This is a genomic window from Streptomyces sp. NBC_00510, from assembly GCA_036013505.1.
Classification (GTDB): domain Bacteria; phylum Actinomycetota; class Actinomycetes; order Streptomycetales; family Streptomycetaceae; genus Actinacidiphila.
In genome coordinates this window covers 3,586,952-3,644,622 of record CP107851.1, presented here as the reverse complement: position 1 = coordinate 3,644,622, position 57,671 = coordinate 3,586,952, and the positions used below count along the sequence as shown (strand labels likewise).

Sequence of the window (57,671 nt, the reverse complement as noted above, 5' to 3'; positions counted from 1 at the left end):
CGTGAAGCCCGGCAGCGAACAGCAGGTGGCGGACATCCTGTCCGGCTACACCTCGCCGCAGGCCGTGGTCGACGAGAACACGCGGCTGCGCCGCACCTCGCTGTTCATGCACGGCAACCGTGTCGTGCGCGCCGTGGAGGTGGAGGGCGACCTGGCCAGGGCACTGCGCCATGTCGCCCGCCAGCCCGAGGTGCGGGCGGTCGAGGAAGCCATCAACCCCTACCTGGAGGTGGACCGGGATCTCAACGACCCGGGCTCGGCACGGGAGTTCTTCGCCCGCGCCGCGCTCCCGGCCGTGCACCACGTCGCCAAGGGCACCGACCGGCCGGAGGGCCTGAGCCGCCACGCCCTGATCTACCCGGCCAAGGCGGGCTCCGGTCAGGCCGTCGCCAAGATGCTCGCCCAGCAGGACGAGGAGGCCGTGGACGTCCGCAAGGGGCCGCTCGCGCGCAGCACCGTCTTCCTGCGCGAGAGCGAGGACATCGTGGTGCGCCTGGTCGACCTGCGGGTCCCGGCCGAGGAGGCCTCGCTCATCGCCGTGGGCGCCGCCGGCAAGCACAAGACCGGCGTCCTCGCCCGGCTGCTCGACCTCGGTCCCGACTGGGACCTCGCGGACGAGCAGGGCCTGAAGCGGTTCCTCGTCGAATACGACATGCGCATGGTCACCGACCGCAGCGCGGCCACGTCCTGACCCGTACGAGCCATCGGCAGCCGGCAGGTACGGCCGGCCCGGGGTGCGCCCCGGGCCGGCCCCGCCGGAGGAGGCAAGCATGGATGATCTTCTGACCAACGAACGGAACGTCCCGTTCACGCCGACCATCGTGAACCTGGGGGACACCCCGCACAACCGCCGTCGCGGCGGCGACCTGCGGGCGATGCTCACCCCGACCGCGTGCGGCGCCACCAGCGGCTTCATGGGCGTCGCGCTCGTGGAGCCCGGTGACCGGATCGGCGAGCACTACCACCCGTACTCGGAGGAGTTCGTGTACGTGGTGTGCGGTGCGCTTGAGGTGGACCTCGACGGGGAGCCGTACGTGCTCCGCCCGGAGCAGGGCCTGATGATCCCGCCGTACGTCCGCCACCGTTTCCGCAACGTCGGCGACACCGAGGCCCGGCTCGTCTTCCACCTCGGTCCGCTCGCTCCGCGCCCGGAGCTGGGCCATGTCGACACCGAGGCCACCGAGCAGACCGAGGACGCGGCGTCATGACCCGCCGGGTGGCGGTCACCGGGGCCGGTGTCGTCGCCCCCGGCGGTGTCGGGGTCCCCGCTTTCTGGGAACTGCTCACCGCCGGCCGGACGGCGACCCGAGGGATCACGCTCTTCGACCCGACGGGCTTCCGGTCCCGCATCGCCGCTGAGGTCGACTTCGACGCGGCGGCCTGCGGGCTGAGCCCGCGGGACCTGGAACGCGCCGACCGGTACGTCCAGTTCGCGCTCGTCGCGGCCGCCGAGGCGGTCCGCGACGCCGGGCTGGAACTGGACGAGGAGGACCCCTGGCGGGTCGGGGTCTCCCTCGGCACCGCCGTCGGAGGCACCACCCGGCTGGAACACGACTACATACGCGTCAGTGAACGTGGCACCCGCTGGGACGTCGACCACCGGCAGGCGGGTGCGCACCTGCACCGGGCGTTCGCGCCCAGCGCGCTCGCCTCGGAGATTGCCGAACGGCACGGCGCCCGCGGTCCCGTGCAGACCGTCTCCACGGGCTGCACCTCCGGCCTGGACGCCGTGGGCTACGCGTTCCAGAGCATCGAGGAGGGACGCGCCGACATCATCATCGCCGGTGCGTCGGACTCCCCGATCTCCCCCATCACGGTGGCCTGCTTCGACGCCATCAAGGCCACCTCCCCCAACAACGACGACCCGGCCCACGCCTCCCGGCCCTTCGACGCCCGCCGCGACGGGTTCGTCATGGGCGAGGGCGGCGCCGTGCTGATCCTGGAGGAACTGGAGCACGCCAAGGCCCGCGGTGCCCGGATCTACTGCGAGATCGGTGGCTACGCCACGTACGGCAACGCCTACCACATGACCGGGCTCACCACCGACGGCCTGGAGATGTCCGAGGCCATCGACCAGGCACTGGACCACGCCAGGGTCGACCCGTCGGACGTCGACTACGTCAACGCGCACGGCTCGGGCACCAAGCAGAACGACCGCCACGAGACCGCGGCGGTGAAGCGCTCGCTGGGCGCGCATGCCTACTCCACGCCCATGAGCTCCATCAAGTCCATGGTCGGCCACTCCCTGGGTGCGATCGGCGCGATCGAACTGGCCGCCTGCACCCTGGCCCTCGCTCACGGCGTGGTGCCGCCGACCGCCAACTACGAGACCCCGGACCCGGAGTGCGACCTGGACTACGTCCCGCGCACCGCCCGTGAGCTGAAGCTGCGCACCGTGCTGTCGGTCGGCAGCGGATTCGGCGGGTTCCAGTCCGCGGTGGTCCTCAACCGACCGGAGGGGAGCCAGCGATGAACACGCAAGCGGTGGTCACCGGCATCGGCGTCGTCGCGCCGAACGGCATCGGAGCCGACGCCTTCTGGAAGGCGACCAGGGAAGGTGTCGCCGTCCTCGACGCGGTCACCCGCGAGGGATGCCGGGACCTGCCGCTTCGGGTCGCGGGCGAGGTCCGCGGCTTCGAGGTGTCGGCGGTCGTCGAGGACCGCTACACCGTGCAGACCGACCGGTTCACCCACTTCGCGATGGCGGCCGCCGACCAGGCCATCGCCGACTCGGGCCTGCATTTCGACGAGGAGTCACCCTTCGACATCGGAGTGGTGACGGCGGCCTGTTCCGGCGGCGGCGAGTTCGGCCAGCGCGAACTGCAGCACCTGTGGGGCAAGGGGCCGAACTTCGTTGGCCCGTACCAGTCCATCGCGTGGTTCTACGCGGCGAGCACCGGTCAGATCTCGATCCGCGGCGGCTTCAAGGGCCCCTGCGGCGTGGTGGCCAGCGACGAGGCCGGTGGTCTCGACGCCATCTCCCACGCCTGCCGCAACATCACCCGTGGCAACGGCACCCGGGCCGTCGTCGTCGGCGCCGCCGAGGCGCCGCTGGCGCCGTACTCGGGTGTCTGCCAGCTCGGATACGAAGAACTCAGCCTGGAGGAGGATCCCGAACGGGCCTATCTGCCCTTCACCCGGCACGCCCGCGGTTTCGCCCCCGCCGAGGGCGGCGCGATGCTCGTGGTCGAGGACCCCGAGCATGCCGCCGGCCGCGGGGCCGAGGTGCAGGCCGTCATCGCGGGGCACGGTGCCACCTTCACCGGGGCCTCGCGCTGGGCGGAGTCCCGTGAGGGACTGGCCCGCGCCATCCGCGACGCCCTCGCGGAAGCCGGGTGCGCACCCGGGGACATCGATGTCGTCTTCGCCGACGCACTCGGCACCCCGGAGGCCGACCGCGCCGAGGCGCTGGCCCTGGCCGACGTGTTCGGCAAGCGCGCCCGGAAGATTCCCGTGACCGCCCCCAAGACCGGCACCGGCCGCGCTTACTGCGGCGCCCCGGTGCTCGATGTGGCCGCAGCCGTGTTCGCCCTGCGGCACGCAGTCGTGCCCCCCACCCCCAACATCACCGACACCTGCCACGACCTCGACCTGGTCATCGGCCGGCCCCGGCCGGCGGAACTGCGGACCGCGCTGGTGCTCAGCCGCGGCCTCATGGGTTCCAACTCGGCCCTGGTCGTCCGGGCGTAACGCAGGCGCAGTGAAGGAGAGCTCTTCCATGAGCAAGGAACTGACCTACGGCGAACTCGCCACCCTGATGAAGTCCAATGCCGGCATCACCGTCGACGTGGCCCTCCTGAGCGGCCACCCGGAGACACCCTTCGCCGAGTACGGCCTGGACTCGCTCGGCCTGCTCGGCATCGTCGGCGCCCTGGAGAACGACCGGGGCATCCCGATCGCCGGCGACGCAGACTCGTGCAAGACCCCCGGCGCCTTCATGGACGTCGTGAACAACTCACTCAAGGCAGGAGTCTGACCATGCCCGGCCACACCGAGAACGAGATCACCATCCCCGCCCCCATGGACGTCGTCTGGGACGTCACCAACGACGTGGAGGGCTGGCCGGACCTGTTCAGCGAGTACGCCTCCGTGGAGATCGTGGAGCGCGAGGGCGACCGGGTCGTCTTCCGGCTCACCATGCACCCCGACGAGCACGGCCAGGTGTGGAGCTGGGTCTCCGAGCGGATCGCCGACCGCGCCACCCGCACGGTGCGCGCGCACCGGGTCGAGACCGGCCCGTTCCAGTACATGGACATCCACTGGCAGTACGAGGAGGTCCCCGGCGGCACCCGGATGCGCTGGACCCAGGACTTCGCCATGAAGCCCGGCGCCCCCCTCGACGACGAGGCGATGACCGCCCGGATCAACGACAACTCCAAGATCCAGCTGGAGCTGATCCGCGAGCGCATCGTGCAGCGCCACGGGGGCGGCGCGGCATGAAGACCTACCGCAGCCTGATCGTGGCCAGGATGAAGCCCGGCGTCGAGGAGCAGGTGGCGCAGGTCTTCGCCGAGTCCGACAAGGGCGAACTGCCGGGTCTGATCGGGGTCACCGGACGCAGCCTGTTCCAGTTCGGCGACGTCTACCTGCACCTGGTCGAGGCCGAGCGGCCGCCCGGCCCGGAGGTCGGCAGGTACAAGGACCACCCGGCGTTCCGGGACATCAGCGACCAGCTGTCGTCCTTCATCTCCGCGTACGACCCCGAGACCTGGCGCGAGCCCAAGGACGCCATGGCCCGGGAGTTCTACCGCTGGGAGCGCAGTGGCTGACACGGCCACCGCCGAGCCGGACTGGGTGCGCTGCGAGCGCTGTGCCGCGCTCGTCTACGGCAAGCGCTACGCCCGTACGCTGCGCGTCTGCCCCGAGTGCGGCGCGCACGGCCGGCTCACCGCCCGGCAGCGGCTCGACCAGCTGCTGGACCCCGGCTCCTGCCGGCCGCTCGCCGCGGAGCGCGGCGAGCGGCCGGCGGAGCACGACCCGCTGGGCTTCGCGGACACCCGCCCGTACGCCGAGCGGCTGCGCGAGGCCCGCGCGGCGACCGGCCTGGACGAGGCCGTCGTCTGCGTGCACGGCACCGTCGAGGGACAGCCGGTCGTGGTCGCCGCGATGGACTTCCACTTCCTCGGCGGCAGCCTCGGCCTGGGCGTCGGCTCGCACATCACCCGGGCCGCCCGGACCAGTCTGCGACGGCGCGTCCCCCTGCTGCTCGTGACCGCCTCCGGCGGCGCCCGTATGCAGGAGGGCGCCCTGTCGCTGATGCAGATGGCCAGGACCGCCCAGGCGCTCACCGAACTCGACGAGGCGGGCGTCCTCGTCGTGTCCCTGGTCACCGACCCCACCTACGGCGGCGTCGCCGCCTCCTACGCGACCCTCGCCGACGTCATCATCGCCGAGCCCGGCGCCCGGATGGGCTTCGCCGGGCCGCGCGTCATCCAGCAGACCACCGGCCAGCGGCTCCCCGAGGGCTTCCAGACCGCGGAGTTCCTCTTCGCGCGCGGCCTCATCGACGACGTCGTCCCCCGTGCCGCGCTCCGCCCGACGCTGGCCCGGCTGCTGCGGCTGCGCTCCGGAGGCGCCGCGGCGGACCGCGGGCCCGCGGTCCGCGTCGTCCGCACGGCGGACGAACTGCCGGAGCGGGACGCCTGGGAGGCGGTACGGCTGGCGCGGCACCCGCTGCGGCCCACGGCGGCCGACTACGCGGCCCATCTGCTCCAGGACTTCCACGAGCTGCACGGCGACCGGCTGGCCGCCGACTGCCCGGCCGTCATCGGCGGTCCGGGCCTGCTCCACGGCAGCCCCGTCATGCTGATCGGCCACCACAAGGGCGGCCCCGGGCTGGAGGAGCGCAGGCGGCGGCACTTCGGCATGGCCACCCCGGCCGGCTACCGGAAGGCGGCCCGCCTGATGCGCACCGCCGCCAAGCTGGGCATGCCGGTGGTGACCCTCATCGACACCCCGGGCGCCAACCCGGGTCCGGAGGCGGAGAGCGGCGGACAGGCCCTCGCCATCGCCGAGAACCTGCGGCTGATGGCCCGGCTGCCCGTGCCGGTCGTCGCCGTGATCACCGGCGAGGGCGGCAGCGGCGGCGCACTGGCGTTCGCCGTCGCCGACCGGGTCCTGGTCAGCGCCAACGGCATCTACTCCGTGATCAGCCCCGAGGGCTGCGCCGCGATCCTGTGGAAGGACGCCGCCGCCGCCCCCGCGGCGGCGGCCGCCCTGCGGCTGCACGCCCGCGATCTGCTCCGGCTGGGCATCGTCGACGGTGTGGTCCCCGAACCGCCCGACGGCGCCCACGGGGACCACGCCCACGCGGCCGCCCTCGTCGGCGGCGCGCTCTCGGCCGCCCTGGACGAACTGCGTCCCTGGACCCCCGACCGGCTGCTGGCCGAGCGCCGCGACCGGTTCCACCGTTTCGGCCGACTGGAGGAGGAGGCAGCACCGTGACACTCCACGGCGACGACAGGACGGCCCGCCCCCCGGGCGCGGGCAAGGCCCTCAACGGAACGTCCCCCGGCAGTGCGCCGGCCGCGCTCCCGGTGCTGGAGGCGGTCTGCCGCAGCGCCACCGAGCTGGCCCGCTCCATGCCCACCCCGCCGCAGCGGATCAGGCTGCGGCACGGGCAGACGGCGGTCGAGATCGAGTGGCCGCAACCGCAGGCGCAGCCCCCCGCGTACACCCCCGCACCCGCTCCGGCGGCGGACCCGGCCGCCACACCGGCGACCGCTCCCGCGGCGGCTCCCGCTCCGGCACCGGCGTCCTCCGCAGGCCGGCCCCAGGGCGCACCGGAGGCGCAACAGGCGCACGGAGCGCGCGACTCCACGTCGCTTCACTACGTCTGCGCCCCCACTGTGGGCACCTTCTACCACGCCCCGGAACCCGGCGAGCGCCCGTGCGTGAGCGTCGGCGACCTCGTCCGCCCCGGCCAGCCCGTGGGCGTCCTGGAGGTCATGAAGATGATGAGCATCGTCGAGGCGGACGTGGCCGGCCGGGTCGTGGAGGTCGTCGTCCCGGACGGGCAGCCCGTCGAGTTCCAGCAGCCGCTGATCGCACTGGAGCCGATACCGGTGGGGGAGTGAGGGCCGGTGTTCTCCACCGTCCTGGTCGCCAACCGTGGCGAGATCGCGCTGCGGGTCGCGCGCGCCTGCCGGGAACTGGGCATCCGGACGGTCGCGGTGTACTCCACCGCCGACCGCGACTCGGCCGTCGTGCGCTTCGCCGACGAGGCCGTGCACATCGGACCGCCCCCGGCGAGGGCGAGCTACCTCAACATCCCCGCCGTCGTCGAGGCCGCCCGCCGCACCGGCGCGCAGGCCGTCCACCCCGGTTACGGCTTCCTGTCCGAGGACCCCGACTTCGCCGAGGTCTGCGAGGCCAACGGCCTCACCTTCATCGGGCCCTCCCCCGAAGTGCTGTCCCGGCTCGGCGACAAGGCCGCCTGCCGCGCGCTGATGGCCGAGGCCGGACTGCCCGTGCTGCCCGGCAGCACGGGCCCGCTGGCCGGGGCCGCCGACGCGAAGGAGGCGGCGCAGCAGACCGGTTACCCGGTGATCCTCAAGGCCGTCGCGGGCGGCGGGGGACGCGGCATGGCCGTGGTCACCGACCCGGACCGGCTGCCGGACACCTACAAGCGCACCGCGGCGCACGCCCGCGCCGTCTTCGGCGACGACCGGCTCTACCTGGAGCGGTACGTCGAGCGGGCCCGCCACGTGGAGGTGCAGGTGCTCTGCGACCGGCACGGCGCGGTCGTCCACCTCGGCGAGCGCGACTGCTCGGTGCAGCGGCACCACCAGAAGCTGGTCGAGGAGACCCCCGCCCCGGACCTGCCGGCGCGGCTGAGGTCACAGATGTGCGACGCGGCCGTGCGCGGCGCCCGGGCGGTCGGCTACACCGGCGTCGGCACCTTCGAGTTCGTGCTCACCCCGGAGCGCGACTTCCACCTGATGGAGGTCAACTGCCGGCTCCAGGTGGAGCACCCGGTCACCGAGATGGTCACCGGGATCGACCTGGTCCGTGAGCAGATCCTGGTCGCCGCAGGCCATCCGCTGACCCTGCGCCAGGAGGACGTCGTGCACCGCGGTGTCGCCGTCGAGTGCCGGGTCAACGCCGAGGACCCCGCACGGGACTTCGCGCCGACCCCGGGTCTGCTCACGGAGTTCGAGGTGCCCGGCGGGCCCTTCGTACGGGTGGACACCCATGCCTTCCCCGGCTGGCGGATCGGCCCCGACTACGACTCCATGCTCGCCAAGGCCGTCGTCTGGGCCCCGGACCGGGAGCGGGCGCTGGCCCGGATGGACCGGGTCCTGGAGGAACTGCGGGTGCGCGGCGAGGGTGTGTGCACCACGGCCGGCTTCCTGCGGAAGGTGCTGGCCCGCCCGGAGTTCCGGGCGGGCCGGCACACCACCGGTCTGGTGGGGGAGATGACCGGCTAGCGGGTCACCGCGCCCCGCCGACCGTGCTGTGCAGGGCGTGCAGGTAGGCGTTGACCGGGGCCACCTCGCCCACCTGCAGCCCGGCCTCCGTCATCAGCTTCACCATGCTGTCCCGCGTGTGCTTCTGGCCGCCGACGTTTAGCAGCAGGAGCAGGTCCATGGCGGTGGTGAAGCGCATGGACGGCGTGTCGTCGACGAGGTTCTCGATGACGATCACCTTCGCGCCGGCGCCGCCCGCCGCGACGACGTTGCGGAGCGTGCGGCGCGTGCTGTCGTCGTCCCACTCCAGGATGTTCTTGATGATGTACATGTCGGCGGCCACCGGGATGTCCACCCGGCAGTCCCCGGGCACCAGCCGGGCCCGCGCGGCGAGCGGACCGCCCTCGCGCAGCCTCGGGTCGGCGCCGGCCACGACCTTCGGCAGGTCCAGCAGCGTGCCCTGCAGCTCGGGGTGCTTCTCCAGCAGCGCGGCCAGCACGTGCCCCTGGCCGCCGCCGATGTCGGCGACCGAGCGGACGCCGGACAGGTCGAGCAGCGCCGCGATGTCCTCGGCGGACTGCCGGCTGGAGGCGGTCATGGCGCGGTCGAAGACCCGGGCGCTCTCGCGGGCGTCGTCGTGGAGGTACTCGAAGAACTCCTTGCCGAAGACCTCCGGGAAGATGTTGCGGCCGCCGCGCACCGCCTCGTCCAGCCGCGGCCAGACCTCCCACGTCCACGGCTCGGTGCACCACAGCGCGATGTAGTGCAGGGTGTTCGGGCTGTCCTTGCGGAGCATCCGGGACATCTCGGTGTGGGCGAAGCGGCCGTCCGCCTGCTGCTCGAAGACCCCGTACGCGGCCAGGGCGAGCAGCAGCCGGCGCAGCTGGCGCGGCGCCGTGCCGACCATGGCCGCGAGCTCGTCGACGGTCGAGGGCTCCTTGCCGAGCGCGTCCGGCACGCCGAGCCTGGCCGCGGCCCGTACGGCGGCGGCGCAGGCGGCGCCGAAGACGAGCTCGCGCAGGCGCATCGCCGGCGGCGTGGCGGACTCGGCGGGCGCCGCGGTCGCGGTGCCGTCCGCGTTGGTGGCTTCTGTCAAGGTCATTCCTCGCACAACCCCTTCGGTTCGGAGACGCGGCACGTGTTGTCACGGAGGACATTCGCGGTGCCCTGGTCACGGTCGGCCAGATCGGCCGGGCGGTTGCCCAGGGTCGTGTTGCCCCGGACGGTGTTGCCGGTGTCGGGGGCGCCCACCACGCTGCGGAAGAGCACGATCCCGCCGGACATCGGTGAGGTGCCGTGGTTGTCCACGACCCGGTTGCGGACCACCAGGGTCCGCTCTGCCCCCGTCAGCACGATCCCGGCACCCTGGATGAAGGGGAGCCGGGCGTTGGGCGGGCAGTACTTGTTGTTCGCCGCCACGAGGTTGTCGGAGACGGTCAGGCCCCCGGCCCGGGGGACGCCCTCGTCCCCGACGACGAAGACCCCGCCGCAGTTGGCGGTGATGTGGTTGTCGACGACCCCCAGGTTGCGCACCCGGCGCAGCACGACTCCGATCCGGTTGCCCGTCAGCTCGTTGCCGCTGATGCGGGCGCGCTCGGTGTCCAGCGCGCCGCCCTCCGCGTCCGCGGTGTTGGCCAGGAAGATCCCCGACTCGCCGTTCTGCCGCGAGACGTTGTCCCGCAGCAGCGTCCGCACCGAGTGCTGGACGCCGATGCCCTGGTGCCCGTTGTCCTCGGCGGTCATGTCACTGACCTCGAGGCCGTCGGTCCATGAGGCGTCGACGCCGTTCTTGCGGAAGCCGGAGACCGACAGCGACATCAGCCGTACACCGTCCAGCCCGCTCTGCTCCGTTCCGGTGACGCACAGCCCGTGGCCCGCCAGGGCGCAGGCGTTCTGGTCGCTCCTCGCGGCCGGGGTGAGGACGGTGTCGGTGCCGTGGCCGATCAGCGTCAGCCGGGGCTTGGTCACGTTGACGCTGCCCGGGTAGGTCCCGGGGAGGATCTCGATGACGTCGCCCGGCCGGGCCCGGTCCACCGCGGCCTGGACGGATTCCCCGGGCCGGACGACGAGCGCGCCCGGCGCGGCCTCGGCCCGGGGAACGGCGCACAGCCCCAGCGCGCCGACGACCGCGACCACGGCGGCCGCGTGGGGCCGACGAAGTGTCATGACTGCCGTACCTGCTTTCCGGGTGACGTCCCGAGTCACCTGAAATCTGACGCTATGAGTGGTTCTGCCGTATCGCCACTCTGCCGGGGCATCAGAGGCGGCAGCGGACGGAGGGCCGCACGGGCACCACCACCCGGTGACCGAGCACGCCCGCGTCCACCGTTCCGTCGGCCGCCGCGTACCAGCGCCAATGGGCGCCCGGGACATGGCCGACCGTCAGGACCGTCCAGCCGCCGCCCTTCGGGCCCGCCAGCATCGCCAGCAAGCGGGCCTCCTCGGCGTCCGGCCGGTGCCGCAGCACGACCAGCCCCGCCGGGACCTGCGGCGTCCCCGCGCCGCGCAGCGCGGCGATCTGACGGACGGTCCGGACCCGGACCACGGCGGGCGGCCCGGGCAGGTCACGGGCACCGGGACCGACGGCGACCACCACGGTGCGGCCCGCGGGCGCCGCCGCCAACACCCCGTCCACCAGGGCGAGCACCGCGTCCCGGGCGACGGCGGGATCCCCGAGCACGCTGAGGACCCCGCCGATCCGCGCGAGGTTCACCAGCAGCTGCCCCCGGCCGACCGCGCCCAGCCTGGTCAGTTGGGGGAGCGGCCCCGGGCCGGTGGCGGCCGTCTCGGCCGGTACGAGACCCGTGCGCTCCCAGCGGGTCGGGGTCAGCGCCGTCCACGGCGCCGGGGCGGGCCCGCACGCCGAGACCGTGGCCAGCACCCGGCCGGGCTCGGCGAGCACGCCCCGCACCCGCACCGGGCTGCCCGGCCGTCCGGCCAGGGCCAGTTCACGCAGTGCGTGCCGCACCACCAGCGGGGTACGGGTGTCCGCGGCGAGCCGTCGGCCGAGCGCCGCCCGCCGACGCCGTCGCACCGCCCGCAGCATTGGACGGCGACCCACGGCGAGGCCGGCCAGCAGCACCACCACGCCGGCCCCCGCCGCCGCCGCGCCGTACGGCGGCCGGCCGGCGCCGCCACGGGACGGACGGGACGGACGGGGCGCACCGGCGGCGGTGGCCGGTCCCTGCGGCACCAGGCGTACGGGGGCGGCGGGGGAGCGGTCCGCGGCGGCGCCGGGGGACGGGGCGACGGCGAACAGCAGGGCGGCCGCCGCCAGCAGGCGGACCGTCCTCATCGCGGGGCTGTACCGCATCGTTCCTCTCCTCCTGTGGACCGGCCGGGCACGCGGGGGCGTGTGACCAGACACGGCCCGCGCCGCCCGGCGGTTCAACGCCGGGCCGCGCGGTGTGAGGCGGCTCACCTGAACCCGCCCCGGGCGGGGGCCGTGTCTGCCTCGAGGCACCGCGGCACGGTCGGTGGGCGGACGGAGTGAGCGGATGGCGGCAATGCGGCCCCGTACCCGGCAGAGCCGGGGCACGAGTGACGAGGCGCTCGTCAGGGCGCTCTACGAGGAACACGGCAGGGCCCTGCTCGCGTACGCGACCCGCCTCACCGGCGACCGCGCCGCGGCCGAGGACGTCGTCCAGGAGACCCTGATCCGCGCCTGGCGCCGTCCCGACGCGCTGCTCAACGGCAAGGGCTCGGTGCGGGGATGGCTGCTCACCGTGGCGCGCAACATCATCACCGACCGGCACCGGGCCAGGGCCGCCCGTCCCACCGAGGTGGCCGAGTCGACGGCCACCGGGCCGGTGGAGCGCGACCACGCGGAGGCGGTGGTGGACGCCGTAGTCGTCATGGAGGCCCTGGAACGGCTCTCCGCCGACCACCGCGACGTGCTGTACGCGCTCTACTTCCGTGGGCAGAGCGTCGCCGAGGCGGCCAGGTCCCTGGGCATCCCCCCGGGCACGGTGAAGTCCCGGTCGCACTACGCCCTCAAGGCGCTGCGCGACTTCTGCCGGCAGGGGCCCGTCGAGATGGGGGAGGTCGCGGCATGAGCGCGCGGGAGCGGCACGACGGGGAGGCGCTCACCGCCCGTGTCCTGGGTGCGCTGAACGAGGAGGAGGCCCGCGCCGTGGACGAGCACGTCGTGTCCTGCCGGCCCTGCGCCGCCGAACTCGGGGAACTGCGCTCCCTGGCACAGGCCTTGGGCGACGTACCGCCGGAGGCCTTCCTGGACGGTCCGCCCGAGGGCGGGGAGCTGTTGCTGCAGCGGACGTTGCGTCAGGTGCGCGCCGAACGCGCCGGCGCGCGGCGCCGCCGGTGGGCGGCCGCCGGGGTCGCGGCGGCGGTGGTGGCGGCCGCCCTCCTCCAGGGCGGTGTGCTCATCGGGGAGCACCGGGCCGGGCAGGCGGTCCGGCCGCCGGCCGCGGCCCCGCCGCCGGGGCCCGTCCGCACCGCCTCGGCCACCGATCCGTCCACCGGGGCCCGGTTGACCGTGCGGCTCACCCCGGCCACCGCCTGGGTGCGGCTCCACGCCCGGGTCGGCGGCATCCCGGCGGGGGAGCACTGCCTGCTGGTCGTGGTGGCGCGGGACGGCTCCCGGCAGATCGCCGGCAGCTGGGTGGTGTCGCCGACCGGGGAGGGCCACGGCGTCATCCTGGACGGCTCGGCGGCGGTGGCCCCGGAGGACGTCGCCGCCGTCCTCGTGGAGACCGCCGGCGGCACGGCCTACGTGTCGGCGAAGCCCTGACCGTCCCGGGAGCCGGAGGCGGACCGCCCCCGACTCCCGCTTCCCGGAAGGGGTTTCGGGCTCCGCCGAAGGCAGCCGATGGTCAGGCGGCCTGCGGCGCGGGCGCTGGAGTCGACGTGAGCGTTCAATCACCCTCGGACAGCGCGTGCGGGTTGAGGGTCGCCAGCATCCGCTGCAGGTCGGCCCGGACCCGCTCGCGCTCGTGCGGGGCGAAGGGGGAGAGGGCCTCCTCCTCCGCGGGGGCGATGGCCCGCTCGGCGTGGACCGCGAGCTCCTCGCCCTCGGGGGTGACGCTGATCTCGATGATCCGTCCGTGCGTCGGATGTGCCCGCCGCTCCACCAGTCCGCGCTCGGCCAGCCCCTGTACGGCGGTGCCCATGGACTGCGGTGTGACCCCGCACCGGCGCGCCAGTTCGGCGCTCGACATGGCCCCGTTCACGCTCAGGCGCATCAGGGCGCTGAACTGCGCCTGGGTCAGTCGCAGTGGACGCAGTGCCTGCTCGATGCGGATCGCGTACGCCTGCGAGAGCTGCCAGATCAGATAGCCGATGTGCTCGCCGGGGTCGCGCAGGGGCATGCCGGGCGCCTTCCTTTTGTCTGTTAACTTATATAAGTCAGCTTACATGTTCGGGAGGAGCTTCTCCGTGGCCGACAGCGTGCTCATCACCGACGCTCAACCGCCGGCGGATCAGCCTCCATCACGCCACCGGCACCGGCACGTCCCGGGACCGCAGACCGACGCACCGCCCGCCCGGGCGGGACTGACCGGTCCGAAGGCCGTGATCACCCCGGTGATCACGGTGCTCGTCGTCGGGCTCTCCTTCGTGAGCGTCTTCCTCGCCGCCTTCCACACGCCCACGGCGCACCGGCTGCCGGTGGCCGTCGTCGCCTCGGACCACACGGCGGCCCTGTTCGACGTCCGCCTCCAGCGCATCGCGCCCGAGGCCTTCCAGGTCGACCGGTACCCCGACGCGGCGTCGGCCCGGCACGCCGTGGAGCACCGGCAGGCCTACGCGGCCTACCTGTCCGAGGACGGCGAGCAAAAGGTCGTCTACGCCGGCGCGAACGGCCCCGCGGTGTCCGCCCTGCTCACCCCCCTGGCATCCGTTCCGCACGGTGAGGGCCACAAGATCCCCGTGGTCGACATCCTGCCGCTGTCGTCCGGTGACAGCAGAGGGCTGTCGGTCTTCTACGCCTCCTTCGGGCTGATCCTGGCAGGGTTCCTGTTCGGCCAGCTGACCTACCAGGTCGCGCCACGGCTCTCCTTCAACCAGCGCGTCCTGAGCATCGGTCTCTTCGCCGTCCTCGGCGGCCTGGCCACCACCCTGATCGCCTGTACGGCCTTCGGCGCGATCCCCGGTTCCTTCCTCGGGATCTTCGGCGTCGTCACGCTCATGGCCGGCGCGGTCGCCGCCGCCACCGTCGCGCTCATCCGCGTCTTCGGCCCGGCCGGGGTGCTCCTGGGCTCCATCTTCATGCTCATCATCGGCAACGCCACCAGTGGCGGCGTCCTCCCGCCGTCGTTCCTGCCGGGCTGGCTGGAGCCACTGGCCTCCGTCATGCCGGCCGGTGTGGGCGTCCGTGCCATGGACGGACTCGCCTACTTCCACCACGACGGCCTGACCCGCGGGATCGTCATCCTCTGCTGCTGGATCGCGGCGAGCGTGGGCACCATGTTCCTGCTCGACCGCATCGCGTCCACCTCGGGGATCGTGCACGCGGCCACCCGCTGAGCGCGGACGGCTGCTCCCCGGGTCGTACCCGGCCCGCCTTCCCCGGGACGACGACCTGCCGCACCGTCCCCGGCAGGCTGGGGTCATGGCGACGACCACCACCCCCACCGCGCCGGGACGGACGCAGGACGGCCCTCGCACGGCCGACCGCCTGTGCCACGCGACCGGAGCCCTGCTGATCCTGTCGGGCCTGTTCCACCTCGGCGTCCTCGCGGTGGACGGCGGCCCGTGGGACGGGCCGGTGTCCTGGCGCAAGCCCGTGACCTTCGGGCTCTCCTTCGGCCTGACCCTCCTCGCGGTCGTCTGGGTCACCTCGTACCTGGACGTCGGCGCGCGCCCGCGCACCGTCCTGCTCGCCGTGTTCGCCGCCGACTGCGTGGTCGAGGTCGGCGGCATCACCGTGCAGGCGTGGCGGCACGTACCCTCGCACCTCGACATGGAGTCCGGCTTCGACACCGCCGTCTCCATGACGCTCGCGGCCGGCGGCGCCGTGCTCGTCGCCGTCCTGTCGGCCTTCGCCGTCGCGTCCTTCCGGCACCGCCCCACCGGCCCCGCCGGCATGCCCCTCGCCCTGCGCTCCGGTTTCGCGATCCTGCTCGTCGCCCTGCTCTCCGGCGCCGCCATGATCGGCCGCGGCGTCTACCTCACCCGCACCGGCCACCAGAGCGCCGCCTACGCCTCCACGGCCCCCCTCAAGCCCCTGCACGGCGTCAGCCTCCACGCCGTCCTCGTCCTCCCCGCCCTCGCCCGGCTGCTGTCCCGCACCCGGCTGGCCGCCCCGGCGAAGACGCGCATCCTCCGCGCCGCCGTCGCCCTCTACGCCCTCGCGGTCGCCGCGACCGGCGTATGGGCGGTGCTCACGTACCGCTGACGCCGCCCACGGGGGCGCTCCCGCGGTCCGGGGCCATGACGCCGGCGCCCCGGCGGGCCGGGGTGCGGGGTGGCGTCAGCACTCGATGACGTTTACCGCGAGGCCGCCGCGGGCGGTCTCCTTGTACTTGACCTTCATGTCGGCCCCGGTCTCCTTCATGGTCTTGATGACCTTGTCGAGGGAGACGTGGTGCCGCCCGTCCCCGCGCATCGCCATGCGCGCGGCGGTGACGGCCTTGACCGCGGCCATGCCGTTGCGCTCGATGCAGGGGATCTGGACGAGCCCGCCGACGGGGTCGCAGGTGAGCCCGAGGTTGTGCTCCATGCCGATCTCGGCGGCGTTCTCGACCTTCTCCGGGCCGCCGCCGAGGACCTCGGCGAGGCCGCCCGCGGCCATGGAGCAGGCGGAGCCGACCTCGCCCTGGCAGCCGACCTCGGCGCCGGAGATGGAGGCGTTCTCCTTGAAGAGCATGCCGATCGCGCCCGCCGCGAGGAGGAAGCGGACGACGCCGTCCTCCTTCTCCGCCTCCGTCGACTGCCCGGCCACGAAGTTCACGTAGTAGTGCAGCACGGCCGGGATGATGCCGGCGGCGCCGTTGGTGGGGGCGGTGACGACGCGGCCGCCCGCGGCGTTCTCCTCGTTGACGGCCATGGCGTAGAGGGTGACCCACTCCATGGCGTGCGCCACCGTGTTGCCCTCGGCGCGCAGCTGGCGGGCGGTCGCGGAGGCGCGGCGGCGGACCTTGAGGCCGCCGGGGAGGATGCCCTCGCGGGTCATCCCGGCCTTCACGCAGTCCTGCATGACCTGCCAGATCTCCAGCAGGCCCGCGCGGATCTCGGCCTCGGTGCGCCAGGCCTTCTCGTTCTCCAGCATCAGGCCGGAGATGGAAAGACCGGTCTCCCGGGTGAGCCGGAGCAGCTCGTCCCCCGTGCGGAACGGGTACTTCAGCACGGTGTCGTCGAGCTTGATGCGGTCCTCGCCGACCGCGTCCTCGTCGACGACGAAGCCGCCGCCCACCGAGTAGTAGGTCTTCTCCAGCACGGGCGCGCCGGCCTCGTCGTACGCGAAGAGCGTCATGCCGTTGGCGTGGTACGGCAGCGAGCGGCGCCGGTGCAGGATCAGGTCGTCCGCGGCGGAGAACGGGATCTCGTGGACGCCGAGCAGGCTGATGCGGCCGCTGCTGCGGATGTGCTCGACCCGCTCGTCGGCGGTCTCGACGTCGACGGTGCGGGGGGAGTGGCCCTCCAGGCCCAGCAGCACCGCCTTGGGGGTGCCGTGGCCGTGGCCGGTCGCGCCGAGCGAGCCGAACAGTTCGGCGCGCACGGAGGCCACGCCCGCCAGCAGGTCGTCGTTCTTCAGCCGCTGGGCGAACATCCGCGCGGCGCGCATCGGGCCCACGGTGTGGGAGCTGGACGGGCCTATGCCGATCGAGAAGAGGTCGAAGACGGAGATGGCCACGGTGCGATGACTCCTCGGGTTCGCGGACCCCGTTGTCCGCGGGCGGCCGGCGGGGTCGCCGCCGGGGTGGTACGTGTTGCGGCGTGGGTGCGCCGCACTTGTTCCAGTGTGCGGGACCGCCCTCATGGCCGGCCCCGCACACCGGGTGACGCTCGCTACTTCAGGCCGGGGTACAGCGGGTGCTTCTCGGCCAGGGCGGTGACCCGGGCGCCGAGCGCCTTCGCGGTCCCCGCGTCGAAGCCCGGCTTGAGGGCCTCGGCGATGACGTCGGCGACCTCGCGGAAGTCCTCCGCGCCGAAGCCGCGGGTGGCCAGCGCCGGGGTGCCGATGCGCAGACCCGAGGTGACCATCGGCGGACGCGGGTCGTCCGGGACGGCGTTGCGGTTGACCGTGATGCCGATCTCGTGCAGCCGGTCCTCGGCCTGCTGTCCGTCGAGCTCGCTGTGGCGCAGGTCGACCAGGACCAGGTGCACGTCGGTGCCGCCGGACAGCACCGAGACGCCCGCCCCGGTGACGTCGGGCTGCGTCAGCCGCTCGGCGAGGATCTTCGCGCCCTCCAGGGTGCGGACCTGGCGGTCCTTGAACTCCTCGGTCGCCGCGATCTTGAAGGCGACCGCCTTCGCCGCGATGACGTGCTCCAGTGGGCCGCCCTGCTGGCCGGGGAAGACCGCGGAGTTGATCTTCTTGGCGAGCTCGGCCTTGGACAGGATGACGCCGCCGCGCGGGCCGCCCAGCGTCTTGTGCGTGGTCGTGGTGACGACGTCCGCGTACGGCACGGGGGAGGGGTGCAGCCCCGCCGCCACCAGGCCGGCGAAGTGCGCCATGTCGACCATCAGGTACGCGCCGACCTCGTCGGCGATCCGCCGGAAGGCCGCGAAGTCCAGCTGCCGCGGGTACGCCGACCAGCCGGCGATGATCAGCTTCGGCCGGGACTCCTTGGCGAGGCGCTCGACCTCGGCCATGTCGACCTGACCGGTCTCGGCGTCCACGTGGTAGGCGACCACGTCGTAGAGCTTGCCGGAGAAGTTGATCTTCATGCCGTGGGTCAGGTGCCCGCCGTGGGCGAGGTTCAGACCCAGGATCGTGTCGCCGGGGTTCAGCAGCGCGAACATCGCGGCCGCGTTGGCCTGCGCGCCCGAGTGCGGCTGGACGTTGGCGTGTTCGGCGCCGAACAGCGCCTTGATCCGGTCGATCGCGAGCTGCTCGACGACGTCGACGTGCTCGCAGCCGCCGTAGTAGCGGCGGCCGGGGTACCCCTCGGCGTACTTGTTGGTCAGCACCGAGCCCTGGGCCTGGAGCACCGCGACCGGAGCGAAGTTCTCCGAGGCGATCATCTCAAGGGTGGACTGCTGGCGGTGCAGTTCGGCGTCGACGGCGGCGGCGACGTCGGGGTCGAGCTCGTGCAGTGAGCTGTTGAGAAGCGACATCAGGGGGGTCATCCGTCCGGAGGTCGGAGTGGACAGGGCGGAGCGGTCGGGAGGTCCCGAGCGGTCAGTTGCCGGTGAAGGCGGAGTACTCGTCCGCGGAGAGCAGGTCGGCCGGCTCCTCGGAGATCTTCACCTTGAACAGCCAGCCGCCCTCGAAGGCCGCCGAGTTCACCAGCGAGGGGTCGTTGACGACGTCCTCGTTGACCTCGGTGACCTCGCCGGAGACCGGGGCGTACAGGTCGCTGACCGACTTGGTCGACTCCAGCTCACCGCAGGTCTCGCCCGCGGCGACCGTGTCGCCGACCGCCGGGAGCTGGACGTAGACGACATCGCCGAGGGCGTTCGCCGCGTGCTCGGTGATGCCCACCGAGGACACACCGTCCGCGTCGGCGGCCGAGACCCACTCGTGCTCCTTGCTGTACCGCAGCTGCTGAGGGTTGCTCATGGCGTGAATTCTCCTGGATGACGGTATGTGCTGGTGAACGGCTGTCTTGACAGGTGGGACGGCTGTGCCGGATGTGACCGGTGCCTCAGCGCTGCCGCTTGTAGAACGGCAGGGCGACCACCTCGTACGGCTCATGCGTACCGCGGATGTCCACGCCCACGCCGGAGGCGCCCGGGGCGGCGTGCGCGGCGTCCACGTAGGCCATGGCGATCGGCTTGCCCAGGGTCGGGGACGGGGCGCCGGAGGTGACCTCGCCGACCACCTCGCCGCCCGCCACCACCGGATAGCCCGCGCGGGGGACCCGGCGGCCCTGCGCGACCAGGCCGACCAGCTTGCGCGGCGGCGCGGCCTCGGCCTTCGCGGCGGCCGCGGTCAGGGCCTGCCGGCCCACGAAGTCACCCGGCTTGTCGAACTTCACGACCCGGCCGAGCCCGGCGTCGAAGGGGGTGAGCGCGGTGGTCAGCTCGTGCCCGTACAGCGGCATGCCCGCCTCCAGGCGCAGCGTGTCGCGGCAGGACAGGCCGCACGGCACCAGGCCGGCGTCCGCGCCCGCCTCGGTCAGCGCCTGCCACAGCTTCTCCGCGTCGGCCGGGGCGACGAACAGCTCGAAACCGTCCTCGCCGGTGTAGCCCGTGCGTGCGATCAGCGCGGAGACGCCGGCGACGGTGCCGGGCAGGCCCGCGTAGTACTTCAGCCCGTCCAGGTCGGCGTCGGTGACCGACTTCAGGATGCCGGGGGACTCCGGACCCTGGACGGCGATCAGCGCGTACGCGTCCCGGTCGTCGCGGACGGCGGCGTCGAAGCCCGCCGCGCGCTCGGTGACCGCATCCAGGACGACCTGGGCGTTGGAGGCGTTGGCGACGACCATGTACTCCTGGTCGCCGAGGCGGTAGACGATCAGGTCGTCGAGGATGCCGCCGTCCGGCGCACAGATCATCGTGTAGCGGGCACGGCCCACGGCCAGCGCCGAGATGTGGCCGACCAGCGCGTGGTCCAGGGCCTCGCCCGCGGCCGGACCGGTGACCGTGATCTCGCCCATGTGGGACAGGTCGAAGAGACCGGCCCGGGTCCGCACGGCGGTGTGCTCGTCGCGCTCGCTGGCGTACCGCAGCGGCATGTCCCAGCCCGCGAAGTCGGTCATGGTGGCGCCGAGGGCGCGGTGCAGCGCGTCCAGTGCGGTACGGCGGGGTTCACTCATCGGGCGGGCTCCCAAGGCAAGGAAACGACGGATAGGGCCATGACGGGCAGGCCCTCCCCATCTGTCATCGGAACCTGAGAGGTTCACCTGGACCCTCCGAGCGGAGGAGTCCCGGTTTGCACCTTGGGTGGGACGGCGCCCCGTCGGCCGGGGCGGACTCGTCCGCTTTTCAGATGTGCCTCGGACGCGCGGTATCTGTGCCTGAGAGATTCAAGGGAGGACTTGCTCCTTCGGCGCCCCACCCCGCCGTAGCGGTGCGGAAACTCTCCCGCGCGGCCTCGAACGGCCGGTATGAGATTGAGGCCGCCATCATTGCACGGGCTCCTGCCGTTGTCGCGATCGCGTCCCGGATGTCCCGGTCCGGTTCCGATCCGGTAGTAACCCCGCCGTTTCTCTGGGTAGGCAAAGACACAGGATTTACCATTTCTTGAACGTCGGACCCGGAGGCGAGCTGTGCGGTGGCAGAGTGCGTATGCGACGGCCGGAGGCCCGGCCGTGTCCCGGCCGGTACCGGCGCGGGCCGGGGAAGCGCGCCGCGGGGGCCGGGCCGTGCGGCCGCGCCGGCTCCTCGACCTGCGGCGGGGGCGCCGGCCCGTGCGCACCCTGCGCTACCCGGCGGGCGACGTATTGATCGTCTCCGGCCTCCCGGGCGGCGGGAAGAGCACCCTCATGCGGCGCGCGACGGGCGGTGCCCGCCTGATCGACTCGCAGGACGTACGGGAACGCTGGCAGGCCCGGCTGCCGCGGCTGCTGCCGTACGCCCTCTACCGCCCCCTGGTGCGGATCGCGCACTACGCGGGGCTGTGGCGGGCGCTGCGCTCGGGCGACAGCGTCGTCCTGCACGACTGCGGCACCCTGCGCTGGGTGCGCGCGTGGGTCGCCCGTCAGGCCCGGCGTCGCGGGCGGGGCATGCACCTGGTGCTGCTGGACGTCCCCTTGCGGACCGCGCTGGACGGCCAGCGCGAACGCGGCCGGGGGGTGTCGACGTACGCCATGGTCCGGCACCGCAACGCCTCCCGCCGCCTGCTGGCGGAGGCGGAGGCCGGCCGGCTGCCCGCGGTGTGCGCCTCGGTGGTCCTGCTGGACCGCGAAGCGGCCCGGGAGCTCGAGGCCATCGACTTCGACGGCTGAGCGGCCGGGCCGCGACGCGTGAGGGACGGCACCGCTACGGAACCTGCGGTTCCGCCACGCCCTGCGGCGCGAACTGCGCGTCGGGCGACAGCTGCTCCCCCTGGTCGTCGAGGGGGATCGGCAGCGTAATCGGCAGCGGCAGTGCGCCGGTGAGCAGCTTCGGCACCGCCAGCAGCAGGGCCTGCAGGTCGGCGACGACGGTGGCGACACCGGCCGTCACACCCGCGAGGTCCTTGGCCAGCACCTTGGCCAGCAGGTCCGTGACGTCCTGGACCAGCTTGGTGAGCGCGTTCTTGACGTCGGTGACGGCGTCCGCGGCGCCCTGGTCGCCCGGCCCGCCGATCTGGTCGACGGCGCTCAGGTCACCCGGCTGGCCGGGATCGACCGGCTCCAGGCCCGGTTGTGGCGCGCCCGGATCGAACGCCGACGGGTCGGTGACACCGGGAGATACCGCACCAGCCTGGTCGAGGACCGAGGCCAGCTGCTGGCTCGCCTCTTCCAGACCCCTGCGGAGTTCCTCCAGTTTCGCCGAGTCAGGGGCTTCGACCTGGGCTTCCTGCGTGAGCTTGGCGCCGATGGACAGCGTGTCACCCAGCTTGGCGATGAGTTCGGCGTCGCCCGTCTCCGCCGCGCGGGCGGCGAGGTGCTCGACCTCGACGGCCGTGCTCCGGGTGGGGGCGTGGGCACTCGCGACACCGCCGGTGAGGCCCATCGTCAGCGAGGCGCAGACAGCCGCCGCTATGAGGGTGGAGTTGATCCTGGTGATGCGCATGTCGAGATATCTCCCGGTTGAGGGTTTTCTCCTTGCTCGTCCTACCTTCGGAGCCGTCGTGACGCTTCGCAACCGGACGATCGCATCGTGTGACGGCCGCGGGATGCGGGGGTCGCGCGCGCCCGCCGCCGGATAGGGTTTCCACGGAGCGCACCACCACAGGAAATTGCGAGGCGAGACGCAGTGAACATCCCGGGGCAGCGGATACCGGACGGCTTCGCCCCGGCGGGCCACGGTGGCGGCGGCTGGCCCGCCAACGAACTCGAGGAAGTGCTCTCCGCGGCGCTCGGCGACCCGGGTGCCACGGCCCGCGTCCTGGAGGTGCTCGGGCGCTCGCAGTTGTGGATCCCGCTGCCGAACGGCGGCGGCCCCGACAGCACCGACCTCGACCTGCCGACCCTCGAACTCGAAGGCGGCGTCTACGTCCCGGTCTTCAGCTCCGAACAGCAGTTCCTCGCCGCCGGTTCCGGCATGAGCTTCGCCGTCGCCCCCGCCCGCGAGTTCGCCCGCGGGCTGCCCCCGCAGCTCGGGATCGCCGTGAACCCCGGTGGCGCGGTGGGCATCCCGCTGCCGCCCGCCGCCGTGATGGAGCTGTGCCGCACCGACCGCGAGCCCGGCACCCCGACCGGGGCCCGGGTCCGGCTGTGGGAACCCTCGCCGGACGAGGAGCCGGTCGACTTCCTGGCCGCCGCCGCGGGCGAGTTCGCCGTGCTCCCCGTCGTGCTCTCCGCCCGCCGCGCGCTGGCCAGCGTCGAGGGCGATCCCGCCACGCTCTTCGTCGGCGTCGAGCTCGACCGCTGGCAGGAGGAGGACCGGGCCGCCGCCATGGCCGCCCTCGGGCGCGCGCTCGGCGCCGTACCGCTGCCCTGGCAGGTCAACCTGGTGCTGCTGGACGTCGCACAGGACCCCATCGGCGACTGGATGCTGGAGCGCGTGCGACCCTTCTATGTCGGCACGGGCGCATAACCTGGGTCCGACACGACACCCGAGGCATTCGGCGAAGCAGACGACGCGGACGAGGCAGACGCGGAAGGGCGGGACACGTGAGCGCCGGCGTGGGAGGGGGCGGGGGGCTGGAGCATGCGCTCCGGCAGGTGACGCCCGGTAGGTACGACGCCTACGAGGAAGTGCTGCGGACCCTCGCCGACAGCCAGGTGTGGATGCTGCTCTGGCAGGGCACCCCCGGCGGGTCGGACGCGCAGTACGGCAACATGGAGGTCGCCGGCCACGGCTACGCACCCTGCGTGACCTCACCGCAGGAGTTCTCCGCCTGCGGCTGGAACCGGGCCCACGAGGTGGTCTCCGGTCGCGAGATCGCGGCCTCGCTCTTCCCCGACCGCTGGGGCCTGTGGCTCAACCCGCACGCCCCCGGCGGCGGCGTCGGCATCCCCTGGCTCGACCTGCGGCGCGTCTGCCTCGGGCTCGACCGCTCCCCGGCCGGACCGCTGCGGATCGGCGAGCCCGCGCTCCAGATCCCCCAGTACTACGCCCTGTTGTCCCAGCAGGCCCATCGCACCCAGGCCGTCCGCTCGCTGCGGCGCGCATGGGTCCAGCCCGCGCTGGGCGAGCCGTACCTCGCGATCGGCGTCGACCTCTACGACGCCGGGCCCCAGGCCGCCGAAACGGTGCGCCTGATGATGCAGTCCGCCCTCGGGGCGGTGCCGCAGGGGCTGCCGGTCGCCACGGTCGCGCTCACGGACGAGTACGACCCGGTGGGCATGTGGATGCGGGCCTCCGCGCAGCCCTTCTACTCCCGCGACGCCCATGGCGCACCGGGTGCGCCGGGTGTCCCCGGCACGACGTACGGCTGGGCCCCCCAGCCCTACTGAGGCCTCCGGCGGTTTCCGGGGGTCGCTGTGCCTGTTCGTCGGCGGCTTGCGCGCCGTTGCGCCTGCGGCGGGCTCTTCCCGTCCGCCCACCCGTGCGGCGCCGTCGGCGGGTGCGGGTGGCCCCTGTGGGTGGTGGCGGTGCGTCGGCGGCCTGCCGCCCGCCCCCGCGTTCAGGCAACGGACGGGCGGGCGGGAGACGGCCCGCCGCAGGCGCAACGCACCCGCACCCGCCCACGCACCACACCGACGACGCCGGCCCCGCGGGGGCCGCCCCTCAGAGGACCGCGTCGATGAGCCCCAGCGGCGGGCTCCCCAGCTCCAGCAGCGCCCCGTGGAACCGCTGCAGCGAGAACTCGGGCCCCCAGGCGCGCCGAGCCCGCTCGCGCAGCCGCATGATCTCCAACTTGCCCCAGGTGTAACGGCCGTACGCCGCGTCGAAGGTGCCGCGCCGTGCCTCGGAGGCCGCGCCGGCCCGGGCGAGGTGGGCGTCCCGCATGAAGCGCTGCGTGGCCTCCTCCAGCGTCATCGCCCCCGTGTGCAGCCCGATCGCGCACGCGAGCCGGGTGACGCGCACGAGCGCCTCCAGGGCGACGCCGATCGCGAAGCGGGGGTCGCGGGCCCGGAAGCCCTCCTCGAGGCAGACCTCCTCGACGTAGTGCGCCCAGCCCTCGCAGAAGGACAGCGAGTGCAGGACCCGCCGCACCTGCGTGGGTGCGTGCCGCAATGCCCTGCCGTGGGCGAAATGGCCGGGCGCCACCTCGTGGACGGTGATCGCCGGCAGGCTCGTACGGCTGAAGACCGAGAGCCACTCCTCGCGTTCCTCCTCCGGCCAGTCCGGCTCCGGCGGGGTGACGTGGTACCAGGAGGCGGAATCGGCCTCCTCCGGGGCGGCCCAGGTCATCATCGCCATGGACCAGCGGCGCGACGGCGGTGCCGGCCCGACGAGGCAGTCGCCGTCGAGCCAGGGCACGAGCCCCCGCTGCCGGGTGAACTCGATGACCTCGTCCGTGAGCCGGGCGGCCTCGGGGATGACCCCGTCCGCGTCCGGATGGTCGGCGAGCAGCCGGGGGATGAGCTCGTCCACGGTGGCCTTGGGGTCCAGCCGTCCGCAGGACTCCGTGAGGAGCCCGGTGAGCCGGTCCCGCTCGCGCTCGGCCTCGTCGGCGAGCGCCGAGAGGTCGACCCGCAGGCCTTCCTGACTGCCCATCAGGAGCGCCAGTGCCTCCCCGCCGAGCCGCGGGTCGGGGTCGCCGGTCTCCGCGGCACGGGCGATGTGGTCGACCAGCCGGGCGTGCGCGGCGAGCGCCGGACCGGCCTCCGGCTCCCGGTCCGGGTCGAGGCCGGCGGCCAGGCCGCGGACCGCCCCGAGGAGTGCCCCGGCGACCGGGGCGCTCACCCGGTCGAGCGACGCGATGGCCGCGTCGACGGCGTCCGGCCACTGCCGGAGGTGGCGGCTGCGGGCCTCGGCCAGCTCCTCGCGGGGCGCGTACTCGCGGTCGTACGCGGTGAGTTCGAGGTTGGACAAATGCGGATATGGGTCACGCCGATGCAGTTCCAGCTCGCCGTACTGGACCTTGAGGGTGTCCTCGAAGACCGACAGGTGCCGCTCGTCGTGGGGGTCGGGAAGGGCCGGTTCGCGGAGCCGGGCGTGGGCGAGCGAGGACAGTCCGCGGCGGACGCCGTCGGGTGACAGGTCCTGCACCTGGCCGTCGTACTCGTGGAGTCCCGCCATCTCCCTGACCACGGGGACCATCAGGTCGCACACCGAGCGAAGCCGATCATTCATGGCATCGAAGGTAGCGACTCCCATCGCATCGCGGCGATCTGTCAACGCGCGTAACACTGCGGTAATAACGGACGAAGGCTCACCACATCACGGTTGCGCATCGCTTCCCTGTGGGGTCTGGCGCGTGATCCACGCCCCATGAAGACTCGCGCACCAAGGCGGCTCACACGTCGCCTTAACGATTCATCACAAGCCAAACACACAGCCCAGCGCCACCGCACCACCATCAAGAGCTCCGCCCGACATGGTCGGTCCGCTCCGTCGACCCGGGCGGACGGCCAGGCGAAGCCGGCCACCGCCGGCAGGGGGATGCACGAGGAGACATGACAGCACCGCTGCACGACACCGCCGAGACGGCCGTCGCCGACGTCGCCGCCGACATACCCGCGAAGGCCATCGAGGGGCGTTCGCCCGGGCGTATCGCATGGATGCGCCTCAAGCGCGACAAAGTGGCGCTGGCAGGCGGCGTGATCGTCGTCTTCCTCATCCTGGTCGCGATCTTCGCCCCCCTCATCGTCAGCGCCCTCGGTCATCCGCCGAACGACTTCCACGAGAACAAGATCGACCCGCTCTTCGGCACCCCCACCGGCAAGTGGGGCGGCATCAGCGGGGATTACCTCTTCGGTGTGGAGCCGGTCAACGGCCGCGACGTCTTCAGCCGCATCGTCTACGGGACGCGGATCTCCCTGCTGGTGGCCTTCCTGTCGGCGATCGTCGCGGTGGTCCTCGGCACCTTCTTCGGCATCATGGCCGGTTACTTCGGCGGCTGGGTCGACGCCGCCATCGGCCGCGTGATGGACGTCCTCCTGGCCTTCCCCCAGCTGCTCTTCATCATGTCCCTGGTCTCGGTCATGCCGAACTCGCTGCTGGGCTTCAGCGGCACCGGCGTTCGCATGGGCGTCCTGGTCGTCGTCATCGGGTTCTTCGGCTGGCCGTACGTCGGGCGCATCGTCCGCGGCCAGACCCTGAGCCTGAGGGAACGCGAGTACGTCGACGCGGCCCGCAGCCTCGGCGCCGGCCGCGGCTACATCCTCTTCCGGGAACTGCTGCCCAACCTCGTCGCCCCGATCACCGTCTACGCGACGCTGATGATCCCGACGAACATCCTCACCGAGGCCGCCCTGAGCTTCCTCGGGGTCGGCGTGAAGCCGCCCACCTCGTCGTGGGGACAGATGCTGTTCAAGGCGCTGTCCTTCTACGAGACGGACCCGATCTTCATGCTGATCCCGGGCCTGGCGATCTTCATCACCGTGCTCGCCTTCAACCTCTTCGGTGACGGCGTACGGGATGCGCTGGACCCGAAGGGCTCCCGCTAGCCCTCGCACACCGCCCCTGCCATTCCCGTCAGGTGGCTTCTCACCGAGAAGGACCGCAGGTCCGCCGAAAGTCGCGGACCGCGAATCACGGAGGTTACGAAAAAGTGACATCCCCACGCTCATCGAGGCGCAGGCTGGCCGCAGGGACGGCCGTCGTGGTCGCCGCACTGCTGTCCACCGCCGCTTGCGGCGGAGGCGGCGGTGGCGGCAAGTCCGACGGCAACGCCAAGGCCCCCGGATTCAACGCCGCCGTCAACAAGGTGGCGAACGCGTCCGACAAGAAGGGCGGCACGCTCAAGTTCATCGGGACGCAGGACGCCGACTCCTGGGACCCGCAGCGTGGCTACTACGGCTTCATGTGGGACTTCGCCCGGTACTACACCCGTCAGCTGGTCTCCTTCACCCCGGAGCCGGGTCTCGGCAGCACCACGCTGAAGCCGGACCTCGCCAGCGGCCTCGCGAAGGTCAGCGACGGCGGCAAGACCTACACGTACACCCTGAAGGACGGCTTGAAGTGGGAGGACGGCTCCCCGCTGACCTCCAAGGACATCAAGTACGGCATCGAGCGCATCTGGGCGCAGGACGTCATCTCCGGCGGCCCGATCTACCTGCAGCAGGTGCTCGACCCCAAGGGTGAGTACAAGGGCCCGTACAAGGACACCTCGCCCGACAAGCTCGGTCTGAAGGCCATCGAGACGCCGGACGACAAGACCATCACCTTCCACCTGGCGACGCCGAACAGCGACTTCGAGCAGATGCTCGCGATGCCGTCCGGCTCCCCGGTCCCCGCGGCCAAGGACACCGGCGCGAAGTACGGCCTCAAGCCGTTCTCCAGCGGCCCGTACAAGTTCGAGTCGTACACGCCGAACAAGTCGATGGTCCTGGTCCGCAACACCAACTGGAGCGCGTCCACCGACGACCTCCGCAAGGCGCTGCCGGACAAGATCACGGTCACCCTGACCACCAACGCCGACGACATGGACAAGCGCCTGATCAACGGCGACTACGACCTGGACCTCAACGCCACCGGCGTCGGCCAGGCCGCGCGCGCCGAGGTGCTCGGCAAGAACAAGGGCAACGCCGACAACCCGGACACCGGCTTCATCCGTTACGCGGTCTTCCCGACCACGGTCAAGCCGATGGACAACATCCACTGCCGCAAGGCGGTCATCCTCGCCGCCGACCACAAGTCGCTGCAGACCGCCCGTGGCGGCCCGCAGGCCGGCGGCGCCATCGCCCCGAACATGCTCCCGCTGGGCATCAAGGGCGCCGACGGCAACTACGACCCGTACAACGTCCTGAAGGACACCTCGGGCAACGTCGAAGAGGCCAAGAAGGAGCTCAAGGCCTGCGGCCAGCCCAACGGCTTCAAGACCACGATCGCGGTCCGCAACAACAAGCCGATCGAGATCGCCACGGCCGAGTCGCTGCAGGAGTCGCTGAAGAAGGTCGGCATCACCACCGAGCTCGACGAGTTCGACGGTGCGCAGACCTCCGGCATCATCGGTGCCCCGAAGACGGTCAAGTCCAAGAACTACGGCATCATCATCATGGGCTGGGGCGCCGACTTCCCGTCGGGCCAGGGCTTCCTCCAGCCGCTGGTCGACAGCCGGTTCATCCTGGAGAGCGGCAACAACAACTTCGCCGAGATCAAGGACAAGTCGATCGACGGCCTGTTCGACCAGGCGCTGCAGCAGACCGACGCGAACGCCGCGGCCGAGCTGTACAAGCAGATCAACCAGAAGGTCTCCGAGGGCGCGTACTACCTGCCCTTCACCTTCGAGAAGAACATCATCTGGCGCAGCTCCCGCCTGACCAACGTCTACACGGCCGACGCGTACAACGGCCGCTACGACTACGCCTCGCTGGGCGTGCAGTAACAACCCTCGAATCGATCGAGTGCCACACCCGCTAGGCACGAAGGGCAGGTGATGGCCGCGTGCGGCGGCCCGGGTAACCCCCGGGCCGCCGCCGGGCCGAGCACAGTGCTTGCATACATCATCCGGCGACTGTTCGCTGTCGTCGTCATGTTGCTGGTCATCACGTTGGTGACCTTCGGGATCTTCTTCCTGATCCCCAAATGGGTCGGAGTCGACCCCGCCACCTACTTCATCGGGAAGCAGGCGGATCCGGCCTCCCTCGAGGGCATTCGGAAGAAGATGGGCCTCGACGATCCCATCCTCGTGCAGTTCGGCAAGTTCCTGTGGGGGCTGTTCGCCGGGCGTGACTACGCCAACGGCGCGGACGTCACGCACTGCCCCGCCCCTTGCTTCGGCTACTCCTTCCGCAACGAGCAGGCGATCTGGCCGGTCCTGACGGACCGTCTCCCGGTGACCCTGCAGCTGGCCGCCGGCGCCTGCGTCATCTGGGTGATCGTCGGCGTCGGCACCGGTGTCGTCTCCGCCCTCAAGCGCGGCTCCGTACTGGACCGCTCCCTGATGACGGTGGCGCTCGCCGGCGTCTCGCTCCCCATCTACTTCACCGGCATGATCGCCCTCGCGGTGGTCGTCTACGGGCTCGGATGGATCGACGGCCAGTACGTGCCGTTCGGTGATTCACCATCCGGCTGGTTCGGCGGCATGCTCCTGCCCTGGGTCACGCTCGCCTTCCTCTACGCCGCCATGTACGCCCGGATGACCCGGGCCACCATGCTCGAGATCATGGGCGAGGACTACATCCGCACCGCGCGTGCCAAGGGCCTGCGCGAGCCGGTCGTCATCGGCAAGCACGCCATGCGCTCGACGATGACCCCGGTGCTCACCATCCTCGGCATGGACCTCGGCGCCCTCGTCGGCGGCGCGATCCTCACCGAGACGACGTTCAGCCTGCCCGGCATCGGCCAGGCGGCGGTGAAGGCGATCTCGGACAAGGACTTCCCGCTGATCCTCGGCGTCACGCTGATCGCGGCCGTCGCCGTGGTGGTGGCCAACCTCCTCGTAGACCTGCTGTACGCCGTCGTCGACCCGCGCGTGAGGCTGTCATGACCGACCTCCCCATCCAGAAGTCCGGCACCGGGGCGGATGCCGCGCCGAACGAGCCGGTGGCCGGGAAGGCGGGGCAGCCCACGGCGTTCCTGGAGGTCCGCGACCTCAAGGTGCACTTCCCGACCGACGACGGTCTGGTGAAGTCCGTCGACGGCCTCTCCTTCCAGCTGGAGAAGGGCAAGACCCTCGGCATCGTCGGCGAGTCCGGCTCCGGCAAGTCGGTGACGTCCCTGGCGATCATGGGTCTGCACCGGGCCGGCCAGTACGGCCGCAGCAAGGCGCGGATGTCCGGCGAGATCTGGCTCGACGGCAAGGAGCTGCTCTCGGCCGACCCGGACGAGGTCCGGCGGCTGCGCGGCAAGGACGCCGCGATGATCTTCCAGGACCCGCTGTCCGCGATGCACCCCTACTTCACCGTCGGCGCGCAGATCGTCGAGGCGTACCGGGTGCACCACGACGTGTCCAAGGCCGTGGCCCGCAAGCGCGCGATCGAGATGCTCGACCGCGTCGGCATCCCGCAGCCCGACAAGCGGGTCGACGACTACCCGCACCAGTTCTCCGGCGGCATGCGGCAGCGCGCGATGATCGCCATGGCGCTGTCCAACAACCCCGACCTGCTCATCGCGGACGAGCCGACCACCGCGCTCGACGTGACCGTGCAGGCGCAGATCCTGGACCTCATCCGGGACCTGCAGAAGGAGTTCGGCTCCGCGGTCATCATCATCACCCACGACCTCGGCGTCGTCGCCGAGCTCGCGGACGACATCCTGGTGATGTACGGCGGACGCTGCGTGGAGCGCGGACCGGCCGACAAGGTCTTCTACGAGCCGCAACACCCCTACACCTGGGGCCTGCTGGGCTCGATGCCCCGCCTGGACCGTGAGCGCACCGAACGGCTCAACCCGGTCAAGGGCTCGCCGCCGAGCCTCATCAACATTCCGTCCGGCTGCGCCTTCCACCCGCGCTGCCCGTACGCGGAGCTCACCGGCGGCGCCAGCACCACCGTCGTTCCGGAACTGCGCGAGGTCGGCAGCCGGCACCACGCCGCGTGCCACCTGGGCGCGGCGGACCGGGAGCGCATCTGGACCGAAGAGATTGCGCCGAAGCTGTGAAAGGCCAGGAGATGACGATCCCCCAGCAGTCGACCGCCGACGGGTCGGATGCGCTGCTCAAGGTGAGCGGCCTGGTCAAGCACTTCCCGATCACCAAGGGTCTGCTGCGGCGCCAGGTCGGCGCGGTCAAGGCCGTCGACGGCATCGACTTCCACGTCAACCCCGGGGAGACCCTCGGCGTGGTCGGCGAGTCCGGCTGCGGCAAGTCCACCATGGGCCGGCTGATCACCCGGCTGCTCGAACCGACCGGCGGGAAGATCGAGTTCGAGGGCCGGGACATCACGCACCTGGGCACCTCGGGCATGCGCCCGCTCCGCCGCGACGTGCAGATGATCTTCCAGGACCCGTACTCCTCCCTCAACCCGCGGCACACCGTCGGCACCATCGTCGGCGCGCCGTTCCGGCTGCAGAAGGTGCAGACGGAGAACGGGGTGAAGAAGGAGGTGCAGAACCTCCTGGAGCTGGTCGGCCTCAACCCCGAGCACTACAACCGCTACCCGCACGAGTTCTCCGGCGGTCAGCGGCAGCGCATCGGCATCGCCCGCGCGCTGGCGCTCAAGCCCAAGCTCGTGGTCGCGGACGAGCCGGTGTCGGCGCTCGACGTCTCCATCCAGGCCCAGGTGGTCAACCTCCTGGACGACTTGCAGAGCGAGCTCGGCCTGACCTACGTGATCATCGCGCACGACCTGTCGGTCATCCGCCACGTGTCGGACCGCATCGCGGTCATGTACCTCGGCAAGATCGTCGAGGTCGCCGACCGCGAGGACCTGTACACCAAGCCGATGCACCCGTACACCAACGCGCTGCTCTCCGCGGTGCCGGTGCCGGACCCGAAGCGGCGCGCCAAGCGCGAGCGGATCCTGCTGACCGGCGACGTCCCGTCGCCGATCGCCCCGCCGCCCGGCTGCCGCTTCCACACCCGCTGCTGGAAGGCGACCGAGGTCTGCAAGACCACGGAGCCCCCGCTGGCCCTCCTGGCCACCGGGCACCAGGTGGCCTGCCACCACCCGGAGAACACCGGCGACTCCGGCAGCGGCACGGCCGGGAAGACGGCCGAGAAGGCCTAGCCACCCACCCGGCACAATGAGGCCGGTGCAAACCGAACTGTTCAGCCACTCCGTCCAGCACGTGCTCGACCTCGTCGGAATCTTCGTCTTCGCGATCTCCGGCGCGCTGCTCGCCGTACGCAAGAACTACGACGTCTTCGGCATGGCGGTCCTCGCCGAGGTCACCGCGCTGGGCGGAGGGCTGATCAGGGACCTGATCATCGGGGCGGTCCCGCCGGCCGCCTTCACCGACCTCGGCTACTTCCTGACCCCGCTGATCGCCACCACGGTGGTGTTCTTCCTGCACCCCCAGGTCGAGCGGATCAACACCACCATCAACATCTTCGACGCCGCCGGCCTCGGGCTCTTCTGCGTCGCCGGCACCACCAAGGCCTACGACTACGGCCTCAACCTCACCGCCTCCGCCACCCTGGGGCTCGCCACCGCCGTCGGCGGCGGCGTCCTGCGCGACCTGCTCGGCAACGAGGTCCCCTCCCTGCTGCGCTGGGACCGCGACCTGTACGCGGTGCCGGCCATCGTGGGGGCCACCGTCGTGGTGGTGCTCATCAAATTCCAGGCCCTGACCCCCGGCACCGGGGTGCTCGCCGTCATCAGCGCCTTCGTCCTCAGGCTGCTGGCCATGCGCTTCCACTGGCGCGCCCCCCGCGCCTGGCACCGGCGCACCACCGCGGCGGAGGAGCTCCACCTGTAGCGGGGCACCACCCGGCGCGGTGGGCCCCGGGGCGGGCCTCGGTCCGGGAGGGGGCTGCGGCGCCCGTAGAATCACGCTCATCATGGCCTACCTCGACCACGCCGCCACGACCCCGATGCTGCCGGAGGCCGTCGAGGCGATGACCGCGCACCTCGCCGTCACGGGCAACGCATCCTCCCTCCACGCGGCCGGCCGCCGGGCCAGGCGCACGGTGGAGGAGTCCCGGGAGTCCCTGGCCGCCGCGCTCGGCGCCCGCCCCAGCGAGATCGTCTTCACCGCGGGCGGCACCGAGGCCGACAACCTTGCGGTCAAGGGTCTGTACTGGGCCCGCCGCGACGCCGACCCCCGGCGCACCCGGGTCCTCGCCAGCCCCGTCGAGCACCACGCCGTCCTCGACGCCGTCGACTGGCTCGCCACGCACGAGGGCGCCCGGGTCGAATGGCTCCCGGTCGACGCCTACGGGCGCGTCCACCCCGAGGCCCTGCGCGAGGCCATCGCCCGCGACCCGGGCGATGTGGCCCTCGCCACGGTGATGTGGGCCAACAACGAGGTCGGCACGATCTTCCCGGTCACGGAACTCAGTGCGGTGGCCCGGGAGTTCGAGGTGCCGCTGCACTCCGACGCCGTCCAGGCCCTCGGGCAGGTCGAGGTCGACTTCGCGGCGTCCGGGCTCGACGCGATGACCGTCACCGGGCACAAGGTCGGCGGCCCGTACGGCGTCGGGGCCCTGGTGCTCCGGCGCGAGATCGGCCCGGTCCCCGTCCTCCACGGCGGCGGCCAGGAGCGCGGCGTACGCTCCGGCACGCTCGACGTCCCCGCGGTCGCCGCGTTCGCCGTCGCCGGGACGCTCGCCGCGCAGCGGCGCGAGGACTTCGCCCGGGAGATCGGCGCCCTGCGCGACGACCTGGTCGCCCGGGTCCGCGAGGCCGTCCCCGAGGCCATCCTCAACGGCGACCCCGCCCCCGGCGGCCGCCTCCCCGCCAGCGCCCACTTCTCCTTCCCCGGGTGCGAGGGGGACTCCCTGCTGATGCTGCTCGACGCCCAGGGCATCGAGTGCTCCACCGGGTCCGCGTGCACCGCCGGCGTCCCCCAGCCCAGCCACGTCCTCCTCGCCATGGGCGCCGACCCCGACCTCGCGCGGGGCTCCCTGCGCTTCTCCCTCGGGCACACCTCGACGGCGGAGGACGTCGCGGTCCTCGGCGAGGCGATCGCCCCCGCCGTGGCCCGCGCCCGCAGCGCGGGCCTGATGTAGTGCCTGCGGCGGGTGGGAGGCAGCCCGCCGCCGGCGCAACGCCCGCACCTGCCCGGCACCGCACCCACCACCACCCGCCCCGCCACGCACCGCGTTCCCGACGACCGGCCCCGCAGGACGCCCCGGGGGCGCCGTACCCTAGGAGGCGCTATGACTGACTTCCCCGGTGCACCCACAGGCCCTGGCGACGGCCGTCGCCTCCGCGTGCTCGCCGCGATGAGCGGTGGCGTCGACTCGGCCGTGGCGGCCGCCCGCGCCGCCGAAGCGGGGCACGACGTCACGGGCGTGCACCTCGCCCTCTCCGCGAACCCGCAGTCGTTCCGCACCGGAGCCCGCGGCTGCTGCACGATCGAGGACAGCCACGACGCCCGCCGCGCCGCGGACGTCATCGGCATCCCCTTCTACATCTGGGACCTCGCCGACCGCTTCCGCGCGGACGTCGTCGACGACTTCGTCGCCGAGTACGCCGCGGGCCGTACGCCCAACCCCTGCCTGCGCTGCAACGAGAAGATCAAGTTCGCCGCGCTGCTCGACAAGGCGATCGCCCTCGGCTTCGACGCCGTGTGCACCGGCCACTACGCCACCGTCGTGGCCAACCCCGACGGCTCCCGCGAGCTGCACCGCGCCTCCGACGCGGCCAAGGACCAGTCGTACGTCCTCGGCGTCCTCGACGAGCGGCAGCTGGCGCACGCCATGTTCCCGCTCGGCGACACCCTCACCACCAAGGACGAGATCCGGGCGGAGGCGGCCCGCCGCGGCCTGTCCGTGGCGAAGAAGCCGGACAGCCACGACATCTGCTTCATCGCCGACGGCGACACCCAGGGCTTCCTCGCGCGGCGCCTCGGCACCGCCGACGGCGACATCCTCGACGAGGACGGCAACCGCCTGGGCACCCACTCCGGCGCCTACGGCTACACCGTGGGCCAGCGCAAGGGGCTGCGCCTGGGCGTGCCGGCCGCCGACGGCAAGCCGCGCTACGTGCTCGACATCTCGCCGGTGGACAACACGGTGACCGTCGGCCCGGCCGAGGCCCTGGACGTCACGGCCCTGACCGCCATCCGCCCGCGCTGGTGCGGCACCGCACCCGACGGTGCCGGGCAGCGCGCGTACACCGCGCAGCTGCGCGCCCACGGCGACGACGTGCCCGTCATCGCCGAGCTGGCCGGCGGCGAACTGCGCGTCCGTTTCACCGGCGGAGCCGTCCGCGGCGTCGCGCCGGGCCAGGCGGTCGTGCTCTACGACGGCACGCGCGTCGTCGGCTCGGCGACGATCGCCACGACGGAGCGCAGCCGGCCGGCAGCCGCGAGCGCCTGAGCAGCCCCGGCACCGGGCGCGGGGTACGGAACGGGCCGGGCGGCCCCCCTGCCCGGCGCCCGGCGCCATGCGCGAGACTGGCCCGCATGAACATCTGCGTCTTCCTCTCCGCCGCCGACCTCGAGCCCCGCTACACCGAACCCGCCCGCCAGTTCGCCGAGTTGATCGGCAAGGGCGGGCACACCCTGGTGTGGGGCGGCTCGGACGTGGGCCTGATGAAGGTGATGGCGGACGGAGTGCAGGAGCACGGCGGGCGCCTGGTCGGGGTCTCGGTGGAGTTCCTCGCGGCCAAGGCCCGTAAGGGCGCCGACGAGATGGTGATCGCGGCCGACCTCGCCGAGCGCAAGGCGGAGCTGCTGGCCCGCGCGGACGCCGTGGTGGTCATGGTGGGCGGCACCGGCACGCTGGACGAGGCGACCGAGATCCTGGAGCTGAAGAAGCACGGGCTGCACACCAAGCCGGTCGTCCTGCTCAACACGGCGGGCTTCTACGACGGGCTCAAGGAGCAGTTCCAGCGCATGGACGAGGAGGGCTTCCTGCCGCTGCCCCTCGCCGACCTGGTGTTCTTCGCCGAGGACGGCGTCTCGGCGCTCGCCTATCTGGAGGAGAACGCCGGCATCGCGTGAGCCGCGGGGGATGACAGCATGGAGCCCATGTCGATTCACCTGATCACCGGCGCCGGCTCCGGCATCGGCGCCGTCGTGGCGCAGCGCCTCCTCGACCGCGGCGACGAACTGTGGCTGCTGGCCCGCAACGCCGGACGCGCCAAGGAGCTGGCCGACCGCTTCCCGGGCGCGCGCACCCTCGTCGGTGACCTCGCGGAGCCGGAGCGGCTGTCCTGGGCCCTGGGCCATCAGTCGCCGCCGGACCGGCTGGACTCCCTGCTGCACGTCGCGGGCGTCGTGGACCTGGGGCAGGTCGGCGAGCTGACCCCGAAGACCTGGAACCGGACGCTCGCCGCCAACCTCGTGGGCCCGGCCGAGCTGACCCGCCTCGTCCTGCCCCAACTGCGGCTCTCCCGCGGGCACGTGGTCTTCGTCAACTCCGGCGCCGGGCTGAACGCGCACGCCGAGTGGGGCGCCTACGCGGCCAGCAAGCACGGCCTCAAGGCGCTCGCCGACTCCCTGCGCCACGAGGAGCACGCGAACGGGGTGCGGGTCACCTCCGTCTACCCGGGCCGCACCGCCACGCCGATGCAGGCCAAGGTGCACCAGCAGGAGGGCAAGACGTACGACCCCTCGCGCTGGATCGCCCCCGAGTCGGTGGCGACGGCGATCCTGACGGCGGTCGACCTGCCGCGGGACGCCGAGATCAACGACCTGACGATCCGGCCGGGAGCCTGACCGGCGCGCCGACGTAGGCTGCACCGGTGAGCACGGAAGCAACCGAAGCGAAGTTCCGGCTGCCCGAAGGGGCGGCCACCGGTGTGGGTTCGATGCCGGGAGGTGACGCGCGCGAGGCGGCGCGGACGGCGACCGGCGCGCTGGAGGCGCTGCCGTTCCTGCCGGAGCTGCCCGCGCGCGGCCCGGGCGCGGACATGATCGGCCGCACGCTCGGGATGCTCGTCGAGCTGTACGCGCGCGTGGAGCCCAGCGGATGGCGGTTCGGTGACCGGCCGGGCCGGGACACCCGCCGGGCCGGGGCGTGGCTGGGGGAGGACCTGGACGCCCTGGAGGAGTTCACCCAGGGCTACGAGGGCCCCCTGAAGCTCCAGGCGGTCGGGCCGTGGACGCTCGCGGCCTCCGTCGAGCTGAAGAACGGCGAGGCGGCACTTTCCGACCCGGGGGCCTGCCGTGACCTGGCCGCCTCGCTCGGCGAGGGACTGCGACTGCACCTGGAGGACGTGCGCCGGCGTGTGCCCGGCGCGAGGCCCGTGCTGCAGCTGGACGAGCCCTCGCTCACCGCCGTGCTCCAGGGCCGGGTCAGGAGCGCCAGCGGCTACCGCACCCACCGCGCGGTGGACCGCGGTGTCGTCGAGGGTGCGCTGCGGGACGTCATGGCGGCCGTGGGCGGTGTGGACGGCGTGCCGGTGATCGCGCACTCCTGCGCGCCGGAGGTGCCCTTCGCGCTGCTGCGGCGGGCCGGGGTGGCGGGGGTGTCGTTCGATTTCTCGCTGCTCGCGGAGAGTGACTGGGACGCCTTCGGCGAGGCGGCCGAGGCGGGAACCGCGCTCTTCACCGGTGTCGTCCCGGGGACCGACGCCCCATTGTCGGACCCTGCGGGTAGCGTCAGTGGTGTTCGGGCGCTGTGGCGCAGGCTGGGGCTGTCCCCGGGGGATCTGGGCACCTCCGTGGCGGTGACCCCGTCCTGTGGTCTGGCGGGGGCCTCGCCGGCCTATGCCCGTGCCGCCCTGGTGCACTGCGCGAAGGCGGCACGCTCGCTCGTCGACAACCCTGAGTGAGGATGGGATGAGGAAGGACGTGGACGTGGAGGACTCCGTGATCCCCGAGGGCGCCAGGAACGAGGACGTGCCGGCGAAGGCGCGCGAGCTGCACGCCGCCCTGGCCGAGCAGGTCGAGGAGCACCGCTTCCGCTACTACGTCAAGGACCAGCCGGTCGTCAGCGACGCCGACTTCGACAAGCTGCTGCGGCGGCTGGAGGCGCTGGAGGACGAGCACCCCTCGCTGCGCACGCCGGACTCGCCGACCCAGAAGGTCGCCGGCGCGTACGCGACGGAGTTCACCTCCGTCGAGCACCGCGAGCGCATGCTCTCCCTCGACAACGCCTTCACCGAGGAGGAGCTGAACGCCTGGGCCGAACGCCTCGCCGCGGAGCTGGGCCCCCCGGCGGGCGAGGGCGGCACCTACCACTTCCTGTGCGAGCTGAAGGTCGACGGGCTCGCCGTCAACCTCACGTACGAGAACGGCCGTCTGGTGCGCGGCGCCACGCGCGGTGACGGCCGCACCGGCGAGGACATCACGCCCAACGTCCGCACGATCGCCGAGATCCCGGACCGGCTGGCGGGGGAGCGCGTCCCCGCGCTGGTCGAGATCCGCGGCGAGGTCTTCTTCCCGATGGAGAAGTTCGAGGAGCTCAACGCCCGTCTGGTCGAGGCCGGCGACAAGCCCTTCGCCAACCCGCGCAACGCCGCCGCCGGCTCCCTGCGGCAGAAGGACCCCCGGGTGACCGCGAGCCGCCCGCTGCACATGGTGGTGCACGGCATCGGCGCCCGTGAGGGCTTCACCATCGACTGCCAGTCGCACGCCTACGAGCTGCTGCACGAGTGGGGCCTGCCCACCACCAAGTACGCCCGCGTGGTCGGCACGCTCGCCGAGGTCAAGGAGGCCATCGCCTACTACGGCGAGCACCGCCACGACGTCGAGCACGAGATCGACGGCATCGTCGTCAAGGTCGACGAGATCCCGCTGCAGGGCCGGCTCGGCTCCACCGCCCGCGCGCCGCGCTGGGCCATCGCGTGGAAGTACGCGCCGGAGGAGGTCAACACCAAGCTGGTCGACATCCGGGTCGGCGTCGGCCGCACGGGCCGGGTGACCCCGTACGCGGTGGTCGAGCCGGTCACGGTCGCCGGCTCGGAGGTCGAGTTCGCCACCCTGCACAACCAGGACGTGGTCAAGGCCAAGGGCGTGCTGATCGGCGACACCGTCGTGCTGCGCAAGGCCGGTGACGTCATCCCCGAGATCCTCGGCCCGGTCGTCGACCTGCGGGACGGCGACGAGCGCGAGTTCGTGATGCCCGCCCAGTGCCCCGAGTGCGGCACCCCGCTGCGCCCGATGAAGGAGGGCGACATCGACCTGCGCTGCCCCAACGCGCGGGGCTGCCCGGCGCAGATCCGGGAACGGCTGTTCTACCTGGGCGGCCGCAAGTGCCTGGACATCGAGAACTTCGGCTACGTCGCCGCGGCCGCGCTCACCCGGCCCCTGGAGCCCGCCGAGCCGCCGCTGCGCGACGAGGGCGACCTGTTCGGCCTCACCGCCGAGGACCTGCTGCCCATCCGCGCCCACGTCCTCGACCAGAACAGCGGCCTGCCCAAGCGCGACCCGGAGACCGGTGAGGAGAAGGTCGTCTCGGTCTTCGCCAACCAGCAGGGTGAGCTGAAGAAGAACGCGGTGGCCATGCTGGAGAACATCCAGCAGGCCAAGGAGCGGCCGCTGGCCCGGATCATCGCGGGCCTGTCGATCCGTCACGTCGGCCCGGTCGCCGCCGAGGCCCTGGCCCGCGAGCTCCGCGACCTGGACGCCGTCTTCGCCGCCGACGAGGAGCGACTGGCGGGTGTCGACGGCGTCGGCGGGATCATCGCGGCCTCCCTCAAGCAGTGGTACGAGGAGGAGTGGCACCGCGAGATCCTGCGCAAGTGGAAGGCCGCAGGCGTCCGGTTCACCGAGGAGGGCTCCGACGAGGGGCCGCGCCCGCTGGAGGGCCTCACCGTCGTCGTCACCGGCACCCTCGCCACCCACACCCGGGACGGCGCGAAGGAGGCGCTCGTGAGCCGCGGGGCCAAGGTCACCGGATCGGTCTCCAAGAAGACCGACTTCGTGGTCGTCGGCGACAGCCCGGGCTCCAAGTACGACAAGGCGGTGCAGCTGAAGGTGCCGATCCTGGACGAGGAGGGCTTCGCCGTCCTGCTCGGACAGGGCGCCGACGCGGCCCGGGAGGCCGCCGTGAACCCGGAGGGCTGACAGCCCATCATCACCCTTTCGGCCCATAGTGGAACGATCCGGGAGGGTGGGATCCATTCGGGCAACAGCAGCCGATCGGTGCCCGTGACAGCCTTTATCGGCCTACTGTTGAGAGGCGCGCCTTCCGGGCATGGGCCCTCCAGCAGCCCGGTGGTCAATCCCGCGGGCACGGGCGTGTGGTGGAACGGCACACGCGGCTGCGAGAGGGTACGGGCATGGAACCGACGGACAGCGCCGGACCGGCGCAGCGGCTGCTCGGGCCGGCCGCGCCGGTGCTGCCCGCCGCGGCACTCAGGTACTCGGTCGTGGGCGCTGCGGCGGCGGCCCTGGTCGTGGGCGTGGTCCGGATACTCGTGGACGGCAACGCCTTCTTCCCCGGCGGGGACGTCGGCTGGGCGTTCGCCGTGCTCACCGGCATCATCGTCGGCCACCTGGTCGCCATGGGCCGGGACCGCTGGTGGGGCGGCACCGGTTCCGGCGCCGCCCTGACCCTCGCCATGCTGCTGCTCTACGGCTGGGTGCCCGCGGTGCTGGTCAGCCTGGCCGTCGTCGTCCTGGTCGGCGCGGCCCGCCGGCACCGCTGGCGGGAGGCGCTGCTGCACGGCGCCGTGGACATCCTCGGCATCGGCGCGGCCTCGCTCGCGCTGTCCGCCTTCGGGACCCACCCGTCCGTCGAACAGCCCTGGCAACCCGCCACTTGGGGGATGGCCGCCGTTCCCTCGGTGCTCGCCGCCGCGTTCGGCTACCTGGCTGCGACCCGCACGCTCCTGTGGTACGCGATCGTGCCGCGCGCCGGAGCCCTGCCCACCGTGGCCCGCACCGCCCTGATACGCCAGGGCTTCGTCGGCGTCGCACTGCTCGGCATCTCCCCGCTGATCATCATCGTCGCGGCCGATCTGCCCCTGCTGCTGCCGCTGTTCGCCGTGCCCCTGATCGCGCTCGACTCCACCCTCTGGATCGCCCACGCCCGCGCCGAGGAACAGCTGCGCGACCCCCTCACCGGACTGCCCAACCGTCAGTGGCTGCTGGAGCGCACCTGGACCGCGCTCGACGACGCCGCCCGCAGCGGCGAGCGCGCCGCCCTCATCCTGATCGACCTGGACAAGTTCCGCTCCGTCAACGACACCCTGGGCCACATGGCCGGCGACCGGCTCCTGGTGCAGATCGCGGACCGTCTGCGGCTGGCCCTGCCGCGCGGCGCCGAGGTCGCCCGGCTCGGCGGCGACGAGTTCGCCGTCCTGCTCCCCACCTGCGACGCACCGACCCGCGCCCAGCGCATCGCCAGGGCCCTGGTCGCCGCGCTGAGCTCGCCGTTAAGTCTCGACGGCCTGACCCTGGTGCTCGAGGCCAGCGCCGGGGTCGCCGTCTACCCCGATCACGCCGGTGATGCCGAGGGCCTGCTGCGCCGCGCCGACGTCGCGATGTACCAGGCGAAACGTGACCGCAGCGGGGTCGAGGTCTACGAGTCCTCCCGCGACGGCAACACGCCCGACCGGCTGGGCCTCCTCGGCGACCTGCGCCGGGCGCTGGACCGCGGCGAGGTCGAGCTGCACTACCAGCCGAAGGTCCGCTTCGACGGACAGGTCGTCGGCCTGGAGGCGCTGGTCCGCTGGGTGCACCCCGAGCGCGGCCGGGTGAGCCCCGAGGAGTTCATCGCGATCGCCGAGACCTCCGGGCTCATGCCGCAGCTCACCGAATACGTCCTGGAGACCGCCCTCGGGCAGGTCGCCCGATGGCGGGCGATGGGCCTCGACGTCCCCGTCGCGGTCAACGTCTCGCCGCGCGACGTGCACTCGCCCGGTTTCGCCGGGGCCGTCGCCGCGCGCCTGGCCCGGCACGGGGTCCCGCCGGGTGCGCTGCAGCTGGAGATCACCGAGCACGTGCTGCTGGAGGACCCGCAGCGCGCCGCCGACACCATGGCCGGGCTGACCGGGCACGGGGTGAAGATGTCGCTGGACGACTTCGGCACCGGGTACTCCTCGCTGGTCCACCTGCGGCGGCTGCCGGTGAGCGAGCTGAAGATCGACCGCTCGTTCGTCGCGCGGCTGTCCGTCGACGCCGAGGACGCGGAGATCGTGCGCTGCACGGTCGACCTCGCCCACTCCCTCGGCCTCCTCGTCGTGGCGGAGGGCGTCGAGGACGACGAGACGTGGGAGCGCCTGCGGGACCTGGGCTGCGACGCGATCCAGGGCTGGCTGGTCGCCGCCGCGATGCCCCCGGAGGAGACCACGGCCTGGCTGCGGCTGCGCGGGCGTGCCGGATGGCGCCGCCCGGCGGAGCTGGAGGCCGCGAAGGAGCGGACCGCCGTCCCCGACGCGCAGTAACGTTTGCGGGCCTTCGACCAGCGGGCCCGCACGCGCCGCGCCCGGTCACGGACGCACCGTCGGCCCCGTCCGCCCCAGGGGCACCGCGGCCCGCGGGCGTCACGTCCGGCGGCCCCCGGCCGGGCGAAGCGCAAACCGTTTCGCCCCCGGGGCACCCGCGCCCATAGGATTGGGCGCGAAAAGACCAAACTCACCCCCAGAGGATCGCTGCATGCCAGGCATCACGCGCGAGGAGGTCGCCCACCTCGGCCGGCTGTCGCGTCTGGAGCTGAAGGACGAAGAGCTCGACCACTTCGCCGGACAGCTCGACGCCATCATCGGCGCGGTCGCCCGCGTCTCCGAGGTGGCCGGCGAGGACGTACCGCCGACCTCCCACCCGCTGCCGCTGACCAATGTCATGCGCCCCGACGAGGTCCGGCCCAGCCTGACCCCGGCCGAGGCGCTGTCCGGCGCCCCCGCCGAGGAGCAGCAGCGCTTCAAGGTGCCGCAGATCCTGGGGGAGGACTGATCACGATGACCGAACTGACCAGGCTCACCGCCGCGCAGACCGCGGCCGCCGTCGCCTCCGGAGAGACGTCCGCCGTCGAGGTCGCCCAGGCCCACCTGGACCGCATCGGCGCCGTCGACGAGAAGGTCCACGCCTTCCTGCACGTCGACACCGAGGGCGCCCTGAAGGCCGCCAAGGCCGTCGACGACAAGCGCGCCGCGGGCGAGAAGCTCGGCCCGCTCGCGGGCGTCCCGCTGGCACTGAAGGACATCTTCACCACCAAGGGGATCCCGACGACCGTCGGCTCCAAGATCCTCGAAGGCTGGATCCCGCCGTACGACGCGACGCTGACCGCCCGCCTCAAGCAGGCCGGCATCGTCATCCTCGGCAAGACCAACATGGACGAGTTCGCCATGGGGTCCTCCACCGAGAACAGCGCCTACGGCCCCACCGGCAACCCGTGGGACCTCACCCGCATCCCCGGCGGCTCGGGCGGCGGTTCCTCCGCGGCCCTGGCCTCCTTCCAGGCGCCGCTGGCCATCGGCACGGACACCGGCGGCTCCATCCGCCAGCCGGCCGCCGTCACCGGCACGGTCGGAGTCAAGCCGACCTACGGCGGGGTCTCCCGCTACGGCATGGTCGCCTTCAGCTCCTCCCTGGACCAGGGCGGGCCCTGTGCCCGCACGGTGCTGGACGCGGCGCTGCTGCACGAGGTCATCGCGGGCTACGACCCGATGGACTCCACCTCCATCGACGCCCCCGTCCCGCCGGTCGTCGAGGCCGCGCGCAACGGCGACGTCAAGGGGCTGCGGGTCGGCGTCATCAAGGAGTTCGCGGGCGAGGGCTACCAGGCCGGCGTCATGGAGCGGTTCAACGAGTCGGTCGAGCTGCTGCGCGAGCTCGGCGCCGAGGTCGTCGAGCTGTCCTGCCCGTCCTTCGAGTACGCGCTCGCCGCGTACTACCTGATCGCCCCGTCCGAGTGCTCGTCCAACCTGGCCCGGTTCGACGGCCTGCGCTACGGCCTGCGGGTCGGCGACGACGGCACCCGCAGCGCCGAGGACGTCACCGCCCTCACCCGCGAGGCCGGCTTCGGCCCCGAGGTCAAGCGCCGCATCATGCTCGGCACGTACGCGCTCAGCTCCGGCTACTACGACGCGTACTACGGCAGCGCCCAGAAGGTCCGCACCCTGATCTCGCGGGACTTCGAGCGCTCCTTCCAGCAGGTCGACGTGGTGATCTCGCCGACCACCCCCACCACCGCGTTCCCCATCGGCGAGCGCGTGGACGACCCGATGGCGATGTACCTCGCCGACCTGTGCACCATCCCGGCCAACCTGGCCGGCAACGCCGCCATGTCCGTGCCCTGCGGCCTCGCGTCCGAGGACGGGCTCCCGGTCGGTCTGCAGATCATCGCCCCGGCCATGGCCGACGACCGCCTCTACCGTGTCGGTGCGGCCGTCGAAGCGGCGTTCACCGCACGCTGGGGGCACCCGCTGCTGGAGGAGGCACCGATCCTGTGAGCAAGCTCGAGAAGGCCAAGGGCTTCAAGAAGAGCAAGTCCGGCACGTACCTGTCGATCGGCACGACGCTCTTCGGCGCGGTCGGTGTGGCGCGGCAGATGAAGCGGGGGCGCGCGGACAGCGACACGCTGCTGCTGATCGACGCGGTGGTCAGCGCCGCGGCGATCGCCACCGGCGTCGCCCTGCTGCTCCGCCAGCTGCGCCGGCTCGGCGACGACGACGTGCTGTCATCCTGACGGGGAACTGAGAGGTATCAAGACTGTGACCGTCACGGACCTGGTGTCGTACGAGGACGCGCTCGCGTCCTATGACCCGGTGATGGGCCTCGAGGTCCACGTCGAGCTCGGCACCAAGACGAAGATGTTCTGCGGCTGCTCGACGACACTCGGCGCCGAGCCCAACAGCCAGGTGTGCCCGGTGTGCCTGGGCATGCCCGGCGCGCTGCCGGCCGTCAACGCGACCGGCGTCGAGTCCGCCATCAAGATCGGCCTCGCGCTCAACTGCGAGATCGCGCAGTGGTGCCGCTTCGCCCGGAAGAACTACTTCTACCCGGACATGCCGAAGAACTTCCAGACCTCCCAGTACGACGAGCCGATCGCCTTCAACGGCTACCTCGACGTGCAGCTGGAGGACGGCGAGGTCTTCCGCGTGGAGATCGAGCGCGCCCACATGGAGGAGGACACCGGCAAGTCGACCCACGTGGGCGGCGCCACCGGCCGCATCCACGGCGCCTCGCACTCGCTGCTGGACTACAACCGGGCCGGCATCCCGCTGATCGAGATCGTCACCAAGCCGATCGAGGGCGCCGGCGAGCGCGCGCCCGAGGTCGCCAAGGCGTACGTGACCGAACTGCGCGAGCTGATCAAGGCGCTGGGCGTCTCCGAGGCCCGCATGGAGATGGGCCAGATGCGCTGCGACGTCAACCTGTCGCTGCGCCCCATCGGCCGGGAGAAGTTCGGCACCCGCAGCGAGACCAAGAACGTCAACTCGCTGCGCAGCGTCGAGCGGGCCGTCCGCTTCGAGATCCAGCGGCACGCTGCCGTGCTCTCCTCCGGCGGCACGATCGTCCAGGAGACCCGGCACTTCCACGAGGACACCGGCTCCACCACCTCCGGTCGCATCAAGGAGGAGGCGGAGGACTACCGGTACTTCCCGGAGCCCGACCTCGTCCCCGTCGCCCCGGCCCGTGAGTGGGTCGAGGAGCTGCGGGCGGGCCTGCCCGAGCTCCCGCGGGTGCGCCGGGCGCGCCTGCAGGAGGACTGGGGCATCTCCGACCATGAGATGCAGTCGGTGCTCAACGCCGGTGCGATCGACCCGATCGTCGCCACCATGGAGGCGGGCGCCGACGCGGCCGCCGCGCGCAAGTGGTGGATGGGCGAGCTGGCCCGCCGCTCCAACGAGGACGGCGTGGAACTGACCGCCCTGCCCATCGCCCCGGCCCAGGTGGCCCGGGTGGCGGCCCTGGTGGCCGAGGGCTCGCTCAACGACAAGCTGGCCCGCCAGGTCATCGAGGGCGTGCTGGACGGCGAGGGCGAGCCGGACGAGGTCGTCGAGAAGCGCGGTCTGAAGGTCGTCTCGGACGAGGGCGCGCTCGGCGCGGCCGTCGACGAGGCCATCGCGGCCAACGCCGCCGTCGCGGACAAGATCCGTGGCGGCAACCTGGCGGCGGCGGGCGCGCTCATCGGCGCCGTCATGAAGATCACCCGCGGTCAGGCCGACGCCAAGCGCGTGCGCGAGCTCGTGCTGGAGAAGCTGGGCGTCCAGGGCTGATCCCACGCGGTCGGCAGGCGCACGGCGCACAAGGGGCGGGCTCCCGGTCAGGGGGCCCGCCCCTTCCGCGTTGTCGCAGGTCCGCCGCTTGTAAGGGCGGCATAAATTCCCCGCACGGTATGTGATTAACCGCACGAAAGCGGCCAACGATCTCTTCTTCCTGCTTCAGTCGGGGACGTACGTGGTGTCTTCTTTGCGGGCTCTTCCCCGGCCTGAAAGATCCGCGCAACCCCAGGGAGAGCAATGGCTGCACTCGCCCGCTGGTGCCTCAACCGCCGTCTCGCCGTCGTCCTGCTGTGGCTCGTCGCCCTCCTCGGTCTGTCCACGGCCGCCCTGCTCGCCGGATCCGCCTACTCCAACGACTACGACATCAAGGGCACCGACTCCAGCAAGGCCACCGCCCTGCTGAAGGAGGCCTTCCCCGGCTCGGCCGGGGACAGCGACACGATCGTCTGGCACACCGACAAGGGCACCGTGGGCGTCGCGTCCGTCAGGGAGCGGCTGACCGGCGCGCTGGACGAGGTGGCCGCACTCCCCGGGGTCGCCTCGGTGACCAGCCCCTACAGCGCCGAGGGCGCCCCGCAGATCAGCGAGGACGGGCACACCGCCTACGCGACCGTGATGTTCGACAGGCCCTCCGACGACCTGCACGCCGACCAGGTGCGCAAGGTCGTCGACACGGCCAGGGCGGCGGCCGACGGCAACACCCAGGTCGCCCTCGGCGGTGGCGCCATCGCGCTCACCGAGGGCGGCGGCGGGCACATGAGCGAGGTCGTGGGCGTCGCCGTCGCCGCCGTGGTCCTGCTGGTGGCCTTCGGTTCGCTGTTCGCGATGTTCATGCCGATCATCACCGCGCTGGTCAGCGTGGGCACCGCGTACATGGCGATCGAACTGCTCGGCCACCTGATCAGGGTGGCCGACTTCGCGCCGATGCTCGGCCTGCTCATCGGCCTGGGCGTCGGCATCGACTACGCCCTGTTCATCGTCACCCGCCACCGCAGGGGCCTGAAACAGGGCCTGCCGGTACGGGAAGCCGCCGAGAAGGCGGTCGCCACGACCGGCAGGGCGGTGGTCTTCGCCGGCGGCACGGTCTGCGTGGCCCTGCTCGGCATGCTGATCCTGCGGCTGTCCTTCCTCAACGGCGTCGCGATCGCCGCCTCCCTCACCGTGATCCTCACCGTCGCCGCCTCGGTGACGCTGCTGCCCGCGCTGCTGGGCACGATCGGCATGAAGGCGCTCAGCCGCCGGGAGCGGCGCCGGCTCGTCGAGCACGGGCCGTCGCCCGAGCTGCCGACCGGGTTCGCGGCCCGCTGGTCCGCGTTCGTCGAACGGCACCCCAAGGTCCTCGGCGCGGTCGCCGCCGTCGTCATGCTCGTCCTGGCGCTGCCCACGACCTCCCTCCACCTGGGTGCCTCCGACCAGGGCAACAGCGCCGCGGGCACCACCACCCGCCAGGCGTACGACATGCTCTCCGAGGGCTTCGGGCCCGGTTTCAACGGCCCGCTGCAACTGGTCGCCAAGTCGGGCGACGCCGCCGACCGCGCGGCCCTGGAGCAGCTCACGGTCGTCCTGGGGCGCACCGAGGGCGTCGCAGCGGTGCACATGGAGCAGGCGCAGCACGGCAGCGGGCTGGACGTCATCGACGTCGTCCCCACCACCTCCCCGCAGGACCAGGCCACCGACCGGCTCGTCACCCACCTGCGCGAGGACGTCATCCCCGAGGCCACCGAGGGCACCTCCCTGGAGGTGTACGTCGGCGGAGTCACCGCGGGCTACGCGGACTTCGCCTCGGTGATCGTCGGCAAGCTGCCGCTCTTCGTGGGCTCCGTCATCGGCCTGGGCTGCCTGCTCCTGCTGCTGGCCTTCCGCAGCTTCGGCATCCCGCTCAAGGCCGCGGTCATGAACGTCGTCGCCGTCGCCTCGTCCTTCGGCATCGTGGTCGCGATCTTCCAGTGGGGCTGGGGGAGCGAGTTGCTGGGGCTGGGGGCGGCCGGCCCGATCGAGCCCTTCCTGCCGGTGATCATGGTCTCGGTGCTCTTCGGGCTCTCCATGGACTACCAGGTCTTCCTCGTCAGCCGCATGTACGAGGAGTGGCGCGAGACCGGTGACAACCGCCGGGCGGTCCGGGTCGGCCTCGCCGAGACCAGCCGTGTGATCAACTCCGCCGCGGTCATCATGATCTCCGTCTTCCTGGCCTTCGTGCTCAGCGGCGACCGCGTGATCGCGATGTTCGGCATCGGCCTGGCGGCCGCCGTCGCGCTCGACGCCTTCGTCCTGCGGACGTTGCTCGTACCGGCGCTGATGCACATGCTGGGTGACTGGAACTGGTGGCTGCCCCGGTGGCTGGAGCGCCGGCTGCCGCGGATCTGCATCGAGGGCCCGGCGGAGCCCGCGGCGACGGCCGTGGACGAGCCCGGTTCTCAGACGGCTCTCAGAATCTGACCGTACGGTTGCCGCCCATGGAGACCACCAAGACCCACGGGGCGGCAGCCGACGATCGCGCCGCGGACGCCGAGCTCGACCGGGCCGAGCCCGACGCCGGACCGCCCGCGCCCGACGAGCCGCAGGCCCTCGACGCGACCGACGACCTTGACACGCCCGACGACCTCGACGAGCCGGACACCCTTGACACGCCGGACGCCCCCCGCCCCGCCGGGGTCGTGCCGGGCGCCGCGGCGGTCGTCGGCGCCGCCCTCGGCCTCGCGTCCCTCACCGGCACCTGGCTGGGCACCGTCCTGGCCGAGCGGCGGCAGCTGGTCGGTCAGATCAACACCTCCTCCGGCAGCGCCGCCCAGCAGATCGAGCAGATATACGGCGGCCCCTGGCACACCACGGCCGCCGTCAACGGCGTCTGCGCGCTGATCGCCCTCGTCGTCCTCGGCGCGGTGCTGCTCGCCGGACGGAACGCCACACCGTGGGTGCGCGCCGTCGCCTGGGGCGGTCTCGCCCTCGGCGCGCTCGGGCTGTGCGTCGCGCTCGGGACGTGGTTCGACCTCTTCGGCGGGCTGCCGAGCGTGGCCGAGGCCCCGGTCTCGTCCGGCGGCTGAGACCTCTGAGGAGGCAGGCCGCGCGGCCCCCGAGGACCTGAGCGGTCCGCCGCGCGGCCTAAGGCATCCTCACCCCCGAAGCCTGGGCGGTTGCCCGATGTGCCCCACCCCCCTTGGGGACGAGGCTGATGGCACGGAGAACGACTCCGGAACATCGGTCCCGAACCCGAGGAGCACGAGATGTACACCCACGAACTGCTGGGCCGCGAACGCACGGAGCAACTGCTGCGCGAGGCCACCGAGTACCGCCTGGCGCACCAGGCCCGCGAGGCCGCCCGCGAGGCCGCCCGCACCGCAGGCGGCCGGCGCGTGGCCGCCGCCGACCAGGACGAGGGAAGGCGGCACGGAAGGAGGGCCGGCCGGCTCTCCCGGCGGCTGAGGGCCGCCGGATGAGCACCGTGGTGCCGGTGCAAACCGGTACCGCGCCGTCAGGGCCCCGTGCGATGCTCGGGACCGTGCAGAACCTGTCGGTCAGCCCGGTGTTCGTCGGTCGCACCCGCGAACTGACCCGCCTCACCTCCGCGCTCGCCCGCGCTCATGCGGGCGAGCCGCAGGCGTTGGTGATCGGCGGCGAGGCCGGCGTCGGCAAGACCCGGCTCGTCGAGGAGTTCCTCGCCGCGGCGCAGGACGGGCCGGGGACCGTGACCGCCGTCGGCGCCTGCGTGGAGATCGGCGCGGACGGACTGCCGTTCGCCCCCGTCGCGACGATCCTGCGCGCCCTGCACCGCAGGTTCGGCGACGAACTGGTCGCCGCGGCCGCCGGCAGCGAGGGCGAACTCGCCCGCCTGCTGCCCGGCCTGGGCGGGACGGACGGCCCCGACCCCCTCGCCGACCAGCGCGACGAGCACGGCCGCGCCCGGCTCTTCGAGCTCACCTCGCGGCTGCTGGAACGGCTGTCGGAGGAGCGCACGCTCGTCGTCGCCCTCGAGGACCTGCACTGGGCCGACCGCTCGACCCGCGAACTCCTCGGCTACCTGCTGCGCTCGCTCTCCCGCGGCCGGCTCGTCGTCCTGGCCACCTACCGCTCCGACGACATCCACCGCCGCCACCCGCTGCGGCCCTTCCTCGCCGAGCTCGACCGGATGCGTTCCGTGGTGCGCCTGGAGCTGTCCCGGTTCAACCGCGGCGAGGTCCGCGCCCAGGTGGCCGGCATCCTCGACTCCGAGCCCTCCCCGAGCATGGTCGACCGGGTCTTCGGCCGTTCCGACGGCAACCCCTTCTTCGTCGAGGAACTCGCCTGCAGCATCACCCAGGGCTGCCGCACCGGCCTCAGCGACAGCCTGCGCGACCTGCTGCTCGTCCGGGTCGAGACACTGCCCGAGACCGCGCAGCGCGTCGCCCGCGTCGTCGCCGAGGGCGGCTCCGCCGTCGAGTACCGGCTGCTGGAGGCCGTCGCGGGGCTCGGTGAGGACGAACTCATCGAAGCCCTGCGCTCCGCCGTGGGCGCCAAGATCCTGCTCCCCACCGACGACGGCGACGGCTACCGCTTCCGGCACTCGCTGGTCCGTGAGGCCGTCGGCGACGATCTGCTGCCCGGGGAGCGCAGCCGTATCAACCGCCGTTACGCGCAGGCCCTGGAGGCCGACCCCGGGCTGGTGCCCGCCGACGAACTCCCGGCCCGGCTGGCCAGTTACTGGTACCACGCCCACGAGCCCGCCAAGGCGCTGCCCGCCGTGCTGCGGGCCTCCGTCGAGGCGCGGCGCCGGCACGCCTACGCCGAACAGCACCGGCTGCTCGAACGCGCCCTGGAGCTGTGGGACGACACCCCCGGAGAGGTCCGCGAGGAACTGCGGCCCGTCGACTACGTCGAGGTGTTCCCTCCTTGCGGCTGCGACCCGGGCAGCAAGCCCCTGCAGTACATGGACCTGCTCGCCGAGACGACCGTGGCCGCACGCCTCAGCGCCGACCGCGAGGGCGCCTACGAGGTCACCAAGCGGGCGCTGCGCCTGCTGGAGCGTTCCGGCGACCCGCTGCGCGCCGCCTGGTTCTGGATCCAGCGCTCGCGGCTGATGGTCGCGATGGGCCGCGGCGACGGCTGGGCGGAGATCGCCGAGGCCCAGGAACTCGTCCGCGGGCTGCCGCCGTCCCCGGTCCACGCCGAGGTGCTGGAGAGCGTGGGCGGGTGGGCGATGATGCACGACCCGGGGCCGGACGGCATCACCACGGCGGAGCGCGCCATCGAACTGGCCCGGCTCGTCGGTGCCGAGGAGACGGAGCTCCACGCCCGGGTCACCCTGGGCATCCTGCTCGCCGACACCGGTGACGCCGACGCCGGCATCGCCGAGCTGGAGGCCGCCCGCGAACGGGCCGCCGCCGCCCGGTACGGCAACCTCACGGTGAACGCCGACGCCAACCTCGCCGCCCTGCTGGAGGCCGTGGGCCGCTCGGAGGAGGCGATCGCGGTGGCCCGCCGGGGAGTGGAGGGCGCCACCCGCCACGGGCTGCGCGACGGCGCCACCTTCGCCTCCGCCAACCAGGCCGAGTCCCTGCTCGCCCTCGGGCGCTGGGACGAGGCGGCCGAGGTCGCCGTCCGCGGCCGGGAGAACACCAACCACGCCCTGTACCTCGGCTGGGCCGCGACGCTGCTGGCCCATCTCGCCGTGCTGCGCGGGGAGTACGACCGCGCCGAGGCCGAGGTCGCCGCCGCCCGGGACCATCTGGGCCCCCGGGACCACCAGCCGCAGAACACCCTGCCGCTGCGTCATCTGACCATCGCCGTCGCCGCCGGGCGCGGACGCTTCCTGGAGGCGCGGGCCGCGGTGCGCGCCGCTTTGGAGGCGGGGTTCCCGTCCGCGTTCCACCGCTACGTCTGGCCCATGCTGCACACCGCAGCCGCCGTGGAGGCGGACGCGCTGGGGCTGCCCGGCGCGGAGGCCGGCCGCCCCGAGATGCTCGCCCTCATCCGCAAGGCGGCGGGCCGGCTGCCCCGGCTGTCCCCGGTGTGGGCCGCCCACGCCCTGCTGGTCGAGGCCGAACTGCTGCGCGCCGACGGGAGCACCGACCCCGGGCCCTGGGCCGCCGCGGAGGAGGCCTTCGCCGCCCTCGACCGCCCGTACCCGCTCGCCCTGGTACGGCTCCGGCACGCCGAGGCCCTGCTCGCCCGGCACGATCCAGGCGCCCGTGACCGCGCGGCCGCCCAGCTGCGCGGGGCGTGCGAGGTCGCCGACTCCCTGGGGGCCGTCCCGCTGCGCGACGCCGTCCGGCTGCTCGCCCGGCGGGGCCGGCTGGTGCTGGAGGAACCGGAGGAGGCCGCCGCGCCCGAAGCCGCCGGGGAACCGGAGCCCTTCGGCCTGACCGCGCGCGAGCGCGAGGTGCTGCGCCGGGTCGCCGCCGGCTACACCAACCGCCGCATCGCCGAGGAGCTGTTCATCTCGCCGAAGACCGCGAGCGTGCACGTCTCCAACATCCTCGCCAAGCTCGGTGTCTCGGGCCGCGGTGAGGCGGCCGCGCTCGCCCACCGGCTGCGGCTGTTCGCCGGGCAGCCGGGCTGAACCGGCCGCCGCGGCCGGTCGGCGGACGGCTCGTGGGCGGCTAGCCGCCGGCCCGCGGCGGACGTATCAGCACGGTGCCCGAGTCCAGGTCGACGGGGCCCCGGCCCGGATCCGCGTCGCCCTCCTCGTCGCGCACCAGCTCCAGGCGGTTGCGCTCGTCCTCGGCGTGCCTGCGGCCCGGCGCGAACAGCTCGTCCAGCGCGTTGAACATCGCACCCCCCAAGGTGTCGTGGGTCAGCTCACCCGCAGCCGCAGGATCCGGTCGTCGCCCTTGCGGGGATCGCCGCGGCCGTCGGTGTTGCTGGTGGTCAGCAGCAGACCCCCGTCCGGATCGGCGACGACGGTGCGCAGCCGGCCGTACTCCCCGACGAAGAACGCCTGCGGGTCGGCCGCGGCCTTCGTACCGGCCAGCGGGATCCGCCACAGGCGGGCGCCGCGCAGCGAGGCCATCCAGATCGAGCCGTCCGCGTAGGCGATGCCGCTGGGCGAGGCGTCGTCGGTGCGCCACTGCGCGATCGCGTCCGCGTAGCCGTCGCGATGGGCGAGGCCCTCCACGACCGGCCAGCCGTAGTTCTTCCCCGGCTCGATCAGATTCAGCTCGTCCCAGGTGTCCTGCCCGAACTCCGCGGCCCACAGCCGCCCCTGGCCGTCCCAGGCCAGGCCCTGCACATTGCGGTGCCCGTAGGAGTAGACGACGGAGTCCGCCTCGGGATTGCCGTGCGCCGGCTCGCCGTCGGGGGTCATCCGCAGGATCTTGCCGCCCAGGGACTTCTTGTCCTGCGCCAGGCCCCGGTCGCCGCTCTCGCCCGTGCCCGCGTAGAGCATGCCGTCGGGGCCGAAGGCGATCCGCCCGCCGTTGTGGATGGCGCCGTGCGGGATGCCGCGCAGGATCGTGTCCGGGGCGCCCAGCTGCTCCCCGGCCGGCTTCGCCGGGTCGTAGAGCATGCGCGCGATGCGGTTGTCCGAGGCGGTGGTGAAGTAGGCGTACACCAGGTGGTCGGTCGCGAAGTCCCGCGAGACGGCGAGCCCCAGGAGGCCGCCCTCGCCGCCCGAGGAGACCCCGGGCACCGTGCCGACCTGCGTCGTGCGGCCGCTGTCGGCGGCCACCCGGACGACCCGGCCGGTGTCCCGGGAGGCCACCAGCAGATCGCCCTCGGCCAGCACGGCCACACCCCACGGGGTGGTGAGCCCGGTCGCGACGGTGCCGGTCACCTCGGCCGTGCCCTTCGCCGGCGCCGAGGGTTCGTCGCCGCCCCCGGAGGCCGGTGCCGACGAACCGGCGGAGGCGGAGGCGGAGCCCGGGGGTGCCTGGGCGGAGCCACCGTCCGAGGAGCATCCGGTGGCGAGCAGCGCGGCACCGGCCAGCGCGGCGGTCACGACGGCGGCACGGCGTCGCACGCTTCCCTCCCGGGGGTTCTCCGGCTCGGACTCCAAGAACATCACATCCCTCACTACACCGCCCGGCCGTTCGCGGTTCCCGTCGCATGCCGTGGATTTCCCGTCGCCCTCCCCGCCGGTCCCTCGGGTCCTTCCGGCCCCGGTGGTCCCGGTGGCGACCTCAGTCCCAGGAGCCCCGCGCCGGCGGCAGCGCCGCGATCTCCGCGAAGTCCTCGTCGGACAGACGTAGTTCCGCGGCGCCGGCGTTCTCCACCGTCCACCGCTCCCGCTTCGCGCCGGGGATCGGCACGACCTGCGGTCCCTGGGCCAGCACCCAGGCCAGCGCGACCTGCGCGGGCGTCGCGCCGTGCACCTCGGCGACCCGGCGCAGTCCCGCGACGATCGGCTGGTTGGCGGCCATCATCTCGGCCGTGAACCGGGGATGGCGGGCCCGTACGTCGTCCGGCTCGAAGCCCTGTCCGGGGGTGAGCGTGCCCGTCAGGAAGCCGTTGCCGAGCGGCATCGCGGCCATGAACCCGACCCCTCGCTGCGTGCACCAGGGCAGCAGCTGCGCCAGCGCCTCGGGCGACCACACCGACAGCTCGGCCTGCACGCAGCTGACCGGGAAGACCTGCTGGGCGCGGCGCAACTGCCGCAGTGTCTCGTCGTATATGCCCGCACCCGGGCGCCGGGCCGCCCGCGCGCCCACCGCGCACCACCCCAGCGCGCGCACCTTGCCGGCCGCGACCAGCTCCGCCATCGCGCCCCACGTCTCCTCGACGGGGACCTCCGGATCGGCCCGGTGCAACTGGTAGAGGTCGATCACGTCCGTCTGCAGCCGCCGCAGCGACGCGTCGCAGGCCCGCTTCACGTACGAGGGACGGCCGTTGGCCACCAGGTGCTGCTCACCGACGAGCAGTCCGCACTTGGTGGAGACGAAGACCTCCCGGCGACGTTCCCTCAGCACCCGCCCCAGCAGCAGCTCGTTGGTGAACGGCCCGTACATGTCGGCGGTGTCCAGCAGCGTCGTGCCGTGGTCGACCGCCGCGTGCACGGCCCGCAGTGACGATTCGCCGTCCTGCCGGGACGCCGTGTACGCCCAGCTCATCGGCATGCATCCCAGGCCGACGGCGCCCACCTCCAGAGCCGCCGATCCGACCGTCCTGCACTCCACCTGGCTGACCTCCGCTGACCTCTCGCGCCGCCCCACTGTGCCATAGCCTCCTGACCATGGCTGACATCACCCGGAACCACCGCCCCACGGTCTGGCTCCCGATCCCCGCAGCGGACGTCGAAGGGCTCCCCGCAGAGCTCGACTACCTCTTCTGGGACGGTGCCGAGGAGTTCCCGGCCGACCCGGCCGACGCCGCGTTCTACGTGGTGCCCTACATGAAGGGCCCCGAGGTCGCCGGCCGCCCGCTGCCCCGCATGTCCGGGGTCGGCGTGGTGCAGACCCTCAGCGCGGGTGTCGACCACGTCCTGCCCTACCTCCGGCAGCTCCCGCCGGGTGTGCGGCTGTGCAACGCCCGCGGGGTGCACGAGGCCAGCACCGCCGAGCTGGCCGTCACCCTCACCCTTGCGGCCCTGCGCGGCATCCCCCGCTTCGTACGCGGCCAGGACGCCGAGGAATGGCACGCCGGCTTCTACCCGGCGCTCGCCGACAAGCACGTGCTCATCGTCGGCTACGGAGCGATCGGCGCGGCCATCGAGGACCGGCTCACCCCCTTCGAATGCCACGTCACCCGGGTCGCGCGGTTGTCCCGGCGCTCTCCGCGCGGCCCCGTGCACGCCCTGGGGGACCTGCCGCGGCTGCTGCCGGAGGCGGACGTGGTCGTCCTGTCGACCCCGCTCACCGCGGACACCCGCCATCTGGCCGACGCGCGGTTCCTGGCCGGGATGAAGGACGGGGCCCTGCTGGTGAACGTCGCCCGCGGACCCGTGGTGGACACCAAGGCGCTCCTCGGGGAGCTGGAGGCCGGCCGCCTCCAGGCGGCACTCGATGTCACCGATCCCGAGCCGCTGCCTCCGGGGCACCCGCTGTGGCACGCCCCGGGCCTCCTGGTCAGCCCGCACGTCGGCGGCAGCACCTCCGCGTTCCTGCCCAGGGCCAAGCGGCTGCTCCGCGAGCAACTCCGCCGTTTCGCGGCCGGCCAGGACCTCGCGAACGTCGTCATGACCACCTGACCGCGCCGTGGCACCGGGTGCCCCACGCGTGGGGCAGGACGCTACGTGTGGTCACGCTGTGTAGAGGAACTATGTCCCTGAGTGACTGAACTGGTGTATCGTCCCGCACTGGGGGAACACGACCGGCGTGGCTCGGCGAGCTGCGAACGGGCGTGGGACGACTCAGGACTTGATGGGGGGCGACGGGCGATGTACGGCCAATGGAGAGAGCATCCGACGCTGGACCACAGCACACCGTGCCGGGGACGCTCACGGCGTCACGGGACGACACCGTGAGCGCGCCCGGTGCGGTCCTCTCGCAGGCGTCCGCGCCGGGCAACCGGACCGGCCTGCTGCCCCAGATGCTGCTGGCCGTGCTCTGCGGCGGCTACGCCATCGGATCGGCCTTCGGCTGGGGATCCACCGGGCTGGCCCTGGTCATGGGCGACTTCGGGCTCTCCGTGGCCGCGCTGGCCGCGGCCGTCTCCTGCCTGGTCTACGTCCACAGGGCCCCCGCCGACCGCTACCGCCCCGCGTGGGCGTTGTTCGCCGTCTCCTCCGCCATGGTGGCGCTCGGCAACGGCATCTGGGGCTGGTACGAGGTCGTGCTGCGCGACGACGTGCCGCGCACCTCGGTCGCCGACTTCTGCTTCCTGCTCTTCGCGCCTCCCGCGATCATCGGGCTGCTGGTGCTCGCCAAGCGGCCGGTCACCCGGGCCGGCTGGGTCTGTCTCGGACTGGACGCCTGGCTCATCGGCGGCTCCCTGCTGACCCTCTCGTGGACCCTCGCCCTGGCCCAGACGGCCCTGTGGGAGGGCCGCAGCACCGCGCGCATCGCCCTGTCCCTGGCGTACCCGCTGCTGGACATCATGCTCGTCAGCATGGTGCTGGCGCTGCACTTCCGGCGCTCCTCGGCCAACCGGGCGGCGGTGAACACCGCCATCGCCTCCCTCGCCCTGACCGTGCTGTGCGACGCGCTGTTCACCTCGCCCCTGCTGCGCGAGCACTACAGCTCCGGCCAGATCCTGGACGCCGGATGGTTCGCCGGCAGCATGCTGCTCGCCTACGCCCCCTGGGTCGGCGAGCGGGTCGCGGCGGAGCGGGCGACCGCGGAACGGCAACAGGAGCAGGGCCGCCGGGTGAGCGGCTCGCTGGCGGCGCTGACCCCGTACCTGGCCGCCGCGGTCTGCGTGCTCGGCATCCTCTACAACGTCATCGACGGCCGCAAGAGCGACCGGGTGGTGCTCCTCACCGGCTGCACCGTGGTGCTCGCCCTGGTCGTGCGTCAAGGGATCATGCTGCTGGACAACA

53 protein-coding genes and 1 riboswitch (2 of these 54 running past the window's edge) are annotated in these 57,671 nt (G+C 72.7%); of the genes, 40 read left to right on the top strand and 13 right to left on the bottom strand.

All coding sequences use genetic code 11. From position 1 onward, the window contains the following. From OG937_16000 to OG937_15955, 10 genes are all read left to right on the top strand, one after another. Positions 1–691, top strand: partial view of an antibiotic biosynthesis monooxygenase gene (locus tag OG937_16000; GenBank protein WUD78757.1) — the 3' portion only. It extends 365 nt beyond the left edge of the window; 691 of the gene's 1,056 nt are visible here — the last part of the coding sequence; its start codon lies off the left edge, out of view; the stop codon is at positions 689–691. A gap of 79 nt (positions 692–770) precedes the next feature. After that, positions 771–1,208: a cupin domain-containing protein gene (locus OG937_15995; GenBank protein WUD73090.1), complete on the top strand. Its 438-nt coding sequence runs from the start codon at positions 771–773 to the stop codon at positions 1,206–1,208. Then, positions 1,205–2,473 carry a beta-ketoacyl-[acyl-carrier-protein] synthase family protein gene (locus OG937_15990; protein WUD73089.1) on the top strand — a complete coding sequence of 423 codons (1,269 nt, stop codon included), beginning with the start codon at positions 1,205–1,207 and terminating at the stop codon, positions 2,471–2,473. The genes OG937_15995 and OG937_15990 overlap by 4 nt, the downstream gene beginning before the upstream one ends. Then, positions 2,470–3,690: a ketosynthase chain-length factor gene (locus tag OG937_15985; protein WUD73088.1), complete on the top strand. Its 1,221-nt coding sequence runs from the start codon at positions 2,470–2,472 to the stop codon at positions 3,688–3,690. The genes OG937_15990 and OG937_15985 overlap by 4 nt, the downstream gene beginning before the upstream one ends. A gap of 28 nt (positions 3,691–3,718) precedes the next feature. Next, a complete protein-coding gene (locus OG937_15980; GenBank protein ID WUD73087.1) occupies positions 3,719–3,976 on the top strand; it encodes an acyl carrier protein in 258 nt (85 codons plus the stop codon). A 2-nt stretch (positions 3,977–3,978) separates the two neighbouring features. Next, entirely contained in the window at positions 3,979–4,440 is a 462-nt protein-coding gene (locus tag OG937_15975; protein ID WUD73086.1) for an SRPBCC family protein, read from the top strand. Continuing rightward, positions 4,437–4,769: a TcmI family type II polyketide cyclase gene (locus tag OG937_15970; GenBank protein ID WUD73085.1), complete on the top strand. Its 333-nt coding sequence runs from the start codon at positions 4,437–4,439 to the stop codon at positions 4,767–4,769. The genes OG937_15975 and OG937_15970 overlap by 4 nt, the downstream gene beginning before the upstream one ends. After that, positions 4,762–6,444 carry an acetyl-CoA carboxylase carboxyl transferase subunit beta gene (locus OG937_15965; protein ID WUD73084.1) on the top strand — a complete coding sequence of 561 codons (1,683 nt, stop codon included), beginning with the start codon at positions 4,762–4,764 and terminating at the stop codon, positions 6,442–6,444. Before OG937_15970 ends, OG937_15965 begins: the two co-directional genes overlap by 8 nt. After that, positions 6,441–7,076, top strand: a complete 636-nt coding sequence (locus OG937_15960; protein WUD73083.1) for an acetyl-CoA carboxylase biotin carboxyl carrier protein subunit — start codon at positions 6,441–6,443, stop codon at positions 7,074–7,076. The genes OG937_15965 and OG937_15960 overlap by 4 nt, the downstream gene beginning before the upstream one ends. 6 nt (positions 7,077–7,082) lie before the next feature. Next, entirely contained in the window at positions 7,083–8,429 is a 1,347-nt protein-coding gene (locus tag OG937_15955) for an acetyl-CoA carboxylase biotin carboxylase subunit (protein ID WUD73082.1), read from the top strand. 4 nt (positions 8,430–8,433) lie between these two features. On the opposite strand, the gene OG937_15950 is transcribed toward OG937_15955, so the two are convergent. The 3 genes from OG937_15950 to OG937_15940 all read right to left on the bottom strand — a co-directional run bounded on the left by OG937_15950 (position 8,434) and on the right by OG937_15940 (position 11,721). After that, positions 8,434–9,510 (bottom strand): methyltransferase, encoded by a 1,077-nt coding sequence (locus OG937_15950; protein ID WUD73081.1) that lies wholly within the window; start codon positions 9,508–9,510, stop codon positions 8,434–8,436. Then, complete coding sequence (locus OG937_15945) at positions 9,507–10,574, bottom strand: right-handed parallel beta-helix repeat-containing protein (protein WUD73080.1); 1,068 nt, start codon at positions 10,572–10,574, stop codon at positions 9,507–9,509. Before OG937_15945 ends, OG937_15950 begins: the two co-directional genes overlap by 4 nt. 91 nt (positions 10,575–10,665) lie before the next feature. Further along, entirely contained in the window at positions 10,666–11,721 is a 1,056-nt protein-coding gene (locus OG937_15940) for a hypothetical protein (protein ID WUD73079.1), read from the bottom strand. Positions 11,722–11,905: 184 nt separating this feature from the next. Here OG937_15940 and OG937_15935 point away from each other — a divergent pair, with 184 nt between their 5' ends. After that, positions 11,906–12,463, top strand: a complete 558-nt coding sequence (locus OG937_15935; protein ID WUD73078.1) for a sigma-70 family RNA polymerase sigma factor — start codon at positions 11,906–11,908, stop codon at positions 12,461–12,463. Beyond that, positions 12,460–13,158, top strand: coding sequence for a zf-HC2 domain-containing protein (locus OG937_15930; GenBank protein WUD73077.1), 699 nt, complete (start codon positions 12,460–12,462; stop codon positions 13,156–13,158). Before OG937_15935 ends, OG937_15930 begins: the two co-directional genes overlap by 4 nt. 124 nt (positions 13,159–13,282) lie before the next feature. Here the strand turns inward: OG937_15930 and OG937_15925 are convergent, their stop codons facing one another. Further along, positions 13,283–13,735 (bottom strand): MarR family transcriptional regulator, encoded by a 453-nt coding sequence (locus OG937_15925; protein WUD73076.1) that lies wholly within the window; start codon positions 13,733–13,735, stop codon positions 13,283–13,285. 67 nt (positions 13,736–13,802) lie between these two features. On the opposite strand from OG937_15925, the gene OG937_15920 reads away from it, so the two are divergent. Then, entirely contained in the window at positions 13,803–14,891 is a 1,089-nt protein-coding gene (locus OG937_15920) for an ABC transporter permease (protein WUD73075.1), read from the top strand. Between the two features lie 85 nt (positions 14,892–14,976). After that, on the top strand, positions 14,977–15,762 hold the full coding sequence (locus tag OG937_15915) for a hypothetical protein (GenBank protein ID WUD73074.1): 786 nt from the start codon (positions 14,977–14,979) through the stop codon (positions 15,760–15,762). Positions 15,763–15,837: 75 nt separating this feature from the next. On the opposite strand, the gene OG937_15910 is transcribed toward OG937_15915, so the two are convergent. The 4 genes from OG937_15910 to gcvT form a co-directional block, all read right to left on the bottom strand. Next, complete coding sequence (locus OG937_15910; GenBank protein WUD73073.1) at positions 15,838–17,220, bottom strand: L-serine ammonia-lyase; 1,383 nt, start codon at positions 17,218–17,220, stop codon at positions 15,838–15,840. A gap of 155 nt (positions 17,221–17,375) precedes the next feature. Next, positions 17,376–18,647, bottom strand: coding sequence for a serine hydroxymethyltransferase (locus OG937_15905; protein WUD73072.1), 1,272 nt, complete (start codon positions 18,645–18,647; stop codon positions 17,376–17,378). A gap of 64 nt (positions 18,648–18,711) precedes the next feature. Next, positions 18,712–19,092 carry a glycine cleavage system protein GcvH gene (gene gcvH / locus OG937_15900; GenBank protein WUD73071.1) on the bottom strand — a complete coding sequence of 127 codons (381 nt, stop codon included), beginning with the start codon at positions 19,090–19,092 and terminating at the stop codon, positions 18,712–18,714. An 85-nt stretch (positions 19,093–19,177) separates the two neighbouring features. Then, on the bottom strand, positions 19,178–20,290 hold the full coding sequence (gene gcvT, locus OG937_15895; GenBank protein WUD73070.1) for a glycine cleavage system aminomethyltransferase GcvT: 1,113 nt from the start codon (positions 20,288–20,290) through the stop codon (positions 19,178–19,180). A 179-nt stretch (positions 20,291–20,469) separates the two neighbouring features. After that, positions 20,470–20,571, bottom strand: a riboswitch (glycine riboswitch). Positions 20,572–20,839: 268 nt separating this feature from the next. Between gcvT and OG937_15890 the strand changes: the two genes are divergently transcribed. After that, complete coding sequence (locus tag OG937_15890; GenBank protein WUD78756.1) at positions 20,840–21,421, top strand: AAA family ATPase; 582 nt, start codon at positions 20,840–20,842, stop codon at positions 21,419–21,421. A 34-nt stretch (positions 21,422–21,455) separates the two neighbouring features. On the opposite strand, the gene OG937_15885 is transcribed toward OG937_15890, so the two are convergent. Continuing rightward, positions 21,456–22,193: a hypothetical protein gene (locus OG937_15885; protein WUD73069.1), complete on the bottom strand. Its 738-nt coding sequence runs from the start codon at positions 22,191–22,193 to the stop codon at positions 21,456–21,458. Positions 22,194–22,382: 189 nt separating this feature from the next. Between OG937_15885 and OG937_15880 the strand changes: the two genes are divergently transcribed. Beyond that, entirely contained in the window at positions 22,383–23,159 is a 777-nt protein-coding gene (locus OG937_15880) for an enhanced serine sensitivity protein SseB (protein WUD78755.1), read from the top strand. Positions 23,160–23,236: 77 nt separating this feature from the next. Next, a complete protein-coding gene (locus OG937_15875; GenBank protein ID WUD73068.1) occupies positions 23,237–24,022 on the top strand; it encodes an enhanced serine sensitivity protein SseB C-terminal domain-containing protein in 786 nt (261 codons plus the stop codon). A 274-nt stretch (positions 24,023–24,296) separates the two neighbouring features. Here the strand turns inward: OG937_15875 and OG937_15870 are convergent, their stop codons facing one another. Next, complete coding sequence (locus OG937_15870) at positions 24,297–25,808, bottom strand: DUF885 domain-containing protein (GenBank protein WUD73067.1); 1,512 nt, start codon at positions 25,806–25,808, stop codon at positions 24,297–24,299. 323 nt (positions 25,809–26,131) lie between these two features. On the opposite strand from OG937_15870, the gene OG937_15865 reads away from it, so the two are divergent. From OG937_15865 to OG937_15765, 21 genes are all read left to right on the top strand, one after another. Next, entirely contained in the window at positions 26,132–27,124 is a 993-nt protein-coding gene (locus OG937_15865; protein WUD73066.1) for an ABC transporter permease, read from the top strand. Positions 27,125–27,279: 155 nt separating this feature from the next. Beyond that, a complete protein-coding gene (locus OG937_15860; GenBank protein ID WUD73065.1) occupies positions 27,280–29,004 on the top strand; it encodes an ABC transporter substrate-binding protein in 1,725 nt (574 codons plus the stop codon). 105 nt (positions 29,005–29,109) lie between these two features. Continuing rightward, positions 29,110–30,108 carry an ABC transporter permease gene (locus OG937_15855; GenBank protein ID WUD73064.1) on the top strand — a complete coding sequence of 333 codons (999 nt, stop codon included), beginning with the start codon at positions 29,110–29,112 and terminating at the stop codon, positions 30,106–30,108. Next, a complete protein-coding gene (locus OG937_15850) occupies positions 30,105–31,220 on the top strand; it encodes an ABC transporter ATP-binding protein (GenBank protein WUD73063.1) in 1,116 nt (371 codons plus the stop codon). Before OG937_15855 ends, OG937_15850 begins: the two co-directional genes overlap by 4 nt. A gap of 11 nt (positions 31,221–31,231) precedes the next feature. Continuing rightward, entirely contained in the window at positions 31,232–32,287 is a 1,056-nt protein-coding gene (locus OG937_15845) for a dipeptide ABC transporter ATP-binding protein (protein WUD73062.1), read from the top strand. A gap of 25 nt (positions 32,288–32,312) precedes the next feature. Beyond that, positions 32,313–32,978 (top strand): trimeric intracellular cation channel family protein, encoded by a 666-nt coding sequence (locus OG937_15840; protein ID WUD73061.1) that lies wholly within the window; start codon positions 32,313–32,315, stop codon positions 32,976–32,978. An 82-nt stretch (positions 32,979–33,060) separates the two neighbouring features. After that, the gene (locus tag OG937_15835; protein ID WUD73060.1) at positions 33,061–34,230 is read left to right on the top strand and encodes a cysteine desulfurase; all 1,170 of its coding nucleotides are present in this window, start codon (positions 33,061–33,063) and stop codon (positions 34,228–34,230) included. 150 nt (positions 34,231–34,380) lie between these two features. Then, positions 34,381–35,544 (top strand): tRNA 2-thiouridine(34) synthase MnmA, encoded by a 1,164-nt coding sequence (gene mnmA, locus OG937_15830; protein WUD73059.1) that lies wholly within the window; start codon positions 34,381–34,383, stop codon positions 35,542–35,544. An 86-nt stretch (positions 35,545–35,630) separates the two neighbouring features. Further along, positions 35,631–36,170, top strand: coding sequence for a TIGR00730 family Rossman fold protein (locus OG937_15825; GenBank protein WUD73058.1), 540 nt, complete (start codon positions 35,631–35,633; stop codon positions 36,168–36,170). Between the two features lie 27 nt (positions 36,171–36,197). Then, positions 36,198–36,887, top strand: coding sequence for an SDR family oxidoreductase (locus tag OG937_15820; protein ID WUD73057.1), 690 nt, complete (start codon positions 36,198–36,200; stop codon positions 36,885–36,887). A 26-nt stretch (positions 36,888–36,913) separates the two neighbouring features. Next, positions 36,914–37,945 (top strand): methionine synthase, encoded by a 1,032-nt coding sequence (locus OG937_15815; protein ID WUD73056.1) that lies wholly within the window; start codon positions 36,914–36,916, stop codon positions 37,943–37,945. 7 nt (positions 37,946–37,952) lie between these two features. Beyond that, positions 37,953–40,181, top strand: coding sequence for an NAD-dependent DNA ligase LigA (gene ligA / locus OG937_15810; GenBank protein ID WUD73055.1), 2,229 nt, complete (start codon positions 37,953–37,955; stop codon positions 40,179–40,181). Positions 40,182–40,396: 215 nt separating this feature from the next. Further along, on the top strand, positions 40,397–42,505 hold the full coding sequence (locus tag OG937_15805; GenBank protein ID WUD73054.1) for a bifunctional diguanylate cyclase/phosphodiesterase: 2,109 nt from the start codon (positions 40,397–40,399) through the stop codon (positions 42,503–42,505). A gap of 211 nt (positions 42,506–42,716) precedes the next feature. Next, positions 42,717–43,013, top strand: a complete 297-nt coding sequence (gene gatC, locus OG937_15800; protein ID WUD73053.1) for an Asp-tRNA(Asn)/Glu-tRNA(Gln) amidotransferase subunit GatC — start codon at positions 42,717–42,719, stop codon at positions 43,011–43,013. 5 nt (positions 43,014–43,018) lie between these two features. Beyond that, positions 43,019–44,512: an Asp-tRNA(Asn)/Glu-tRNA(Gln) amidotransferase subunit GatA gene (gene gatA / locus OG937_15795; protein WUD73052.1), complete on the top strand. Its 1,494-nt coding sequence runs from the start codon at positions 43,019–43,021 to the stop codon at positions 44,510–44,512. Beyond that, entirely contained in the window at positions 44,509–44,748 is a 240-nt protein-coding gene (locus tag OG937_15790) for a hypothetical protein (GenBank protein ID WUD73051.1), read from the top strand. Before gatA ends, OG937_15790 begins: the two co-directional genes overlap by 4 nt. 25 nt (positions 44,749–44,773) lie before the next feature. After that, the gene (gene gatB / locus OG937_15785; GenBank protein ID WUD73050.1) at positions 44,774–46,282 is read left to right on the top strand and encodes an Asp-tRNA(Asn)/Glu-tRNA(Gln) amidotransferase subunit GatB; all 1,509 of its coding nucleotides are present in this window, start codon (positions 44,774–44,776) and stop codon (positions 46,280–46,282) included. A 243-nt stretch (positions 46,283–46,525) separates the two neighbouring features. Next, positions 46,526–48,724: an MMPL family transporter gene (locus OG937_15780; protein WUD73049.1), complete on the top strand. Its 2,199-nt coding sequence runs from the start codon at positions 46,526–46,528 to the stop codon at positions 48,722–48,724. 17 nt (positions 48,725–48,741) lie between these two features. Then, positions 48,742–49,329, top strand: coding sequence for a hypothetical protein (locus OG937_15775; GenBank protein WUD73048.1), 588 nt, complete (start codon positions 48,742–48,744; stop codon positions 49,327–49,329). Between the two features lie 180 nt (positions 49,330–49,509). Beyond that, a complete protein-coding gene (locus OG937_15770; protein ID WUD73047.1) occupies positions 49,510–49,722 on the top strand; it encodes a hypothetical protein in 213 nt (70 codons plus the stop codon). Between the two features lie 50 nt (positions 49,723–49,772). Then, complete coding sequence (locus tag OG937_15765) at positions 49,773–52,820, top strand: AAA family ATPase (GenBank protein ID WUD73046.1); 3,048 nt, start codon at positions 49,773–49,775, stop codon at positions 52,818–52,820. A 40-nt stretch (positions 52,821–52,860) separates the two neighbouring features. Here OG937_15765 and OG937_15760 read toward each other — a convergent pair whose 3' ends face one another. The 3 genes from OG937_15760 to OG937_15750 form a co-directional block, all read right to left on the bottom strand. Continuing rightward, a complete protein-coding gene (locus OG937_15760; protein ID WUD73045.1) occupies positions 52,861–53,031 on the bottom strand; it encodes a DUF6191 domain-containing protein in 171 nt (56 codons plus the stop codon). Positions 53,032–53,054: 23 nt separating this feature from the next. Beyond that, on the bottom strand, positions 53,055–54,197 hold the full coding sequence (locus OG937_15755; GenBank protein WUD78754.1) for a PQQ-dependent sugar dehydrogenase: 1,143 nt from the start codon (positions 54,195–54,197) through the stop codon (positions 53,055–53,057). Positions 54,198–54,378: 181 nt separating this feature from the next. Next, positions 54,379–55,371 carry an aldo/keto reductase gene (locus tag OG937_15750; GenBank protein ID WUD73044.1) on the bottom strand — a complete coding sequence of 331 codons (993 nt, stop codon included), beginning with the start codon at positions 55,369–55,371 and terminating at the stop codon, positions 54,379–54,381. A 56-nt stretch (positions 55,372–55,427) separates the two neighbouring features. On the opposite strand from OG937_15750, the gene OG937_15745 reads away from it, so the two are divergent. Beyond that, positions 55,428–56,381 (top strand): 2-hydroxyacid dehydrogenase, encoded by a 954-nt coding sequence (locus tag OG937_15745; GenBank protein WUD73043.1) that lies wholly within the window; start codon positions 55,428–55,430, stop codon positions 56,379–56,381. A gap of 272 nt (positions 56,382–56,653) precedes the next feature. After that, positions 56,654–57,671: the beginning of an EAL domain-containing protein gene (locus OG937_15740; protein WUD73042.1), read on the top strand. The gene runs 1,817 nt beyond the window's last position; the window shows 1,018 of its 2,835 coding nt (coding positions 1–1,018); it begins with the start codon at positions 56,654–56,656; its stop codon lies beyond the right edge, outside the window.

Bases quoted from the DNA above. Each gene is read 5' to 3' on its own strand.
- OG937_15995 (WUD73090.1), top strand. From the start codon at position 771: ATGGATGATCTTCTGACCAACGAACGGAACGTCCCGTTCACGCCGACC.
- OG937_15990 (WUD73089.1), top strand. From the start codon at position 1,205: ATGACCCGCCGGGTGGCGGTCACCGGGGCCGGTGTCGTCGCCCCCGGC.
- OG937_15985 (WUD73088.1), top strand. From the start codon at position 2,470: ATGAACACGCAAGCGGTGGTCACCGGCATCGGCGTCGTCGCGCCGAAC.
- OG937_15980 (WUD73087.1), top strand. From the start codon at position 3,719: ATGAGCAAGGAACTGACCTACGGCGAACTCGCCACCCTGATGAAGTCC.
- OG937_15975 (WUD73086.1), top strand. From the start codon at position 3,979: ATGCCCGGCCACACCGAGAACGAGATCACCATCCCCGCCCCCATGGAC.
- OG937_15970 (WUD73085.1), top strand. From the start codon at position 4,437: ATGAAGACCTACCGCAGCCTGATCGTGGCCAGGATGAAGCCCGGCGTC.
- OG937_15950 (WUD73081.1), bottom strand. From the start codon at position 9,510: ATGACCTTGACAGAAGCCACCAACGCGGACGGCACCGCGACCGCGGCG.
- OG937_15945 (WUD73080.1), bottom strand. From the start codon at position 10,574: ATGACACTTCGTCGGCCCCACGCGGCCGCCGTGGTCGCGGTCGTCGGC.
- OG937_15940 (WUD73079.1), bottom strand. From the start codon at position 11,721: ATGCGGTACAGCCCCGCGATGAGGACGGTCCGCCTGCTGGCGGCGGCC.
- OG937_15935 (WUD73078.1), top strand. From the start codon at position 11,906: ATGGCGGCAATGCGGCCCCGTACCCGGCAGAGCCGGGGCACGAGTGAC.
- OG937_15930 (WUD73077.1), top strand. From the start codon at position 12,460: ATGAGCGCGCGGGAGCGGCACGACGGGGAGGCGCTCACCGCCCGTGTC.
- OG937_15925 (WUD73076.1), bottom strand. From the start codon at position 13,735: ATGCCCCTGCGCGACCCCGGCGAGCACATCGGCTATCTGATCTGGCAG.
- OG937_15915 (WUD73074.1), top strand. From the start codon at position 14,977: ATGGCGACGACCACCACCCCCACCGCGCCGGGACGGACGCAGGACGGC.
- OG937_15905 (WUD73072.1), bottom strand. From the start codon at position 18,647: ATGTCGCTTCTCAACAGCTCACTGCACGAGCTCGACCCCGACGTCGCC.
- gcvH (WUD73071.1), bottom strand. From the start codon at position 19,092: ATGAGCAACCCTCAGCAGCTGCGGTACAGCAAGGAGCACGAGTGGGTC.
- gcvT (WUD73070.1), bottom strand. From the start codon at position 20,290: ATGAGTGAACCCCGCCGTACCGCACTGGACGCGCTGCACCGCGCCCTC.
- OG937_15885 (WUD73069.1), bottom strand. From the start codon at position 22,193: ATGCGCATCACCAGGATCAACTCCACCCTCATAGCGGCGGCTGTCTGC.
- OG937_15870 (WUD73067.1), bottom strand. From the start codon at position 25,808: ATGAATGATCGGCTTCGCTCGGTGTGCGACCTGATGGTCCCCGTGGTC.
- OG937_15865 (WUD73066.1), top strand. From the start codon at position 26,132: ATGACAGCACCGCTGCACGACACCGCCGAGACGGCCGTCGCCGACGTC.
- OG937_15850 (WUD73063.1), top strand. From the start codon at position 30,105: ATGACCGACCTCCCCATCCAGAAGTCCGGCACCGGGGCGGATGCCGCG.
- OG937_15845 (WUD73062.1), top strand. From the start codon at position 31,232: ATGACGATCCCCCAGCAGTCGACCGCCGACGGGTCGGATGCGCTGCTC.
- OG937_15835 (WUD73060.1), top strand. From the start codon at position 33,061: ATGGCCTACCTCGACCACGCCGCCACGACCCCGATGCTGCCGGAGGCC.
- mnmA (WUD73059.1), top strand. From the start codon at position 34,381: ATGACTGACTTCCCCGGTGCACCCACAGGCCCTGGCGACGGCCGTCGC.
- OG937_15825 (WUD73058.1), top strand. From the start codon at position 35,631: ATGAACATCTGCGTCTTCCTCTCCGCCGCCGACCTCGAGCCCCGCTAC.
- OG937_15820 (WUD73057.1), top strand. From the start codon at position 36,198: ATGTCGATTCACCTGATCACCGGCGCCGGCTCCGGCATCGGCGCCGTC.
- ligA (WUD73055.1), top strand. From the start codon at position 37,953: ATGAGGAAGGACGTGGACGTGGAGGACTCCGTGATCCCCGAGGGCGCC.
- OG937_15805 (WUD73054.1), top strand. From the start codon at position 40,397: ATGGAACCGACGGACAGCGCCGGACCGGCGCAGCGGCTGCTCGGGCCG.
- gatC (WUD73053.1), top strand. From the start codon at position 42,717: ATGCCAGGCATCACGCGCGAGGAGGTCGCCCACCTCGGCCGGCTGTCG.
- gatA (WUD73052.1), top strand. From the start codon at position 43,019: ATGACCGAACTGACCAGGCTCACCGCCGCGCAGACCGCGGCCGCCGTC.
- OG937_15780 (WUD73049.1), top strand. From the start codon at position 46,526: ATGGCTGCACTCGCCCGCTGGTGCCTCAACCGCCGTCTCGCCGTCGTC.
- OG937_15775 (WUD73048.1), top strand. From the start codon at position 48,742: ATGGAGACCACCAAGACCCACGGGGCGGCAGCCGACGATCGCGCCGCG.
- OG937_15770 (WUD73047.1), top strand. From the start codon at position 49,510: ATGTACACCCACGAACTGCTGGGCCGCGAACGCACGGAGCAACTGCTG.
- OG937_15765 (WUD73046.1), top strand. From the start codon at position 49,773: ATGCTCGGGACCGTGCAGAACCTGTCGGTCAGCCCGGTGTTCGTCGGT.
- OG937_15760 (WUD73045.1), bottom strand. From the start codon at position 53,031: ATGTTCAACGCGCTGGACGAGCTGTTCGCGCCGGGCCGCAGGCACGCC.
- OG937_15745 (WUD73043.1), top strand. From the start codon at position 55,428: ATGGCTGACATCACCCGGAACCACCGCCCCACGGTCTGGCTCCCGATC.